The 56,496-nt window shown below is 53.2% G+C and carries 58 protein-coding genes and 2 pseudogenes (1 of these 60 only partly in view); 33 read left to right on the top strand and 27 right to left on the bottom strand.

Features of this window, described 5'->3' with window-relative positions; all coding sequences use genetic code 11:
• Both HED65_RS07905 and HED65_RS07900 read left to right on the top strand, forming a co-directional pair.
• A protein-coding gene (locus HED65_RS07905; protein ID WP_114978139.1) for a DUF1304 domain-containing protein crosses the window boundary here: on the top strand, positions 1-156 show its 3' end. It extends 192 nt beyond the left edge of the window; 156 of the gene's 348 nt are visible here — the last part of the coding sequence; its start codon lies beyond the left edge, outside the window; the stop codon is at positions 154-156.
• A gap of 76 nt (positions 157-232) precedes the next feature.
• Positions 233-478, top strand: a complete 246-nt coding sequence (locus tag HED65_RS07900; RefSeq protein ID WP_114978138.1) for a YmjA family protein — start codon at positions 233-235, stop codon at positions 476-478.
• A gap of 294 nt (positions 479-772) precedes the next feature.
• On the opposite strand, the gene HED65_RS07895 is transcribed toward HED65_RS07900, so the two are convergent.
• The gene (locus HED65_RS07895) at positions 773-2,272 is read right to left on the bottom strand and encodes an EAL domain-containing protein (RefSeq protein WP_114978137.1); all 1,500 of its coding nucleotides are present in this window, start codon (positions 2,270-2,272) and stop codon (positions 773-775) included.
• A gap of 333 nt (positions 2,273-2,605) precedes the next feature.
• Between HED65_RS07895 and HED65_RS07890 the strand changes: the two genes are divergently transcribed.
• Entirely contained in the window at positions 2,606-4,090 is a 1,485-nt protein-coding gene (locus HED65_RS07890; protein ID WP_411266776.1) for a sensor domain-containing diguanylate cyclase, read from the top strand.
• A gap of 286 nt (positions 4,091-4,376) precedes the next feature.
• Positions 4,377-4,625, top strand: a complete 249-nt coding sequence (locus tag HED65_RS07885) for a GlsB/YeaQ/YmgE family stress response membrane protein (protein WP_114978136.1) — start codon at positions 4,377-4,379, stop codon at positions 4,623-4,625.
• A gap of 128 nt (positions 4,626-4,753) precedes the next feature.
• Here HED65_RS07885 and HED65_RS07880 read toward each other — a convergent pair whose 3' ends face one another.
• Positions 4,754-4,852: a YoaK family small membrane protein gene (locus tag HED65_RS07880; protein ID WP_014883431.1), complete on the bottom strand. Its 99-nt coding sequence runs from the start codon at positions 4,850-4,852 to the stop codon at positions 4,754-4,756.
• Positions 4,853-4,897: 45 nt separating this feature from the next.
• Positions 4,898-5,926, bottom strand: a complete 1,029-nt coding sequence (locus HED65_RS07875; RefSeq protein WP_114978372.1) for a sensor domain-containing diguanylate cyclase — start codon at positions 5,924-5,926, stop codon at positions 4,898-4,900.
• Positions 5,927-6,234: 308 nt separating this feature from the next.
• Here HED65_RS07875 and HED65_RS07870 point away from each other — a divergent pair, with 308 nt between their 5' ends.
• Both HED65_RS07870 and HED65_RS07865 read left to right on the top strand, forming a co-directional pair.
• Entirely contained in the window at positions 6,235-6,489 is a 255-nt protein-coding gene (locus HED65_RS07870; RefSeq protein ID WP_114978371.1) for a putative hemolysin, read from the top strand.
• Between the two features lie 80 nt (positions 6,490-6,569).
• Positions 6,570-6,875, top strand: a complete 306-nt coding sequence (locus tag HED65_RS07865) for a hypothetical protein (RefSeq protein ID WP_114978135.1) — start codon at positions 6,570-6,572, stop codon at positions 6,873-6,875.
• Here the strand turns inward: HED65_RS07865 and HED65_RS07860 are convergent, their stop codons facing one another.
• Entirely contained in the window at positions 6,876-7,220 is a 345-nt protein-coding gene (locus HED65_RS07860) for a DUF488 domain-containing protein (protein ID WP_114978134.1), read from the bottom strand. It lies immediately after the preceding gene.
• Between the two features lie 101 nt (positions 7,221-7,321).
• Between HED65_RS07860 and HED65_RS07855 the strand changes: the two genes are divergently transcribed.
• Positions 7,322-8,029 (top strand): CTP synthase C-terminal region-related (seleno)protein, encoded by a 708-nt coding sequence (locus tag HED65_RS07855; protein ID WP_114978133.1) that lies wholly within the window; start codon positions 7,322-7,324, stop codon positions 8,027-8,029.
• A 30-nt stretch (positions 8,030-8,059) separates the two neighbouring features.
• Here the strand turns inward: HED65_RS07855 and HED65_RS07850 are convergent, their stop codons facing one another.
• Positions 8,060-9,247 (bottom strand): CynX/NimT family MFS transporter, encoded by a 1,188-nt coding sequence (locus tag HED65_RS07850; RefSeq protein WP_114978132.1) that lies wholly within the window; start codon positions 9,245-9,247, stop codon positions 8,060-8,062.
• Between the two features lie 99 nt (positions 9,248-9,346).
• On the opposite strand from HED65_RS07850, the gene HED65_RS07845 reads away from it, so the two are divergent.
• Complete coding sequence (locus HED65_RS07845) at positions 9,347-10,138, top strand: AraC family transcriptional regulator (RefSeq protein ID WP_114978370.1); 792 nt, start codon at positions 9,347-9,349, stop codon at positions 10,136-10,138.
• Here HED65_RS07845 and HED65_RS07840 read toward each other — a convergent pair.
• On the bottom strand, positions 10,122-10,568 hold the full coding sequence (locus tag HED65_RS07840; protein WP_008500737.1) for a DUF441 domain-containing protein: 447 nt from the start codon (positions 10,566-10,568) through the stop codon (positions 10,122-10,124). The two genes, HED65_RS07845 and HED65_RS07840, sit on opposite strands and share 17 nt — an antisense overlap.
• 145 nt (positions 10,569-10,713) lie before the next feature.
• Between HED65_RS07840 and yoaI the strand changes: the two genes are divergently transcribed.
• Positions 10,714-10,818, top strand: coding sequence for a small membrane protein YoaI (gene yoaI / locus HED65_RS07835; protein WP_087822389.1), 105 nt, complete (start codon positions 10,714-10,716; stop codon positions 10,816-10,818).
• A 21-nt stretch (positions 10,819-10,839) separates the two neighbouring features.
• Here the strand turns inward: yoaI and HED65_RS07830 are convergent, their stop codons facing one another.
• From HED65_RS07830 to yeaG, 3 genes are all read right to left on the bottom strand, one after another.
• Complete coding sequence (locus HED65_RS07830) at positions 10,840-11,340, bottom strand: YbaK/prolyl-tRNA synthetase associated domain-containing protein (RefSeq protein WP_114978131.1); 501 nt, start codon at positions 11,338-11,340, stop codon at positions 10,840-10,842.
• A gap of 99 nt (positions 11,341-11,439) precedes the next feature.
• Positions 11,440-12,723, bottom strand: a complete 1,284-nt coding sequence (locus HED65_RS07825; RefSeq protein ID WP_028018994.1) for a YeaH/YhbH family protein — start codon at positions 12,721-12,723, stop codon at positions 11,440-11,442.
• Positions 12,724-12,797: 74 nt separating this feature from the next.
• Entirely contained in the window at positions 12,798-14,732 is a 1,935-nt protein-coding gene (gene yeaG, locus HED65_RS07820; RefSeq protein WP_028018993.1) for a protein kinase YeaG, read from the bottom strand.
• A gap of 431 nt (positions 14,733-15,163) precedes the next feature.
• Between yeaG and HED65_RS07815 the strand changes: the two genes are divergently transcribed.
• Positions 15,164-15,910, top strand: coding sequence for a MipA/OmpV family protein (locus tag HED65_RS07815; protein ID WP_114978130.1), 747 nt, complete (start codon positions 15,164-15,166; stop codon positions 15,908-15,910).
• 78 nt (positions 15,911-15,988) lie between these two features.
• Here the strand turns inward: HED65_RS07815 and HED65_RS07810 are convergent, their stop codons facing one another.
• Together HED65_RS07810 and gapA are read right to left on the bottom strand one after the other, a co-directional pair.
• Entirely contained in the window at positions 15,989-16,873 is an 885-nt protein-coding gene (locus HED65_RS07810) for a D-hexose-6-phosphate mutarotase (protein ID WP_114978129.1), read from the bottom strand.
• Positions 16,874-16,948: 75 nt separating this feature from the next.
• Positions 16,949-17,944 carry a glyceraldehyde-3-phosphate dehydrogenase gene (gene gapA, locus HED65_RS07805; protein ID WP_010430074.1) on the bottom strand — a complete coding sequence of 332 codons (996 nt, stop codon included), beginning with the start codon at positions 17,942-17,944 and terminating at the stop codon, positions 16,949-16,951.
• Positions 17,945-18,285: 341 nt separating this feature from the next.
• Between gapA and msrB the strand changes: the two genes are divergently transcribed.
• On the top strand, positions 18,286-18,699 hold the full coding sequence (gene msrB, locus HED65_RS07800) for a peptide-methionine (R)-S-oxide reductase MsrB (protein WP_114978128.1): 414 nt from the start codon (positions 18,286-18,288) through the stop codon (positions 18,697-18,699).
• 41 nt (positions 18,700-18,740) lie between these two features.
• A complete protein-coding gene (locus tag HED65_RS07795) occupies positions 18,741-19,019 on the top strand; it encodes a YeaC family protein (RefSeq protein ID WP_028017183.1) in 279 nt (92 codons plus the stop codon).
• 60 nt (positions 19,020-19,079) lie between these two features.
• Here the strand turns inward: HED65_RS07795 and chiD are convergent, their stop codons facing one another.
• The 4 genes from chiD to sppA all read right to left on the bottom strand — a co-directional run bounded on the left by chiD (position 19,080) and on the right by sppA (position 24,094).
• Entirely contained in the window at positions 19,080-20,336 is a 1,257-nt protein-coding gene (gene chiD / locus HED65_RS07790; protein WP_114978127.1) for a chitinase ChiD, read from the bottom strand.
• A gap of 170 nt (positions 20,337-20,506) precedes the next feature.
• A complete protein-coding gene (gene pncA / locus HED65_RS07785; protein WP_114978126.1) occupies positions 20,507-21,148 on the bottom strand; it encodes a bifunctional nicotinamidase/pyrazinamidase in 642 nt (213 codons plus the stop codon).
• Between the two features lie 9 nt (positions 21,149-21,157).
• Entirely contained in the window at positions 21,158-22,174 is a 1,017-nt protein-coding gene (gene ansA / locus HED65_RS07780) for an asparaginase (protein WP_028012774.1), read from the bottom strand.
• A gap of 63 nt (positions 22,175-22,237) precedes the next feature.
• A complete protein-coding gene (gene sppA / locus HED65_RS07775) occupies positions 22,238-24,094 on the bottom strand; it encodes a signal peptide peptidase SppA (protein WP_114978125.1) in 1,857 nt (618 codons plus the stop codon).
• Positions 24,095-24,261: 167 nt separating this feature from the next.
• Here sppA and HED65_RS07770 point away from each other — a divergent pair, with 167 nt between their 5' ends.
• The 3 genes from HED65_RS07770 to HED65_RS07760 all read left to right on the top strand — a co-directional run bounded on the left by HED65_RS07770 (position 24,262) and on the right by HED65_RS07760 (position 27,885).
• Complete coding sequence (locus HED65_RS07770; RefSeq protein WP_114978124.1) at positions 24,262-24,813, top strand: NAD(P)H nitroreductase; 552 nt, start codon at positions 24,262-24,264, stop codon at positions 24,811-24,813.
• A gap of 116 nt (positions 24,814-24,929) precedes the next feature.
• Positions 24,930-25,973, top strand: a complete 1,044-nt coding sequence (gene selD, locus HED65_RS07765) for a selenide, water dikinase SelD (RefSeq protein ID WP_114978123.1) — start codon at positions 24,930-24,932, stop codon at positions 25,971-25,973.
• Positions 25,974-25,977: 4 nt separating this feature from the next.
• On the top strand, positions 25,978-27,885 hold the full coding sequence (locus tag HED65_RS07760) for a DNA topoisomerase III (RefSeq protein WP_114978122.1): 1,908 nt from the start codon (positions 25,978-25,980) through the stop codon (positions 27,883-27,885).
• A 43-nt stretch (positions 27,886-27,928) separates the two neighbouring features.
• Here HED65_RS07760 and gdhA read toward each other — a convergent pair whose 3' ends face one another.
• The gene (gdhA, locus tag HED65_RS07755; protein WP_114978121.1) at positions 27,929-29,272 is read right to left on the bottom strand and encodes an NADP-specific glutamate dehydrogenase; all 1,344 of its coding nucleotides are present in this window, start codon (positions 29,270-29,272) and stop codon (positions 27,929-27,931) included.
• 228 nt (positions 29,273-29,500) lie between these two features.
• On the opposite strand from gdhA, the gene HED65_RS07750 reads away from it, so the two are divergent.
• Complete coding sequence (locus HED65_RS07750) at positions 29,501-29,773, top strand: YnjH family protein (protein WP_114978120.1); 273 nt, start codon at positions 29,501-29,503, stop codon at positions 29,771-29,773.
• Here the strand turns inward: HED65_RS07750 and HED65_RS07745 are convergent.
• Positions 29,733-30,149: a pyrimidine (deoxy)nucleoside triphosphate diphosphatase gene (locus HED65_RS07745; RefSeq protein ID WP_129996064.1), complete on the bottom strand. Its 417-nt coding sequence runs from the start codon at positions 30,147-30,149 to the stop codon at positions 29,733-29,735. The two genes, HED65_RS07750 and HED65_RS07745, sit on opposite strands and share 41 nt — an antisense overlap.
• Positions 30,150-30,224: 75 nt before the next feature.
• Here HED65_RS07745 and HED65_RS07740 point away from each other — a divergent pair, with 75 nt between their 5' ends.
• Together HED65_RS07740 and HED65_RS07735 are read left to right on the top strand one after the other, a co-directional pair.
• Positions 30,225-30,794 (top strand): carboxymuconolactone decarboxylase family protein, encoded by a 570-nt coding sequence (locus tag HED65_RS07740; RefSeq protein ID WP_114978118.1) that lies wholly within the window; start codon positions 30,225-30,227, stop codon positions 30,792-30,794.
• Complete coding sequence (locus HED65_RS07735; protein WP_114978117.1) at positions 30,787-31,404, top strand: CDP-alcohol phosphatidyltransferase family protein; 618 nt, start codon at positions 30,787-30,789, stop codon at positions 31,402-31,404. Before HED65_RS07740 ends, HED65_RS07735 begins: the two co-directional genes overlap by 8 nt.
• Here the strand turns inward: HED65_RS07735 and HED65_RS07730 are convergent.
• The 6 genes from HED65_RS07730 to xthA all read right to left on the bottom strand — a co-directional run bounded on the left by HED65_RS07730 (position 31,401) and on the right by xthA (position 37,576).
• Positions 31,401-32,708, bottom strand: coding sequence for a sulfurtransferase (locus HED65_RS07730; RefSeq protein ID WP_114978116.1), 1,308 nt, complete (start codon positions 32,706-32,708; stop codon positions 31,401-31,403). The genes HED65_RS07735 and HED65_RS07730 overlap by 4 nt on opposite strands.
• 73 nt (positions 32,709-32,781) lie before the next feature.
• Complete coding sequence (locus HED65_RS07725; protein WP_114978115.1) at positions 32,782-33,402, bottom strand: ATP-binding cassette domain-containing protein; 621 nt, start codon at positions 33,400-33,402, stop codon at positions 32,782-32,784.
• A complete protein-coding gene (locus tag HED65_RS07720; protein WP_114978114.1) occupies positions 33,402-34,931 on the bottom strand; it encodes an ABC transporter permease family protein in 1,530 nt (509 codons plus the stop codon). The genes HED65_RS07725 and HED65_RS07720 overlap by 1 nt, the downstream gene beginning before the upstream one ends.
• Entirely contained in the window at positions 34,904-36,073 is a 1,170-nt protein-coding gene (locus HED65_RS07715) for an ABC transporter substrate-binding protein (RefSeq protein WP_114978113.1), read from the bottom strand. The genes HED65_RS07720 and HED65_RS07715 overlap by 28 nt, the downstream gene beginning before the upstream one ends.
• A gap of 6 nt (positions 36,074-36,079) precedes the next feature.
• Complete coding sequence (locus tag HED65_RS07710) at positions 36,080-36,763, bottom strand: TVP38/TMEM64 family protein (protein WP_114978112.1); 684 nt, start codon at positions 36,761-36,763, stop codon at positions 36,080-36,082.
• Between the two features lie 6 nt (positions 36,764-36,769).
• Positions 36,770-37,576: an exodeoxyribonuclease III gene (gene xthA / locus HED65_RS07705; RefSeq protein WP_114978111.1), complete on the bottom strand. Its 807-nt coding sequence runs from the start codon at positions 37,574-37,576 to the stop codon at positions 36,770-36,772.
• Between the two features lie 433 nt (positions 37,577-38,009).
• On the opposite strand from xthA, the gene astC reads away from it, so the two are divergent.
• The 7 genes from astC (at position 38,010) to ves (ending at position 45,730) form a co-directional block, all read left to right on the top strand.
• Complete coding sequence (astC, locus tag HED65_RS07700) at positions 38,010-39,230, top strand: succinylornithine/acetylornithine transaminase (RefSeq protein WP_114978110.1); 1,221 nt, start codon at positions 38,010-38,012, stop codon at positions 39,228-39,230.
• Positions 39,227-40,261 (top strand): arginine N-succinyltransferase, encoded by a 1,035-nt coding sequence (gene astA / locus HED65_RS07695; RefSeq protein ID WP_114978109.1) that lies wholly within the window; start codon positions 39,227-39,229, stop codon positions 40,259-40,261. Before astC ends, astA begins: the two co-directional genes overlap by 4 nt.
• A complete protein-coding gene (gene astD / locus HED65_RS07690; RefSeq protein WP_114978108.1) occupies positions 40,258-41,745 on the top strand; it encodes a succinylglutamate-semialdehyde dehydrogenase in 1,488 nt (495 codons plus the stop codon). The genes astA and astD overlap by 4 nt, the downstream gene beginning before the upstream one ends.
• The gene (astB, locus tag HED65_RS07685) at positions 41,732-43,057 is read left to right on the top strand and encodes an N-succinylarginine dihydrolase (protein ID WP_114978107.1); all 1,326 of its coding nucleotides are present in this window, start codon (positions 41,732-41,734) and stop codon (positions 43,055-43,057) included. The genes astD and astB overlap by 14 nt, the downstream gene beginning before the upstream one ends.
• 10 nt (positions 43,058-43,067) lie before the next feature.
• Entirely contained in the window at positions 43,068-44,033 is a 966-nt protein-coding gene (astE, locus tag HED65_RS07680) for a succinylglutamate desuccinylase (protein WP_114978106.1), read from the top strand.
• 338 nt (positions 44,034-44,371) lie between these two features.
• Positions 44,372-44,866 (top strand): ATP-independent periplasmic protein-refolding chaperone Spy, encoded by a 495-nt coding sequence (gene spy / locus HED65_RS07675; RefSeq protein WP_114978105.1) that lies wholly within the window; start codon positions 44,372-44,374, stop codon positions 44,864-44,866.
• Between the two features lie 297 nt (positions 44,867-45,163).
• A complete protein-coding gene (gene ves, locus HED65_RS07670) occupies positions 45,164-45,730 on the top strand; it encodes an environmental stress-induced protein Ves (RefSeq protein WP_114978104.1) in 567 nt (188 codons plus the stop codon).
• On the opposite strand, the gene cho is transcribed toward ves, so the two are convergent.
• Together cho and nadE are read right to left on the bottom strand one after the other, a co-directional pair.
• A complete protein-coding gene (gene cho, locus HED65_RS07665; protein WP_189338744.1) occupies positions 45,699-46,589 on the bottom strand; it encodes an excinuclease Cho in 891 nt (296 codons plus the stop codon). The two genes, ves and cho, sit on opposite strands and share 32 nt — an antisense overlap.
• A gap of 104 nt (positions 46,590-46,693) precedes the next feature.
• The gene (gene nadE, locus HED65_RS07660) at positions 46,694-47,521 is read right to left on the bottom strand and encodes an NAD(+) synthase (protein WP_114978102.1); all 828 of its coding nucleotides are present in this window, start codon (positions 47,519-47,521) and stop codon (positions 46,694-46,696) included.
• Between the two features lie 232 nt (positions 47,522-47,753).
• Between nadE and osmE the strand changes: the two genes are divergently transcribed.
• From osmE to chbG, 7 genes and pseudogenes are all read left to right on the top strand, one after another.
• Positions 47,754-48,095: an osmotically-inducible lipoprotein OsmE gene (gene osmE / locus HED65_RS07655; protein WP_008500677.1), complete on the top strand. Its 342-nt coding sequence runs from the start codon at positions 47,754-47,756 to the stop codon at positions 48,093-48,095.
• 284 nt (positions 48,096-48,379) lie between these two features.
• A complete protein-coding gene (gene chbB / locus HED65_RS07650) occupies positions 48,380-48,697 on the top strand; it encodes a PTS N,N'-diacetylchitobiose transporter subunit IIB (protein WP_014883474.1) in 318 nt (105 codons plus the stop codon).
• 79 nt (positions 48,698-48,776) lie between these two features.
• Positions 48,777-50,135: a PTS N,N'-diacetylchitobiose transporter subunit IIC gene (chbC, locus tag HED65_RS07645; RefSeq protein WP_028017210.1), complete on the top strand. Its 1,359-nt coding sequence runs from the start codon at positions 48,777-48,779 to the stop codon at positions 50,133-50,135.
• 47 nt (positions 50,136-50,182) lie between these two features.
• Positions 50,183-50,530, top strand: a complete 348-nt coding sequence (chbA, locus tag HED65_RS07640) for a PTS N,N'-diacetylchitobiose transporter subunit IIA (protein ID WP_028017211.1) — start codon at positions 50,183-50,185, stop codon at positions 50,528-50,530.
• A gap of 11 nt (positions 50,531-50,541) precedes the next feature.
• A pseudogene (gene chbR / locus HED65_RS07635) lies at positions 50,542-51,378 on the top strand (transcriptional regulator ChbR); the annotation flags it as partial.
• Positions 51,379-51,488: 110 nt separating this feature from the next.
• Positions 51,489-52,844 (top strand): 6-phospho-beta-glucosidase, encoded by a 1,356-nt coding sequence (locus tag HED65_RS07630; protein WP_114978101.1) that lies wholly within the window; start codon positions 51,489-51,491, stop codon positions 52,842-52,844.
• Positions 52,845-52,855: 11 nt separating this feature from the next.
• Positions 52,856-53,614, top strand: coding sequence for a chitin disaccharide deacetylase (gene chbG, locus HED65_RS07625; RefSeq protein WP_114978100.1), 759 nt, complete (start codon positions 52,856-52,858; stop codon positions 53,612-53,614).
• 39 nt (positions 53,615-53,653) lie between these two features.
• On the opposite strand, the pseudogene katE reads toward chbG, so the two are convergent.
• A pseudogene (gene katE, locus HED65_RS07620) lies at positions 53,654-55,903 on the bottom strand (catalase HPII).
• Between the two features lie 188 nt (positions 55,904-56,091).
• Here katE and cedA point away from each other — a divergent pair.
• Positions 56,092-56,346 (top strand): cell division activator CedA, encoded by a 255-nt coding sequence (gene cedA / locus HED65_RS07615; RefSeq protein WP_071845469.1) that lies wholly within the window; start codon positions 56,092-56,094, stop codon positions 56,344-56,346.
• 53 nt (positions 56,347-56,399) lie between these two features.
• On the opposite strand, the gene HED65_RS07610 is transcribed toward cedA, so the two are convergent.
• On the bottom strand, positions 56,400-56,496 hold a 97-nt coding region (locus tag HED65_RS07610; protein WP_147279780.1), incomplete at its 5' end, for an IS3 family transposase.

Below are 56,496 nucleotides of genomic sequence, written 5' to 3'. Positions count from 1 at the left end.
AGCCTTTGGCTCGGCGAAAAGGGTATCCACGTGACGGTCTTTTTCCTTGTCTGCGTGGTGGTTGCCGGTATATTTGGGGCAGTGACCGCCAGCAGAAAAATTCTGTATGTGCAGGCCTTGCCCGCTGTTGCCGCCTTGCTGGCGCTACTGGTCTGAAGCAATGCTATGGTCGACGTCCGTCGTCCGATATACTCACTACGCCACTTATGACAAGCCAGATACGAGACTGCTTATGAACAACGAAATCCCACTGAAGTATTATGACATCGTCGATGAGTACGCGACGGAAGCCGCAGAGCAAGTCAGTGATTCAGAGCGTGATCCGCTGGCAGGTTATTTCCAGCTGCTGCTCACCCGTTTATCAAATAACGAGGAGATCAGTGAGGAAGCCCAGCAAGAGATGGCGACTGAAGCCGGGATCCGTGCTGGTCGCATTGATGATATTGCGAATTTCCTCAATCAGTGGGGGAATGAATAGCCTTCCTCAAAAACCATTATGCTGATGCTTTGCTATGCAGCTCAGCATCACGCTATCTGACCACATGCATTTTTTACGCAGAATATGCGAGGTGGGGTTGTCGCTAAACAGCGCAAAAATAACGATCAGGAAAAAGAGTACCACTGGATAAAGTAAGGATATTTTCACGTTTTTAACCAAAATAAGTGTGTGCTTCAGGGTAATCTACCGCCTGAATGTGACAACTATATGTTTTTGGGAAAGGAATGAAAATGCCTGATCAGAAAAAAATATGGGCGCGCCAGGCATCAGTGGTTACCGCGCGACGCCGACAAGTTTCTTCGCCAGCTCACTGCGGGTCAGTGATTTTGAGAAATACCATCCCTGAACCAGGGCATTGGGATATCTGTCAGCAATAAAACGATATTGTATTTCATTCTCTACCCCTTCAAAAACAAGGGGTTTATTCAACCGGGCGAGGGCATCACTAAAAATAACAAAGATGTTTTGTTTATAATGTTCACTGATGCCATCGACCAGCGATTTGTCGATTTTGATTTCATCATATTCAAGAAGTGACAGCCTGGCCAGGTTTGAATTTTGTACACCAAAATCATCTATTGATATTTTTATACCAAGAGATTTTAATTCCCGACAGAATTCTTCAAGAATATCTACAGCGGAAACAGCCTTTTCAGAGAGTTCGATTTTTATCAAGGAGAGTGGGATGCGATGAAGTAAACACACACGACGTAAAATAGTAATAAATTGCCCGTCTTCAATTTCCGTTCGGCCAACATTGAGTGAGACGACCAGCTGATGTTTTGTTGCAAGTGGCGCAATTTCTGAAAGGGATTTTTCGATAATATTAACGTAATATTTTTTATACAGGCCGATCTTTTTGATTAATGGAATAAAAAGCTCCGGGGAGACATCACCGTGTTTTTGATCGTGCCATCTCGACAGAACCTCAACACCCACTATTTTTTTATCCTGAATTCGAATGATTGGCTGATATTTAACACTGATGGTATTGGTGATGACAGCCTTGACCAGCGTCCGTTCGAGAGAGAAACGGTCTTCATAAATGCGGAAGAAAAAGAACGTTATCGCTACCCAGATAAAATACAAAATGACCACAAGAAACGTAAACACAGCGGGAGGTAGCGAAGCAAGCCCTGCGTTGTGATGTGTCACAATGACGCATAAATCCCAGAAAGCGCTGCACTGCGTGAGGGTGATGGTAAACAATGTCGAATGCAGCAAGTCCTGTTGCTTAAACGCAGGGGTGGCCGAAAAAAAAGTTCTGCCAAAGTCTTTGGTGGTTGCACTCAGAGAGTAACTCGCTGTAACCGGAGCGAATTTATCGTAAGCGTAGCGGGAGGTGAAGATAATAATGTTATGATAAATTGCCGCGTTACCTGTAAAGAACTCTTTTTTGTCAAACTGGGCCAGGAGAAAGCCCCTTGGGGTTTTATGCAGTTCTGCAGGAAGTGCAACAGGAGTAGCGAGTTTACCCCAAAAAGCAGTACAGACTATTTTTCCTTTCTCTATGAATCCGACATCACCGAAATAGAGGCTGTCGAGTTTTATTTGTCTGTAACTATCAAGACTGGTTTTATCACATCCCTGGGTAGTGATGCTTTTGAGAGCCAGTGCTACGCTTTGGGACAGGTCTTCTGAATACTCTAAAAGAGTATGGGAAATCTCAAGTTGTTTGCTCTTCTGCTGGCTAACGATAACAGCATTGACCGCATAAAGCGACAGGATGACCAGAAGCGTTGAAATGATAGCAACGGCAATGATCTTTTTCATTATCCAGTTATCCTGTCCGCTCCCAGATTTTCACAAATCTTAACACAGCCAGGACGAGGCACAAGCCTGATAGTCACGACAGGTGATCACATTCGGACCGATAAATCATGCGCAACATTATGATGCTCACCCTCTGCTGCTAAGCCAGGAGAGAATGTGAGTTTGTAGCCGCGTTTTGGTTTTGCGATGGGCAGGGTATCCCCCGATGTCAGATTGTGAAAAGTGAAATAAAGAGGAGGCTGGTGGTCTGCTTAAGTGCAATTCATTTTCCTCTTATCCTGAGCTTTGTTACAGTGACAATAGCTGTCAGCCGGGGATGTCAGGCGTGATAAGGTGGAAAAGCTCGTGCATATAAAAAATACTTTCTACACAACAACCATTACCGTCATCATTGTCTCATTGATCATCTCGCTGTCGCTTGCTGTCCAAATTACCACATCCAGACAGCAGTCAATCCAGCAAATAAATACCAGTGTTGCCAACCTGAGCCATACCCTTGATGTGTATACTGAGGGGATCATGCGCCAAAGTGAAATGCTGATTACGACTGTTTCCGACATAATCGAAATTTATGGCATGAACCCACAACAGGCGACCAATATCCAGCGGATGATAAGTAACCAGGATAATCTCCTTACCCAGATTAATAATGTGGTTGTTTACGATGCCCGGGGCGAACTCTTTACCGCATTGCACGAAACTTTTTCTGGCCCCCGGAAAGGAGCGGACCGGGCTTTTTTTATCTACCATAAGAATAATAAGAGTCAGCAGATTTTTATTGGTGAGCCAGTGGTAAGCAGAACTAATGGTAACTGGGTTATCACCATTAGCCGACGTCTTGAAACCCATACCGGCGCGTTTAATGGTGTCGTCGTTGTGACACTGGGCATCGAAAATTTTCTGGCACTCTACGGGCAGATTAATATTGGTCATTCTGGCGTCATTGGCTTAACGACACCGTCAGGCATCTTGCTGGTCCGTTATCCCTTTAAAAATAACTATATTGGCGCGATTGTCTCTGATTCGCCTCTCTTCAGAAAATATCTCAAGGTACAAAATACCGGGATCGCCAGTTCTATTTCCCGGTTTGATAAAATCGAACGCATTTATGCCTATGAGAAAAACACACGTTACGGACTGGTCACCACGGTGGCCGTCAGCACCGATGAGGCACTCTCTCCCTGGCGCAAGCAGGCTATCCAGCTTGCCATACTCATTTTCGTTTTTACCGTAATACTCATTGTGGCGTCTTATTTCCTGTATTCGGACTTATCACGAAAAACCAGAGATAACAAAGAGCTGAAGATCATTGCCTCTGAGGATGCGCTGACAGGTCTTTTCAACCGCCGCAGTTTTGATGAAAAAATACTCTCGGAAATTGCGGGTTGCGTGGCACGCGGTGCGCCGATTTCGGTGCTGATTGTGGATGTGGATTACTTCAAAAAATACAATGATAACTACGGCCATCCTGAAGGGGATCGGTGCCTGACTCAACTGGGGGACAGTCTCAGGAAAAGTCTCACTCGTGATAACCAGATTGTGGCCAGGTATGGCGGGGAGGAGTTTGCGCTGATATTACCTGATGCGGATATCCAGGAGGCGCGGCGCATTGCTCAGACGATTATTCGCAATGTCTTCTCTTTGCAAATTGAACATGCTTTTAGTCCTTTTGGGCGGGTAACGGTAAGCGTAGGGGTCTCCACTGCACGTGCTGTAGAAATAGCCGGTAGTCAGCAGAATATTATCATTGCCGCAGACCAGGCACTCTATCAGGCAAAACGCGGCGGCCGTAACCAGTACGCTTTTGTTGGGGTATGACCAGAAAAAAAAGCCCACTCAAGAGTGGGCAAGAAATACTGGAAGCAATGTGAGCAATGTCGTACTGAATACTTGAGTTTTTTACTCAACTACTCAGTGTTGAGAAAGATAATCTTTCTCAAAAAAAGATTCAACCCCACAGTTTATGTGGAACGCTCTTTTTTGTTGATGAAAAAATAGACGCTCTCTCACTGTGATGCCTATCACAAATTTTCTTTCTCTGATCCTGTGCTATTCTTTTTTGTGTCGTTGATTTAATGACAAAAACCATACAGAGAGGAAAGTTATGGGTATTTTATCCTGGATTATCTTTGGGCTTATTGCGGGTATTCTGGCTAAGTGGATCATGCCGGGCAAAGATGGCGGTGGGTTTATTGTTACCGTAATACTGGGGATTGTCGGCGCGGTCGTCGGCGGCTGGATCAGTACACTGTTCGGTTTTGGCAAGGTCGATGGCTTTAACTTCGGCAGTTTCGTCGTTGCTGTGATTGGTGCGCTGGTTGTTCTGTTTGCCTACAGAAAAATCAAAAGCTAAATCTGAACGCGTTAAAAAAGGCTGCCAGAGGGCAGCCTTTTTACGTAGCGGGTTTACCACCAGCCGAGTTGCGTCCCGGCAAAAGCAGCAATGGCAACGATCAACATAATGAGGGTCGTTTTTCTCATTTATGCCCCTGGAGCTGCGTAACCACCGACAAAAAACCACGCCAGAAAAACCACCGCCGTTATAAAAATAACGACCGGGAAGAGGATCCCTATTCTCATATCATCACCTGTTTCGGTTTCTGTAATGCCGTAGAGTGTACGGCGTTAATCCTTAGTGAGAAAGCGTGTTTTGCTTTTTCCTTGCTTATCCTGATACATCGCGATATCAGCTGCGTGTAACGCACTGTCTGGATCGGCTACATCAGGGTCCACTTCGATAACACCAATGCTGGCTCCCGGATAAATGATATGAACACTGCCCAGCCAGTATTCACCCGCAATGCAGGCATTGAGGCGTGTTTTTAACTGGTTTATCTGCGTGTTATCCTCTTCATTGTCGGTTTTGCTCAGAGAAGCCACCAGAAACTCATCACCGCCCAACCGGCCAATAATATCGTCCTGCTGTTTTTCTTCCGTCAAACGCTTGCCCACTTCCACCAGAAACTGGTCGCCAGCTTCATGCCCATAACGATCGTTAATCAGTTTGAAATCATTCAGGTCGATAAACGCGATGATGGCATTACGTTTAAGGTGTCGCGCCAGAGAAAACAGGGTCGTCAGATCCTCAAAAATGGCCCGACGGTTGGGTAAACGGGTTAGGGCATCGGTATAAGAGTGCGCGATGAGCGCGGCATTGGCTTCCCGAAGCTGAGCCACCAGAGACTCTTTCTGAATGTACTGGGCAATCAACCCGGCGAACAATTTCAGAACCTGTTCACCACGTTCGCTGAGTGGTTTCTTTGCCGTGCTGGTGGCACAGAGCGTACCGTAAAGTGAACCATCAGCAAGATGAACAGGAATACTCATGTAGGTGGTAATGCCGAGTGCTTTCGCAGCGTCGCAATCAGGCCAACGCTCAGGAACATCGTTGCTGAATAGCGTGTTGCTATCCAGTGCGCGCTTACACAGTGTTTCATCCCATGGAACACTCAGCCCCTCCGGGATCTCCATCTGCTTGCTGTTGCGGGCATAGAGAATATGCTGCAGTCGTGCTTTGATATCGACCTTCGTCAGGTAAGTCGATTCCATATCGGTCACAATCTCCAGCATCTCCAGCAGCTGACGAACGAGACTTTCAAGGGATTGTTCAGTGGCGAGGGTTTCTGAAACACGGGCAAGGATGATATCCGACATGACGTAGAATGACTCCCATGCAGAAGACGTCTGCATCTGCATGTTATGCTGAATTTTTAGACTTCTGGCATAGTAAAACATGAATATAGAAAATTTAATATATGCAGGGGGAGAGGCGCAGGTGAAAAAAGGCCCCGTTGTTGAGACCGGGGCAAAGACATCTTGATTACGGAATGATGTTCTCTGGTCATGTTGAGAACACGTCACACTATAGCGTTGAAAAGTGCAGTTAAAATGGAGAAACCATGGAGAAAGCGCGAGTGACCCGTTACCCTTACACTATTGATAATGTCAAAAGGATCAATAAGATGAGATTTCTGCTTCTGGCGCTGGCACTTCCCCTGGCCGCCTGTACCACCAAAACACCACCACCTGATGCCCCGAAACCGCCCCACGTTGTCGGTATGGCGAACCCGGCCTCCGTTTATTGTCTGGAGAAAGGCGGGGAACAGATCCCGGTTCAAAGCCCACAAGGTGTCCGCACAGAGTGCAAGTTACCGGGTGGCGAAGTGATCGATGAATGGACGCTTTATCGCCGTGATCACCCGCAACCCACCAGGTGACAATGGCATATTGACTGCGATACACTTCTCTTTAGGATTATTCTTAGCCAGTTTCTGGCCACCTTTACCGTGAGAGAAGTATGTTTCAGCTTAAACCGGGCAGCATGGCGATGATCATCGGTGCCCGCACAGCCTCTGGCCGTCGCAATATTGGTAAATCCGTTGAATTATTTGGTCTTTGCCAGCCCGGCTTGCGTTTCGTTAACCCGGTCAATGGCGTTATGACGGAGTTGCCCGCGACGGCGGATCGCGCGCTATGGCTGGTAACGGGAGATGTCTACGCCTTTGACAATCAGCACGGCTTTGCGTTTGTTCGCCCTGAACACCTGATGCCGCTTACCCCGGATGAAGCACCACAAACCCTTGATGAGCTGATGATCGGCTGATTACAGATGGCGCAGCCAGTCGGCTAATACCAGGGCATGATTTTGTGTCTTGTCTTTTGCGCCGTAGAGCAGGGTGACGGTCTGCTTTTTTGCCTGCGCCGCCAGGCGCATCCCTTCGTCCTGATGTTGCGCCAGCTCTTCACGATAGGCCTGACTGAAGGCATCGAAATCAATGGTTTCGCCGTGAAAGGCCTTGCGTAATTCATTTGATGGCGTGAGCGTTTTACACCATTCATCATACGCGAGGTCCGTTTTTTTAACCCCGCGCGGCCAGAGCCTGTCCACCAGAACCCGATAGCCATCGTCCGGGCTTGCCTGCTCATAGACCCGTTTGCATTGAATCATATTTCCACCCTCCTAATTTAAGGTATTGTGATAATTGCAGAAGATCGGTAGTCTGAGGTTCCTTATGTTATCTGATAATTCCCTGGCATAAGGAACCTTTCATGGAACACCTCCCGGTAAAAACGACGCTGCGCATTGCGCTGGTTGGCGATTACAATCCTAATGTTATTGCACATCAGGCGATTCCGCTGGCCATTGACGACGCCGCCGCAGTCCTTGACCTCACCGCCGATTACGACTGGCTTGCCACGACCGATTTAACCAGTCCTGAAGATCTGGTGGGCTACGATGCCATCTGGCTGGTTCCTGCAAGCCCCTATAAAAACACAGAAGCTGCCTTTATCGCAGCACGCTACGCCCGTGAAAACAGCATTCCGTTCCTCGGTACCTGCGGTGGGTTCCAGCATGCGTTGATTGAGTATGCCCGTAACGTATTGGGCTGGAGCGATGCGGCCCATGCCGAAACGGATACCGAAGGCACCATGGTGATTGCACCTTTGGCCTGTTCGCTGGTGGAAAAAACCGATGCAATAGAATTGCGTAATAATACGTTGATCGCGAAAGCCTATGGTAAGCCAGAAATTGAAGAGGGCTATCATTGTAACTATGGCGTATCGCCGGCGTTTGCACAGGCGCTTGAAAACGGTGATATGCGCGTTACTGGCTGGGATGAGCAGGGTGAGATCCGCGCTGCAGAGTTGGTTACCCACCCATTCTTTGTGATCACCTTATTCCAGCATGAGCGTGCGGCACTGGAAGGTCGCCCGGTGGTACTGGTACAGGCGATGCTGCGCGCGGCGCGCGGCTAAAAAAGCAGGCCCGACGGCCTGCCACAATGTTTAACGAGGCGTGATCTCCCGGTCACGCCCGGCGAGCATACCGCAGATGGCCATGACCACCGCAGCCAACGCACAGCCCAAAAGCGGGATGCGCCAGTCTCCCGCAGTATCGTGAATTTTTCCCATCAACGGTGGACCGCAGGCCGCGAGCAGATAACCAATTGACTGCGCCATACCGGATAACGCCGCCGCCTGGTGCGCAGAGCTGGCGCGCAGGCCGATGAACGTCAGGCCGAGGATCATCGTTGCGCCGGTGCCAAAGCCGAACACCAGTGTCCACAGGACTGCCATATCCGGTACAAACCACAATCCTGCCGCGCTGACTGCACACATCAGGGCCACAACCCCGGCGATTATCCGCTGATCCTTCAGACGATGGAGGATCAGCGGCACAGCAAGACCCGGTATGGCAGTGGCGAGTTGTAACAGACCATGCACCGAGCCGGCCTGTGCTTCGCTGTATCCGTGGCTGAGTAATATAGCCGGCAGCCAGCCGATGATAACGTAGTAAATCAGTGAGTTAATTCCCAGAAAGAGTGTCACCTGCCAGGCGAGGGCAGATCGCCAGATCGCGCGATTATGCAACGCGCCAGCGCCCGTTACCGTCGCGACGTGTTTTTGACGCCACTGTGGCAGCCAGAGCAGCAACGCTATCAACGGAAACACCATCAGCATCAGCAGTGCGCCATGCCAGCCAGCGTTACCTTGTGCCAGAGGAACAATCAGCGCAGAGCCTAACGCTGCAGAGACCCCCATCGTCAGGGAATAGGCCCCAGTTAGACGGGCTACCTGACCTGGAAAATCACGTTTAATTAATCCCGGCAGCAGAACATTCCCCAGCGCAATACCGCAACCAATCACCGCCGTACCCATGAAAAGCAACGTTGCGGAGGGCAGGGAACGAACCGCAATCCCGGCGCAAATCAGCAGCAGGGCGATAAACAGGCTGCGCTCCATGCCGATACGCCGGGCGACACCTGCGGCAAGCGGGGAGACAAGCGCAAAAGCCAGCAGAGGCAGGGTGGTCAGCAGACCGGTTTGTGCCGTGCTTAAGCCATAATCAAGGCGAATAGCGTCGAGCAGCGGGGCTGCCCCGGTGAAGGTAACGCGCAGTGTAGTGGCAATCATCAGGATGCCTGCGATCAACAGCGCGCTTTGTTTTCCAGAGATGCGAATAGCAGTTGTCATTGTGTTCTCATACGTTCAAACGAGGGCACACAATACCGATTTTCTCAGTGGTTGAAATCAGGCTAAAATGACAGTTTATCGCTAATATCGGACAACATGATGATCGGTCTGGGACTGGATGGCTACGATCCTGATAGCCAGCACGATGCGGCCGTCGCGTTCCGTATTCGCGTGGTGGCGGAGGAACAATATATTCCATTGCATCATCACCGTAAGGGGCAGCTGATTCTGGCCCTGGGTGGTGCTATCACCTGCGAAGTGGAAAATGCCATGCTGATGGTACCACCTCAGTATGCTGTCTGGATCCCCGGCCAGATGCCACACAGTAACAGGGCCACACCGGGAGCACAGCTCTGTTTTTTATTCATTGAACCCGGTGCTGCCAGTTTGCCCGATCGCTGCTGCACCCTGAAAATCTCCCCCCTGGTACGGGAACTAATTTTATCTCTGGCAGAGAAATCGCGTGAGCAGCTTTATCTTGCGGCCACATCGCGTCTGGTGGATGTCCTGTTTGATGAACTGCCGCTTCAGCGTCAGGAGCATTTGCAGTTACCCGTTTCACCTCACCCCAAAATCCGGCTGATGAGTGAAAAGATGGCGGAAGAGCCTGCCGCCTGGCAGACGCTGGCACAGTGGGCGAGCCACTTTGCCATGAGCGAACGCAACCTGGCGCGGCTGGTGGTGAAAGAAACCGGTTTAAGCTTTCGCCGCTGGCGTCATCAGCTGCAGTTAATTGTGGCGTTACAGCATTTGATTAGCGGTAAGTCGGTACAGCAGGTGGCACAGACACTGGGTTATGACTCTACCACCGCATTTATCACCATGTTCAGGAAGGGCCTTGGCCAGACACCGGCGCGTTATATGGCTAACCTGACTACGACTTCCCAATAAACAGTGAGACCAACCCCGCTGCAATCAGCGGGCCCACTGGCACGCCGCGAAACAGCGCTACACCCAGCACGGTTCCCACCAGCAGACCCGCCACCAGCGAGGGCTGACTGCTCATCAGCGTGACGCCACGACCACCCAACCACGAGACAAAAATGCCGACCGCAATCGCCACCAGCGATTTCCAGTTTACAAACGAGTGCAGCAGCGTCGATGCAGGCAGCGTACCGCTGGCGATGGGAGCCATTACACCAATGGTGAGTATGATTATCCCGATAGTGAGGCCTTGCTTTTCTATCCACGGGAAAAAGGTGTTTAACGGTGTCACGCGCACGATGATAAGCACCAGAATCGAGATGGCGACGGTGGTGTTATGACTGATAAAACCGAGCGCGGCGAGTGCCAGAAGAATGAGCAGAGTAGGGTCAAACATAGGGAATCCTTGCCAAAATAATCAACTTGCTTACTGTACGCGCAAACGCGGCAGAGGACAGTTTTAAAAAGATTATATTGCTGTCATAACCTTGTCATTTACGCGGATTAAAACGAAGGCAGATATCGCAAAAGGGGTCGCCATCATGAACGATCACATGTTTGTTGAAACGCTGATTATCTCCTCATCGTTTTTCGCTATTGCCATTATTCTCGTCGCCTCCGTGCTGTTTCTGGAAAGAAAAGGCTGACAGGATCGCCAGCCTTTGTGATTAGGCTTTATGGAACGTCACAAGCTCAGGACGAGCAATACGCAGGTAATCCTGGGTATCCATAATCACTGATTTTTCCAGCAGACCGGCGTTGAACGCGATTTCGTCAAAACGCTCGAACAGCAGCGGGTCGGCAACCAGCGTCAGATCGGGATGGAAACTGAAAGGTGGGATAGCGCCAAAAACGCAGGCGGTCAGAGTATCAACTTCGGCCGGGCTGGCGAGAGACGCTTTTAATCCGCCAAAATGACTGGCAAGCTGGCTCAGGTCGGCCTGCAGATCGGCGGCCAGGATCGCCAGAACGTGTTTTTTTACACCGTTTCCCTTCACTTTGCAGACCAGAGCTTTAGCGCCTTGCCTGAGATCGGTCCCGCGAATTTCACTTACCGCCTCGCATTTTCCCACCGCTTCGTGCTCCATGACACGAAACCGTGCACCCTGCTCGGTGAGTAAAGTAATCAGCTGCTGGTGAGTCCCTGTCCCAATAACGTCGTCAGACATAACGATTTTCCCGGTGATAATTCAGTATGCAGTTTTCTACATTAGCACGGGATGAACGGGGTCGAAAGAAAACAGCCAGCGAATTCGCTGGCTGTAGGGTCAGGCATTGCTGGTTGCAGATTGCTTGTGGAACAGCTCCCTGAACACCGGATAGATGTCATCCTGGTCACGGATATGCTGCATGGCAAAGTTATCGAACATAGATTGCAGATGTTCATATTCCCGCCACAGGGTCTGGTGTGCACGACGGGTTATTTCGATATAGCTGTAGTAACGCACGACGGGCAGAATTTTCTTCGCCAGAATTTCATGACACAGCGGCGAGTCATCTGCCCAGTTATCGCCATCCGAGGCCTGCGCGGCATAAATGTTCCACTGCGCCGGGTCGTAACGCTCTTTCACCACTTCATCCATCAGCTTCAGTGCGCTTGATACAATGGTTCCCCCGGTCTCCTGGGAGTAGAAGAACTCATGTTCATCCACCTCTTTGGCCTGTGTGTGGTGGCGAATATAGACCACTTCCACGTTCTTATAGGTTCTGCTAAGGAACAGGTAGAGCAGGATATAAAAACGCTTCGCCATATCTTTAGTGGCCTGGTCCATTGAACCAGAGACGTCCATAAGACAGAACATCACCGCCTGGCTGGATGGCTCCGGACGTTTTTCGTAGTTCTTGTAGCGTAGGTCGAAGGTATCGATAAACGGCACCCGATCGATCTTCGCCCTTAACTCAGCAATCTCTTTACGCAGGCGCTCCTCTTCCAGCAGTTGCGCCGGTTCCGTGTTTTCCACGACTTTCAGGTTGCTCTCGAGTTCGCGCAGTTCGCGACGTTTACCTGCCGTCATGGCCGTGCGTCGCGCCAGCGAATTCTGCAATGAACGCACGACGCTGATATTGGCGGGTACGCCATTGGCGGTATAGCCCGCACGATGGGTTTTATACTCGTTAAGCTGACGATGCTGATTTTTTCTCAGATTCGGCAGCGCCAGATCTTCAAACAGCAGGTCGAGATATTCATCTTTCGAAATCTGGAAGACAAACTCATCCTGACCTTCACCATCCTGGCTGGCCTGTCCCTGACCGCTTCCTGAACCACCACCGCCGCCCTGAGGACGCTCAATTCTGTCGTTCTGAACGAAGTGGTCATTACCTGGGTGTACGCGATGGCGCAGTCCGCCACGCCCCTGATGAAACATCGGTTCGCTGATGTCATCGGTGGGGATGGAGACAGATTCGCCGCTGTCGACGTCGGTCACCGAGCGTTTGTTGATGGCCTCGGAGATAGACTGTTTAATTTGCGCTTTATAACGGCGCAAGAAGCGCTGGCGGTTCACCGTGCTCTTGTTTTTGCCGTTAAGACGCCGGTCAATAAACCAGGTCATATACCCCCCGTACTGCATTTGCCAACTTGCATTTTGTAGGCCCGGTAAACGTGAGTGCTTACCGGGCACTTGTTTTAAGACGATTTACGCACACGCAGATACCATTCGCAGAGCAGGCGAACCTGCTTGCGGGTGTAGCCTTTTTCCATCATACGGTCGACAAAGTCGTCGTGCTTTTTCTGCTCATCGGTTGAGGTTTTGGCGTTAAACGAAATAACCGGCAACAGCTCTTCGGTATTGGAGAACATTTTCTTCTCAATAACCGTGCGCAGTTTTTCGTAGCTGGTCCAGTTCGGGTTACGTCCGCTGTTATGCGCTCTGGCGCGCAGCACGAAGTTCACAATCTCGTTACGGAAGTCCTTCGGGTTGCTGATCCCGGCAGGCTTCTCGATTTTTTCCAGCTCTGCGTTCAGGGATTCACGGTCAAACAACTGGCCGGTATCCGGATCGCGGTACTCCTGATCCTGGATCCAGAAGTCAGCATAGGTGACATAACGGTCGAAAATGTTCTGCCCGTATTCTGAATAGGATTCCAGGTAGGCCGTCTGGATCTCTTTGCCAATGAACTCAGCGTATTTAGGGATCAGGTAGCCTTTCAGGAACTCAAGGTAGCGTTCAGCCTGTTCCTGCGGGAACTGCTCACGTTCGATTTGCTGTTCCAGCACATAGAACAGATGAACTGGGTTGGCGGCCACTTCCGCATGATCGAAGTTAAAGACGCGGGAGAGGATCTTAAACGCAAAACGCGTAGACAGACCGTTCATCCCCTCGTCGACCCCGGCGTAATCACGGTATTCCTGATACGACTTCGCTTTCGGGTCGGTATCTTTCAGGCTTTCGCCATCGTAAACGCGCATTTTTGAGTAGATGCTGGAGTTTTCCGGCTCTTTCAGGCGCGACAGGATAGAGAAGCGTGAGAGGGTCTCCAGAGTACCGGGCGCGCAAGGGGCATGTACCAGCTCACTGTGGTTAAGCAGTTTCTCGTAAATTTTGATCTCTTCAGAGATCCGCAGGCAATAAGGCACTTTGACGATATAAACACGGTCAAGGAACGCCTCATTATTTTTGTTGTTACGGAAGGTCACCCATTCTGATTCGTTTGAGTGCGCCAGAATGATGCCGTTAAACGGCAGGGCGGAGATACCTTCCGTACCGTTGTAGTTCCCTTCCTGGGTGGCCGTCAGCAGAGGATGCAGCACTTTAATCGGTGCTTTAAACATCTCTACGAATTCCATGATCCCCTGGTTTGACCGGCACAGCGCGCCAGAATAGCCATAGGCATCCGGGTCGTTTTGCGCGAAGTTTTCCAGCTTACGAATATCGACTTTCCCCACCAGAGCTGAGATGTCCTGGTTGTTCTCATCGCCGGGTTCCGTTTTGGCGATAGCAATTTGTTCCAGAATGGATGGCCACACTTTCACTACGCGGAATTTGGTGATGTCGCCACCAAACTCATGCAGACGTTTTGCCGCCCACGGCGACATAATGGTGCCAAGATAACGACGCGGGATGCCAAATTCTTTATCCAGAATTTGCGCATCTTCCTGCGGGTTAAACAGACACAGCGGATGGTCGTTTACCGGGCTGCGTTCTCCATTCGCACTCAGCACATAAATAGGGACGCGCTGCATCAGTGATTTCAGGCGTTCAGCCAGAGATGATTTACCGCCCCCTACCGGACCCAGTAAATAGAGGATCTGTTTCTTCTCTTCCAGACCCTGGGCGGCATGCTTCAGATACGAGACAATCTGTTCGATGGCATCTTCCATACCATAGAACTCTTCAAACGCCGGATATCGGGCGACCACCCGATTCGAAAAGAGACGGGAAAGCCGGGGTTCCAGGGCAGTATCAACCATGTTTGGCTCACCAATAGCCATTAATAGCCGTTCTGCCGCATTGGCATAGGCACTGCGATCTTGCCGACAGATGGTAAGAAACTCCTGCAGTGTGAACTCTTCGTCCTTGGCAGCTTCATAGCGCTGGCGATAGTGATCGAATATATTCATGGCATGCCGTCCTTTCGTTTTTTAGCACAGGATAAGAGCCGTTCGTATGAGTAGTGGAGGCTCCCGGAAGAGAATCTCTCGCACCTCACTGCCAGAGCAGCAACCTGTGTGCCAGGTCAGACGCTAAGAACCGCAGGGTGTTCAGGAAAACTCTTCTTAAATTAAAGCGTAGATGGCATTTGCAAAACTTGCATGCCGATAAAATCTAATTTCAATGACATATCAATAACTCATCCAAAAATTTCCATTGCTGATATAAGCCATAAGGGCATTTTTCACCTGGTGGTCATATAAATGAAAACGACCTGTCATCTGAAAAATGAAAAATAACGGGTTAATCAAACTGATTAGCAGGCAAAAAATTTGGGGAAGTACGGGTCTGGCGGTTACACTTCTCCCGCTGATTATTTGACTACAGGAAAGAATGGATTGTGACCAAACTCAAACTTCTGGCATTAGGCGTACTCGCCGCAACCGCAGTTAGCACCGCACAAGCGGAAAGTCAGTGGACGGTTGGGGCTGGCGTTGGCGTCATTAACAGCCCGTACAAACAGTATGACCGTGATCTTTACCCTGTTCCGGTTGTCACCTATGAAGGCGATAACTTCTGGTTCCGCGGTCTGGGCGGCGGCTATTATCTGTGGAACGATACGGCCGATAAGCTTTCCATTATGGCCTACTACGATCCAACGCACTTCAAACCAGGTGACAGCGACAGCCACGCCCTGCGTCAGCTCGACAAGCGTAAGAGCACCATGATGGCGGGTCTCTCGTATGTGCATAACACCGAATATGGTTTCCTGCGTACCGCGCTGGCGGGAGATACACTGGATAACAGCAACGGTTTTATCTGGGATCTGGCGTGGCTTTATCGCTACACCAACGGTGCGCTGACCCTGACGCCAGGTATTGGTGTGCAGTACAACAGTGAGAACTACAACGACTACTACTATGGCGTCTCTAAAAATGAGTCCCGTCGTAGCGGTCTGAAGAGCTACAGCGCAGATGATGGTTGGGATCCGTACCTGGAGCTGACCGCGAGCTACAACTTCCTCGGTGACTGGAACGTATACGGTACGGGTCGTTACGAGCGTCTGAGCGACGAAGTGAAAGATAGTCCGATGGACGACAAGTCCTGGGCGGGCATTTTCTCTGTTGGTGTGACCTACAAGTTCTGATTGTGCATTAATGCGGTGCAGTTAGTGCATCAAAACGGGGCGCTTGCGCCCCGTTTGCTTTATGGTGGTGCAACCGGATTAACGCTTAACAATGCGAATGGTTTGCCCTAAACGAGATGGTTTTTCTTCGCTGGCTTTCTGTGGCGTCGTCACGCAAGCCGTTTCGACGCAGACGAACGTTTTGTAACCGTCGTCAGGTACGTCTGCCATGCTAACAGAAAGTGCCGGACCTGGGTTCCAGCCCACCACGTCGCTGTGATGGTGGTGAACAACTTCAATCCCACGATTCAGCGCGCTGTCGTGGATCACGCTGCAGGCTTCCGGGTGCTGATATACGCGGTCGGTACGGTCAGGGAACGTTTGTACCCCGTCACTGAGCTTGCCTTCTTTGGCGTTGTCCACTTTGTCGATAAAGGTATCGCCAAGGCCACTTACTTTAACGGCGTTGATATCACCTACATTGAAATAGGTATGCAGGGCAGACGTGGTTTCAAACTCGCCATGGGCTTCCAGTTCAATTTCACAGGTTTTAGCCAGCTTAAAGCGGGCGTACAGGGTGAAATCATGCGGCCAGAGGGCGCGGGTTTCATCGTTAGCCTGCAGCTCAAAGGTCAGTACTGCGCCGTTATCATCTTCATTATGAGCTTTCAGCGTCCACTGCTGGTTACGGGCAAAACCGTGAGAAGGCAAACCCGGTTGCGCGGATGGGCCGAACCACGGCCAGCAGATCGGTACGCCACCGCGGATCGCGGTCCCTTTTTTGAAAGAGGTTGCATCGCTCAGCCACAAACCTTCTACTTCTCCTTCTGGTTTCCAGGAGAGGAGGTGGGCACCGTTCAGCGCAACGGAGGCTTTTACACGTGGATGGTCAACGACGATAACATCAGCACCGTCGATCTGACGGCGGGAGAGCACAGGGGTAAGTTGTTCGACTACCGGAAGTGCAAAAATTTTATTAATCATTACGCAATCCTCTGTCTTTAAAGCAATAAAAAAGGCGACCGAAGTCGCCTTTTTGGATCAAGCACTCATCTCAACTTATTTGGAGATGTGAGCGATCAGGTCCAGTACTTTGTTAGAGTAGCCGGTTTCGTTGTCGTACCAGGATACCAGTTTAACGAAGTTGTCGTTCAGTGCGATACCAGCTTTAGCATCGAACACAGAAGTGCACACTTCGCCGTTGAAATCGGTAGATACAACGTCGTCTTCGGTGTAGCCCAGAACGCCTTTCATTGCGCCTTCGGAAGCAGCTTTGATTGCTTTCTTAATTTCTTCATAAGAAGCAGCTTTTTCCAGACGAACGGTCAGGTCAACTACGGAAACGTTAGGAGTTGGAACGCGGAACGCCATACCAGTCAGTTTACCGTTCAGCTCTGGCAGTACAACGCCTACAGCTTTAGCAGCACCGGTAGAAGATGGGATGATGTTCTGAGCCGCGCCACGGCCGCCGCGCCAATCTTTGTGAGACGGGCCATCAACGGTTTTTTGAGTAGCGGTAGTTGCGTGAACGGTGGTCATCAGGCCTTCAACGATACCGAAGTTGTCGTTGATAACTTTAGCCAGTGGAGCCAGGCAGTTGGTGGTGCAGGATGCGTTGGAAACGATGTCCTGGCCAGCATATTTTTCGAAGTTAGCACCACGTACGAACATTGGGGTGTTGTCTTTGGATGGACCAGTCAGAACAACTTTTTTCGCACCAGCGGTGATGTGTTTACGCGCGGTTTCGTCGGTCAGGAAGATACCGGTAGCTTCAGCTACAACGTCAACACCGATTTCGTTCCATTTCAGGTTAGCTGGGTCTTTCTCAGCAGTAACGCGGATGGTTTTGCCGTTAACAACCAGGTGGCCGTCTTTCACTTCAACGGTGCCGTCGAAACGACCGTGAGTTGAGTCGTACTTCAGCATGTACGCCATGTATTCAGCGTCCAGGAGATCGTTGATACCAACGATTTCGATGTCAGAACGTTTCTGAGCAGCACGGAAAACAATACGGCCGATACGGCCAAAACCGTTGATACCTACTTTGATAGTCATATATTCCACCAGCTATTTGTTAGTGAATAAAAGGTTGCCTGTAAAATTACAAAAACCTTACGCAGCGTCAAGCGGAATCGTGTCAATCATTGCGACAAATCAATCCTGTGACTAACGTTTGTGCGACTGACTCGCCTCACTTTCCCTTTGAGCTTGCAACCAAATGGGGGCTGCGCCCGGGATTTTAAAGTCCTCACAGGATAAAAATGTGAACAAGATCACAATTGCCTGACCGCTTTTTCGCGACACATAAGTTTAGAACAAAAGTGCACGCAAGGGTGTTAATGTTTTGTTAGAATCCGGGTTAAAAGATGTCTGTTTCTACAGCGAGATGTAAGCATATGTCGAACCAACGTAACCCTGACGATTTGAAAAAAAACCTCACAGAAATGCAGTTTTACGTGACCCAGAATCACGGAACAGAACCGCCATTCACCGGACGTTTACTGCACAATAAGCGAGACGGGATCTACCATTGTCTGGTCTGCGATGCCCCACTGTTTAATTCCCAAACGAAATTTGATTCCGGCTGCGGCTGGCCGAGTTTTTACGAGCCGGTAAGCGATGATGCAATCCGCTACCTGACCGATTCCTCACACGGCATGGTGCGCACCGAAATTCGTTGTGGAAAATGCGACGCGCACCTTGGTCATGTCTTCCCGGATGGCCCTCAGCCAACAGGTGAACGTTTCTGTGTGAACTCGGCCTCAATGAGCTTCACCGATGACGAAAATGGCGACCAGATCAAAGGTTGAAAAAACGATTCAGCAAATTATTCCTTTGAAAAGGAGAGATCGTGAATATTGATGACATGATTAACGGTATGACGCCGGAGATTTATCAGCGTCTGGTTACCGCCGTAGAACTGGGAAAATGGCCTGATGGCGTCGCACTTACCCCGGATCAAAAAGAGAACAGTTTGCAACTGGTGATGTTGTGGCAGGCGCGCAATAACACGGATGCGCAACACATGACTATCGACACCCAGGGTCAGATGGTGATGAAGAGTAAGCGCGAATTGAAAGAAGACTTTGGGATCACGCCGAAGCCGATTGCGACAATGAAAATGCAATAACGGTGCGGGCTGATGCCTTCACCCAACCCTCTCCCACGGGGAGAGGGCTTGATTGCTTCACTACTTATGTGGGATACCGAGCGACTCCGCCAGCTGTTTCGCTAGCAGGTTTTCGTCGTCAGCCCCGTACTCCCAGAACATCGCCCCGGCGAGACCTTTCTCTTTGATGTAGTCCGCTTTGATCGCAACGGAACGCGGGTTCTCATACGAAATCGCAAACAGCGCCTTGCCATCTGTGCCCTTCACCGAGAGCCACGGCACTTTCGCCTGGTCGTCCCAGTGCTCGGTAAAACGCTTCTGCGGATCGTTCAACAGCTTCTTCACGATATCGTTGTACTTCACGTAGGTATCTTTGCTCAGGTCGTAGCCGAGTGACTTAAATAACCCGATCTCCTGAGCCCCAAAGTACGGCTGGGTGACAGGATTTTTTTGCGCGTCCGGTTTGCTCCAGTCAATACCCGGTTCAACAGAGCGTTTCGGCACGCGGCCATAGAAGCCGATCCCAAGGTTCATTTGCTGTGGCTTTAACCCGGCGGCAAGATAGTTGTTCACCACAAAATCGACGCTGTATTTGTCTGCGGCAGCCACCGTCGGCCAGGCGCTGGAATCATACAGATTGGCGTTGAAGTACTGTGTACCGTACGCCATGTCATAGGTCATCAGGTTGATGTAGTCGAGCAGGGGAGCGATGGCTTTGACATCCACCCAGCTTTTCGGACTTTCCGCATTGGCGCCTACGGCAATGGTAACCAGTTTTTTGTGCCCGAAGGCGTCGCGCATCTCTTTCAGCAGGGCGGTGAAATTATCACGGTCAGCAGGCGTGCTGGCAACCAGTCCCCATGCGCCGTTGACCGGATACTCCCAGTCGAGATCGATCCCGTCCAGAGCGTATTTTTCGACAATCTCCTGTGCGGAGCGGATGAACACAGTGCGACTCTCTTTGGTTGCAGCTGCTCCCGAAAAACCACGCGCCCCCCAGCCGCCAACGGAGAGTAGCACTTTAAGGTTTGGATTTTGTTTTCGCAGGGCAGGGATCAGGGCCAGGTCGGAAGCAACTTTTGGTGATAACCAGATCTGATGCAATTTCGCCGGATCTTTCAGGGCCGCGTTGGTTTCGTCTTTTTCATCGTTATAGACCAGACCAAACGAGTAGTTGAGGTGGGTGATCTGGCGAACGTCCAGTTTGTTGATATCGCCACCCGGTCCGGCGGTGACATCGCCACCCCCGTTAAAGTAGCCCACGGACATCAGGGAACTGGCGGAGGCAACTGACGCGTAAAGCAAGGGTAATGCTGCCAGCAAGGGCAAACGTTTCATACAAGTTCCTCTTTGACTTAATAAAATTAACCACGCCACGGAAAAGGCGTGGCGAAAAAACAGCCTAAAGAGAATAGCATTGCCGCTTCGCTGAGGATGCGAGGGAGTTCACTTTATGGACGATCGGAGGGGGATTGCCGGGTGCGCTGACGCCACCCGGCTAAAAAGGTTTACGCCTGTGTTTCCAGCCAGTCTTCGAGCGTATACAGCGTCGCGCCTTCTGCTGCCATATCCATAAACGCCTGAGCGCTGTCCTGCGGATGAATGTTCACCCCGCGGCAGCCGTCGGTGATGACGCTGACGGTATAACCTAACTGGAGCGCATCCAGCACGGTGAACTTCACGCAGTAATCCGTTGCCAGACCCAGCACGATCAGTTCCGTGATTTCGTGGTGACGTAACCACGCGTCCAGCGCTGTTTTCTGGCGATGCCCGTTATCGAAAAACGCGCTATAGCTGTCGATAGCCGGGTTTTCCCCTTTATGGAACACCGCGTCGATGGCCTTCTGATTCAGGAGCGGATGCAACGCCGCACCTTCCGTCTGCTGCACGCAGTGATCAGGCCAGAAGGTTTGCGCCAGGCCGTCAAGTTCACCCTGGCTGAACGGCTCTACGTTGTGCTGACTGGCAAAACTACCGTGATTCGCCGGGTGCCAGTCCTGGCTTGCGACAACCGCTTCACCGCGGGTTTTGCACCAGCCGATCAGCGTATTTGCCACATCAACCGTGCTGTCACCTTCGGCGACGGCCAGCGCACCGCCCGCGCAGAAATCATTTTGCAAATCGACCAGGAGCAGGGCGCGTTGCTTCATGAGACCTCCTTATTCGTCAGGCGTCAGTTCGCCGCGCAGGTTTTGCATCATCGCGCGGCGAATGGACTGAATATCCAGATCCTGACTCAGTAAATAGTGAAGTTTAGTCAGCGTTGCCTCAACGGTCATATCGAAGCCACTGATCACCCCCGCATGCGCCAGCGCGTTACCGGTGGCATAGCCGCCCATGTTGACCTTTCCGGACATACACTGGGTCAGGTTCACTACCACGATCCCGCGCTCGCTCGCTTCCTGCAACTCTTTCAGGAACTCGCCGTTCTGCGGCGCATTGCCCACGCCATAGGAACGTAAAATCAGCGCTTTCACTGGCTGGCGCAGGAAGTTGCGCACCACGTCGGCGGAGATACCCGGGTAAATGGTGACCACGCCAATCGGTTGCGGGGTGATCGGATGCACAATCAGCTCGCCAGCGGTGTTCGGTGCCGGAGGTGTTCCCAGACGACGAATATGAATACCGGCTTCCAGCAGTGGCTGCAGGTTAGGGGAGGCGAAGGCGTCAAAACCGTCGGCATGGGCTTTAGTGGTGCGGTTGCCACGATACAGACGGTTATTAAAGAACAGCGACACTTCGTTAATCGGGTAATTCGCCGCCACGTACAGGGAGTTTAGCAGGTTGATCTGCCCGTCAGAGCGAAGTTCCGCCAGCGGGATTTGCGACCCGGTTACAATCACTGGCTTGCTCAGGTTCTCCAGCATGAAGGAGAGCGCCGAGGCGGTGAACGCCATGGTGTCAGTACCATGCAGGATCACGAAACCGTCGTACTGGTCGTAATGGGCTTTAATGTCATCCGCGATGTGCTGCCAGTCTTCCGGCGTCATGTCGGAGGAGTCCATCAGCGGCTCGTATTCGTGGATAGTAAAGTCAGGCATTTCCGGGCGGTGGAATTCTGGCATCAACGCAAGCTGACGCTGAAGGTGGCCGGAGACAGGGATATAGCCGTTTTCAGAGCGCTGCATACCGATGGTACCGCCAGTGTAGGCTACATAAATCGATTTCTTCTGCATGGTAGTGAGTTCTTGTTCTTCAAAAGAAAAAATCCCCTCTTCGCAGGAAGAGGGGACGGTTTTTTAACGGACGTTCGCGCAGGTCAGGCAAAACGCGTAACGACTCTGTGGATCATTAAAGGCCGCGAGTTTATCGCTTTCCGCTTTCATCGCTTTTGCTGCCGTCACGACCGGCGCAGGCAGATACGCCTGTAATGCCTCAGGCAACATGGCGCGAACCGAGCCGGACATACTGTTCATCACCAGATCAAAGAACGACGGTTCATCCTGGTAATACTCAACATGCCACTGCTTGAGCTTCGCCAGTTCAGCGGCTTTCTTCACCGCGTCATCGAAGTCGCCCAGGCTGTCGACCAGGCCGTTGCTCTTCGCATCCTGACCGGTCCAGACGTGACCCTGTGCAATCTGGTCGATCTGATCCGGCGTCTTTTTACGGGAATCTGCCACCAGAGTGATAAAGCGTTTGTAGCCATTCTCAATACTGAGCTGCATCATCTCAGAAACTTCCGGCGGCAGGGATTTGGTCACCGACACATCCGCCAGCGGAGAGGTGGCAACGCCATCGGTGTGCACACCCAGCGAATCCAGGCTGTTTTCTACGGTGTTGATCACCCCGAAGATACCAATCGAGCCGGTCAGTGTGCTTGGGTTGGCCACGATGTAGTTGGCTGGCGTTGAGATCCAGTAACCACCAGAGGCGGCCATTCCGCCCATTGATACGACTACCGGCTTGCCAGCGGCACGCGCTGCTGCCAGTTCAGCGCGGATCACCTCTGAAGCACTGACGCTGCCACCAGGGCTGTTCACTCGCAGGACAATCGCTTTCACTTTCGGATCAAGACGAGCATCACGGATTTGTGACGCGGTGGTATCACCGCCCACATTCCCCGGTGTTTCCTGACCGTCCATGATGGCTCCGTTGGCAAACACCACGGCGACGCTGTCACCACTGTCATCCGGTTTTTTCGTCGAGTAATCATACATACTGATAGCGCTGTAATTTTTGTCCTCTTTGCTCCAGCCAAACTGTTTGCTCAGGGATTTTTCAATCTCGGCACTTGTGCCCAGGGCATCAACCAGTTTGTTATCGAGCGCATATTTTGCGGTATCACCGTCAACCTTGCGCAGGCCTTCCAGCACGCCCTGCGCGCCAGGGAACACCTGCTCAGGCGTAATCTGGCGGTTAGCGGCAACGGTGCCCAGATAGTTCTGCCACAGCTCGCCAATCCAGCGGCTGTCCGCTTCACGGGCGGCTGGGGACATATCATCGCGAATAAATGGCTCAACGGCAGATTTATAGGTACCGACGCGGAAGACGTGGGTGGTGACTTTCAGCTTGTCGAGTAAAGATTTGTAGTACAGCCCATTGGTGGCAAAGCCGTGCAGGTCGACCGTACCTTGCGGGGAGAGCCAGATTTTATTGGCAAAGCTCGCCAGATAATATTGCCCCTGGCTGTAGCTGTCCCCCACGGCAATCACCGGCTTACCACTGTCACGGAACTCTCGCAGCGCTTTACCGATGTACTGCATGGAAGGCTGATCGCCTCCGGCAAAGTCTTTCAGATCCAGCACGATCCCCGTGATGTTACGGTCGTCTTTCGCCTGACGAATGGTATCGACAATATCGAACAGAGAGTTTTCCTGCAGGCGGTCTGATGTTGCGCCAAACAGCTGACGACTGATCGCCCCCAGACGGTTGCTGGTGGACGGTTTATCGACAATGACGCCAGTGATGTCCAGTAACAGCGCCCCACGAGTCGAATGTTGCGCCTGATTCGCATTGCTGATGTGCATCCAGAGGCCCGCGCAAACCAGAACCAGGAAGATGAAAAAGATGTTCATCACCAGGTTGCGGACGAAGTTGAGCAGTCGCCACGTCCATTTAAAGAAACCGGCAAAGATTCGCCAAAGGGTTCGCATGTATTCTCCCTAACCAGAAAATGACTGTTTCCGTCGCCACTGGACGGTAATGTTGGGTTATCGTAATGACCCAACCGCCACTTGTCAGCAGGAATCGCCTGCCAGGCTGTAACAAAATCTGCCGTCGTGTTAATTTTGTGAGTAAATTTCAAGAAAGGAGTTAACCAATGGACGCTCTCGAACTGCTTGTTAACCGCCGTAGCGCTTCCCGTCTGGCCGAACCTGCCCCGGCAGGCGAGCAACTGGAGAACATTCTGCGTGCCGGCATGCGTGCCCCGGATCATGGCACACTGCAGCCGTGGCACTTCTTTGTGATTGAAGGCGAAGGCCGTGATCGTTTCAGTCAACTGCTGGAGCAGGGCGCGATTGCCGCCGGACAGGATGAGAAAGGTATCGACAAGGCGCGCAGTGCCCCGTTCCGCGCACCGATGATCATCGCTGTCGTGGCAAAATGCCAGCCTGAACATAAAGTGCCGGTCTGGGAACAGGAAATGTCCGCAGGCTGTGCGGTGATGGCGATACAAATGGCTGCCGTCGCACAAGGATTTAACGGTATCTGGCGCACCGGTGCATTAACCGAAAACCCGGTGGTTCGTGACGGTTTTGAGTGCGGAGAGCATGACAAAATTGTCGGTTTCCTCTATCTCGGCACCCCGCAGCTAAAAGCCTCCAGCACCATCAGCGTGCCGGACACCACGCCTTTCGTCAGCCGTTTCTGATAACGCACGCTAAACTGTCTGGATTCTGAGCATCTGCCGCAGAATTCAGACAGTCATACTTACCTCTTTATGGAATGAGCGCTACCATAGCGCGATTGAGATGACAGGAGACGTCCATGAGCGAGCAAACCATTCGTTTAACGCAGTACAGCCACGGAGCCGGTTGCGGTTGTAAAATTTCCCCGAAAGTGCTGGAGACCATCCTGCACAGTGAACAGGCGAAGTTTGTCGACCCGAACCTGCTTGTCGGCAATGAAACGCGTGACGATGCTGCAGTTTATGATTTAGGTAACGGCACCAGCATTATCAGTACGACTGACTTCTTTATGCCGATTGTCGACAATCCGTTTGATTTTGGGCGCATTGCGGCCACCAATGCCATCAGTGATATTTTCGCCATGGGCGGTAAGCCGATTATGGCGATTGCCATTCTGGGCTGGCCGATCAACACCATCCCGCCGGAAGTTGCCCGCGAGGTGATTGATGGTGGGCGTTTTGCCTGCCAGCAGGCGGGGATTGCGCTGGCCGGTGGTCACTCAATTGATGCGCCTGAGCCTATTTTTGGCCTTGCCGTCACCGGCGTGGTTCCCACTGAACGCGTGAAGCGCAACAGCACTGCGCAGGAAGGCTGCAAACTGTTCCTCACCAAGCCGCTGGGCATTGGTGTTCTCACTACCGCTGAGAAAAAATCCCTGCTGAAACCGGAGCACAAAGGTCTGGCAACGGAAGTCATGTGCCAGATGAACCTCGCCGGTGCGGCTTTCGCCAATATTGACGGCGTGAAGGCAATGACCGACGTGACCGGTTTTGGTCTGTTGGGGCATCTTTCCGAGGTCTGTCAGGGTGCGGGCGTGCAGGCACAGGTCTGGTATCAGGATGTGCCGAAGCTGCCGGGCGTGGAAGAGTATATTGCTCAGGGCGCGGTCCCGGGCGGTACCCAGCGCAACTTCGCCAGCTACGGTCATTTGATGGGCGAGATGCCTGAAGAATGGCGTAACCTGCTGTGCGATCCGCAAACCTCTGGTGGCCTGCTGCTGGCGGTCACACCGGAATCCGAAGCAGAGGTGCAGGCCACTGCCGCCGAGTTTGGTATTACCCTGACGGCGATCGGTGAGCTGGTGACCGCGCGCGGTGGCCGACCGATGATTGAGATCCGTTAATTCGATGCGGTTGTTTATTGCCGAAAAGCCGAGCCTGGCGCGTGCCATCGCCGATGTGCTGCCTAAACCGCACCGCAAAGGCGACGGCTTTATCGAATGTGGCAACGGGCAGGTGGTCACCTGGTGTATTGGTCACCTGCTTGAGCAGGCGCAGCCGGATGTCTACGACAGCCGCTATGCTCGCTGGAATCTGAACGATCTGCCCATTGTGCCAGAAAAATGGCGTTTGCAACCCCGGCCCTCCGTTACCAAACAACTCAACGTGATCAAGCGCTTCCTGCATGAGGCCGCTGAAATCGTCCACGCGGGTGACCCGGACAGAGAAGGGCAACTGCTGGTCGATGAAGTGCTGGACTATCTGGAACTGGCACCGGAAAAGCGCCAGCAGGTGCAGCGTTGCCTGATCAACGACCTCAACCCGCAGGCCGTTGAACGAGCGATCTCCCGTCTGCGCGCCAACAGCGAGTTTATCCCGCTGTGCGTCTCCGCGCTGGCCCGCGCCCGTGCGGACTGGTTGTACGGGATCAACATGACCCGCGCGTATACCATTCTGGGACGTAACGCGGGTTATCAGGGCGTGCTCTCTGTGGGCCGTGTGCAAACGCCGGTGCTGGGGCTTGTTGTGCGTCGCGACGAGGAGATTGAGAACTTTGTCGCCAAAGATTTCTTTGAAGTGAAAGCGCATATCGTCACGCCTAAAGACGAACGCTTTACCGCTGTCTGGCAGCCGAGCGATGCCTGTGAATCGTATCAGGACGAAGAGGGGCGACTGCTGCACCGTCCGCTGGCGGATCATGTGGTTAACCGGATCACCGGTCAACCTGCAATTGTCACCAGCTATAACGATAAACGGGAATCAGAACCTGCGCCGTTGCCGTTCTCGCTCTCAGCTCTGCAGATTGAGGCCGCGAAGCGCTTTGGCCTCAGCGCGCAGAACGTGCTGGATATCTGCCAGAAGCTCTACGAAACCCATAAGCTGATCACCTATCCGCGTTCGGATAGCCGTTATCTGCCGGAAGAGCACTTTGCCGGACGTCATTCGGTGATGAACGCCATTAGCGTCCACGCACCGGATCTGCTGCCGCAACCAGCGGTGAACCCGGATACCCATAACCGCTGCTGGGACGATAAAAAGGTGGACGCCCACCATGCGATTATCCCGACGGCGCGCGCCAGCAACGTTAATCTGACCGATAACGAAGCGAAGGTTTATAACCTGATTGCCCGTCAGTACCTGATGCAGTTCTGCCCGGATGCGGTGTTCCGTAAGTGCGTGATCGAGCTCGAAATCGCCAAAGGGAAGTTTGTCTCCAAAGCGCGTTTCCTGGCGGAAGCCGGGTGGCGTACGCTGCTGGGCAACAAAGAGCGTGATGAAGAGAACGACGGTACGCCGTTGCCCGTCGTTGCCAAAGATGACGAACTGCTGTGTGAGAAGGGTGAAGTGGTTGAACGTCAGACCCAGCCGCCACGCCATTTCACGGATGCGACGCTGCTTTCAGCCATGACGGGGATAGCCCGCTTCGTGCAGGATAAAGATCTGAAGAAGATCCTGCGCGCAACCGACGGATTGGGTACCGAAGCAACGCGTGCAGGTATTATCGAACTGCTGTTTAAGCGCGGTTTTCTGGAGAAAAAAGGGCGTTACATCCATTCAACGGAACCCGGACGCGCACTGATTCATTCGTTGCCAGAGCTGGCGGCAAGGCCAGACATGACGGCACACTGGGAGTCCGTATTGACGCAAATCAGCGAAAAACAGTGCCGCTATCAGGACTTTATGCAGCCGCTGGTGGGGACGCTGTACCAGCTGATCGATCAGGCGCGCAGCACGCCGGTGAAGCGGTTCAGAGGGATGGTTGCGCCAGGTGCTGGCGCGAAGAAACCATTTAAAAAGAAGAAGAGTGCGGCATGAGTTTATAGGCCGGGTAAGGCGTAGCCGCCACCCGGCGAAAAACTTAAATCACACCCTGCCCAATCATTGCATCCGCCACCTTCACGAACCCGGCAATATTCGCGCCGCGCACGTAGTTGGTTTGCGATGCCTCACCGCCGTAATCCACACACGCATGGTGAATATCCAGCATGATATGGTGCAGGCGCGCATCCACTTTCTCTGCTTTCCAGCCGAGACGTGCGGCGTTTTGCGCCATCTCAAGACCTGATGTCGCCACGCCGCCCGCGTTCGCTGCTTTACCCGGTGCAAACAGCACGCCTGCTTCCAGGAACAGATCGGTCGCTTCGATGGTGGTTGGCATATTCGCGCCTTCAGCCACTGCTTTCACGCCATTGCTAATCAATGTACGGGCAGCTTCCACATCCAGCTCATTCTGTGTCGCACACGGCAGGGCGATATCCACCGGCACGCCCCACGGCTGCTTGCCTTCGAGCCAGGTCAGGCCAAACTCCCGTGCATAGTCCGCCACGCGCCCGTCGCGGCTGGCTTTGATTTCACACAGACGCGCCAGCTTTTCAGCCGTGAAGCCCGCTTCATCCACCACCGTACCGCCGGAGTCAGAGGCGGTCACCACGCGAGCGCCAAACTGCATCGCCTTCTCAATCGCGTACTGCGCCACATTACCGGATCCGGAGACGGCGACGCGCATACCTTCAAAACCTAAGCCGTGACGCTTGAGCATGGCTTCGGTGAAGTAAACCAGCCCGTATCCGGTCGCTTCCGGGCGGATCAGGCTCCCGCCAAAGGATAATCCTTTGCCGGTAAAGACACAGGCACTATTGTTGGAGAGTTTTTTCATCATCCCGGCCATAAAGCCGACCTCCCGGCCGCCCACGCCGATATCCCCCGCCGGGACGTCGGTGTCCGGACCAAGATGGCGATAGAGTTCGGTCATCAGCGCCTGACAGAAACGCATCACTTCGCCTTCGCTTTTGCCTTTCGGGTCAAAATCACTTCCGCCTTTACCTCCGCCCATTGGCAAGGTAGTTAGCGCATTTTTAAACGTCTGCTCAAAACCAAGGAATTTCAGGATCGACAGGTTCACCGAAGGATGGAAGCGCATCCCACCTTTAAACGGGCCGATAGCGGAGTTGAACTGCACGCGCCACGCGCGGTTGACCTGGACCTGATTGCGGTCATCCACCCAGGTCACGCGGAACTGGATCACGCGCTCTGGCTCTACGAGGCGCTCAAGCAGAGACATCTGACGATAACGCGGGTTTTCTTCAAGGAAGGGCCACAGAGTGGTCATCACTTCACGTACGGCCTGCGCAAACTCACTCTGGTGCGGGTCACGCTGTTGAACATGGGTAAGGAAACTTTCCAGAGAACGTGTCTGATCCATAGATATAAGAACCCCTTATGGTATTTTATGGTTATTGCTTATGCGATTTGTGTTGTTTTTTTGACTATACCACCCGCACTGCTTTGTCAGGCAAGCAGAAATTCATGCGGAAAGGGAAATTAATCATACGCAGTGCGTCATAACAAAAAGCGATGGCGAGATAAATTAAAGGTTCTGCTTCGGTTAACCGTTATAGTTGTTAACAGAACACAACAGGAAGGCAAGTCTATGAACCGTTACGTGATGACCGCGTTATGTTTGATGTTTACCGCAGGCGCTCAGGCTGACCGTATTCGCCCGGATGTTCAGGTGAATGTGCCGCCGGAGGTCTTTAGCTCCAGCGGGCAAAGTTCCCAGCCCTGCAATCAGTGCTGCATCTATCAGGATCAGAACTATTCGGAAGGGGCTGTGGTGAAGGCGGATGGCGTCCTGTTGCAATGCCAGCGCGACGAGCGCGCCATCAGCACGAACCCGCTGGTCTGGCGTCGCGTAAAACAATAAAGGCTTCCAGCAGGGGAATATCCGCGGGGGCTAAGGCGTAGCCGAATGCCTCTTCAGGCGTACACCACACCAGCGCGCTGTGGTAGTGCGCCGTCGGTTCACCGCTAAACGCGGGGACGTGCCAGGCATGAAGGTTGATTAACCGCTGCGAAACTTCCCGCTGATGGCTTGCCACATACTGCCCCGGCTGGGCCTGAATACCGAGCTCCTCCCACAACTCACGGGCAAGCGCCTCTGGTTGTGTCTCTCCGGCTTCAACTTTTCCACCAGCGAATTCCCACATACCGGGTTGGTCAGCATGTGCGGGACGCTGCGCGAGTAAAATTTTCTGGTCTTTTTCGATGATTGCCGCAACGACATCGACTGTTTTAAGCATGGTCATCAATACTTGAAAGCGAAAACCACCATATTATCTTGCCCTTTGTCAGAGTCCAGTCATCAGGAGAATCAGGTGAAAGAAACCTCCACCTGGGTAGCGCCCATCTCAACCCTTCCGGCGAGTTTAAAACCGATTGCCGCCATGCAGAAAAAACACTTCGGTGCCGTGCTTAACCCCACGCGCTGGTGGGGGCGTATGCCGCGTCTTTTCTGGCTAGTGGCGCTGTTTGTCGGTTTCCTCGAACGGCGTCATGCACGCCTGACGCCTGTGCTACGCTCGCTGCTGATGACGCGGGTGTCGCAGATATGCCATTGTGCTTTTTGTATTGATGCCAACAGTCTGCGCCTTGCCGAACGCGTGGGGGCGCTGGATAAAGTTCAGGCCGTCAGCCACTGGCGTGACTCCGCGCTTTTTAATGAGCAGGAGCGCGCGGCGCTGGCCTACGCGGAGGCCGTTACCGCCACGCCGCCGCAGGTGGATGAGGCGCTCAAACGCGACCTCAAACGTCTTTTCAACGATGAGACGATTACCGAAATGACGGCACTGATTGCGTTTCAAAATCTCTCCGCCCGCTTCAACGCCGCTCTCGATATCCCGGCGCAGGGACTGTGCGACACGTTAAAAGGAAAACCGCATGCTTGATCGACATATCCATCCACGGGTAAAGCCCGCCCTTAACCAGCTGGCGTCCTGGCTGGATAAACCCGGTATTACGCCCGACGGATTAACCGTGGCCGGGTTTGCCGTGGGCGTGCTGGCGCTACCGTTTCTGGCCCTCGGTTGGTATCTTGCTGCGCTTGTCGCCATCGTATTTAACCGCCTGCTGGATGGTCTGGACGGCGCGCTGGCACGCCGCAGAGGGCTGACCGATGCGGGCGGGTTTCTTGATATTGGACTCGATTTTCTGTTCTACGCGTTGGTACCGTTTGGCTTCGCACTGGCAGCTCCCGAAGAGAATGCGCTGGCCGCCGCCTGGCTGCTGTTCGCCTTTATCGGCACTGGCAGTAGCTTTCTGGCCTTTGCCGCACTGGCGGCGAAGCACGATATCGACAACCCCGGCTATGCGCACAAGTCGTTTTATTACATCGGTGGTTTAACAGAAGGGACGGAGACCATTGCGCTGTTTGTACTGTGCTGCCTGTTTCCGGCGCACTTTACGCTTTTCGCGTGGGTATTTGGCGCGTTGTGCTGGCTGACCACCACAACGCGCATCTGGAGCGGTTATGTGACGTTGAAGTCACTCAATTCTTAGAGGGAACTCTCGGGCCCGCGCTCGCCGGTTGAGACCGGGTTTTGCGGGTGGCTGCTCCATTCGTACCAGCCGCCGTCATAGACGGCGACGTTCTTCCAGCCCATCGCCCGGGCGTACATAAAGGTCTCAGAGGCTCGCCAGCCGGTACCGCAGTAAAATGCGACATGCTGTTCCGGCAGGATATTCCAGCTTTTCCACATGCTGGCGATGTCATCGGCGCTACGCATGGTGCCATCCGGGTTATGGAAATCCTCCATATGAGTGGCGTCGCTTCCGCTATGACCCCAGCGGGCACCGGCAATTTCACCTTTCGGTTTGATGTAGCTATAGCCGCTGGTTTCGCCAATAAACTCCGGCCACGAGCGAATGCTGACCAGCGAGGCATCCTGGCGATGCAACATCCCGCGCGCCTGCTCCATATCTACCATCAGCTGCGGCTGACCGGGGATCGGCGCACCAAAATCAGCGGCAGGTTTCACCTCTGTAGGCATACCACGTTCGACGGGCAGACCCGCATCTGACCACGCTTTCCAGCCGCCATCGAGAATACGCACATCCTTCACACCCGCATACAGCATAATCTGCGCCACGCGCGCGGCAGCATACACGTCACGGCCATACAAAATGACCGTGGTGTCATGACGGATACCGTGTTTTGCCAGCATCGCTTTCAGCTTGTCGTCAGAGACTTTATTCCACAGCGGCTCGCTTTCTACTTCGTTGGTGTCGATGTAGCCCGCACCGGGAATGTGATTCAGCAGATAAAACTTCGGTGCGCCCCAGGCAGCTTCAATCACTTTCCAGTCTCCCGCCGGAGCGGCAGTGACGGGTTTACCCTGCTGGAGCTGGTGGATCCACTGCGGGTAAACGAGTTGTTCGAAGTGAGGCAGACGCTGTAGACGAGCAGGCGTTTGCAGGGCATCGCTGAGAAGCGAAACATGAGTGTATCCGGCTTTCTCCAGACGGGCTTTCACGGCCTGGTTTGTGTTATCACCGCCGTAGAGTGCGAGGGAGGTTGCGGGCGTAAGGTGATGCTGTTTTGCCCAGATGGCAATCTGCTCGTCGCTCATCGCGTCAAGCCAGGAGGCTGAAAGATTGAGCGCGGCAGGTTCATGGCCGGAGGTGCCGCTTAGCGATTGTGGCCAGCCGTTATAAAAAGCACTGGCACGGGTGTCGATCACCGCACCGTGCTGTTCCTGAAGCTGAGACAGCGTTATTGTGTCAGGCATTTCAGCCGCCAGAGAGGAAAGGGAAGCGAGGCTGCAACACAGAGCCAGCGCGGTCAGTTGAGAAACACGTTTCATCGTATAACCTGACGTCAGTAAAAGAGGGGGGCATTGTCGTCTCTCCCGGAATGTAAAACATTGCGTTAGCACATCATTGCCAGCGAGAAATCGCAATCACTTCGCCACCAGGAGGAATATCTTCCTCATCATGCGTGACCAGAATAACTGGTATGCCGCGTGCCCGGACAACGTCAAACACCCATGTCCGAAACGTCGTGCGTAGCGTTTTGTCGAGGCGGCCGAACGGTTCATCCAGCAGTAGCGCCTGTGGCTCAGCGAGCAGGGCCCGCAGCAGACTGACCCTGGCGCGCTCCCCGCCGGAGAGCGTCGCCGGATCGCTGGTGTAGTGGTTTTTAAGCCCGGCGGAACTGAGAGCCTGCTCGACTGCTTCCCGCCGTGCATGCCCGACGATCCGCTCAGGCAGTGCCAGCAACAAATTTTGACCAACAGTGAAGTGGTCAAACAGCAGGGCATCCTGAAAGAGAATACCCAGCCCGCGGGATTCTACGGGAAGTCTGTCGCAGCGACGCTCGTCTAACCATAACTCGCCCTGTGCCTGGAAATCGTCGGACAGCGCACCCACCATCCAGGCAAAAAGAGTCGATTTCCCACTACCTGACGGTCCCATCAGGGTGACAATCTCTCCGCGAGGCACACAGAAATTGACCTCGCGGAAAAGCGGTACGATGGTGAGATCTTTTACCTTCAGCATTAACGTAATCCCTGACGATAGCGGCCCGCGAGCCGTGATAACAGTGCGGCAAGGCCGAACACCATGCCCGTAACCAGCAATAACCCCAGCGCCCGGTTAGCCAGCACCGGGATACTGCCCCCGCTGCTGAGTGCGACGGTCTCCGTGGTGAGCGTGGTGAAACGGCCCGCGCCCAGCCAGAGCGTTGGCATATATTGCGCCATGCTGACGGAAAAACCGGTGGCAAAAGCCAGCAGCGCCGGGCGCACCAGCAGGGGACATTTCAGCAGGCAGAAGATTTTTGCCCGTCGCCAGCCAAGTGTTCTGGCGGTAAGGATAAGCCGGGGATCGATCCTGCGCCAGGCGGGTTGCAGCACCAGTAGCATCCACGGTAACACCCACAGCAGATGGCTCCAGAGCACGGCGATATACTGCCCGTCGATACCCAGTCGCAACGCAATAAAATATTGCCCGGTGACGAGCGGTAGCGCCGGAAGGGCGAGGGGTAACCACACCCACAGCGTACCTCGCTGGGGTCCCCATTCGAGCCAGAGAAAAATGATGACCAGGGCCATCAGGCTGGAAAGCAGGCCGAAGGAAAGGCTGGTACCCACGGAGCCCATCTCGTCCCGCTGTGCCAGCATCAGCAGTACTGCTACGCAAAGTACGCCGCACGCGGGTAACAACCTGCTTATCGACCGCTCAGGCAGTGGGAGAGGAGACGTGCGACGCGTCCCCGGCAGTTCCGCAAGCGTGCGACGCCATACCTTCCAGACACCGTAACCCAGCGCGGCAAGTGCAGCCAGCAGCAGGAGGATGAGCAGGCATAGCAACATCCCTTTTGCTTGTTGCTGTGCGTCGCCCTGGCTGAGCCACTGCCAGGCCAGCACGGCCAGCGTGGGAGGGTTGCCCGGCCCGAGAACGATTGCCACATCCACGACCGAAATTGACCAGGCAAGAACGGCCAGCATCACCGCCCCGAGGACTGGGGCGATCGTCGGAAGGAGCAGCCAGTTGAGTATCTGAAAACGTCCATAACCGAAGGTTTGCAGTACAACTTTTTGCTGCGCAAGACGTTTTTCCGGCAGTACGGCGTAAATAGCCCACAGTACAAACGCACTCTCTTTGACGGCGAGCGTCAGGCCCAGCCCTGCACCGTATTGGTCCAGAGCAGGCGTACAGACGGTACAGGCCTGGTAAAAAAGACCACCTTCCGCAAACAGCAGTAAAGCGCTGGTGGCGAACGCCACGTGGGGAATGGCTAACAGCCACGGCAGGCGCGTGTTGAGGCGCCGCCAGCGTTTGCCGGGCCAGAGAAGCGCCAGCAGGGCAAGTGCGATTAACAAGGAACCCAGCGTCGCGATGAGCGTTGAGACCAGTGTGGCGACGAGCGCCTGAGGCAGTTGCGGGTCGTTAAACAGCGACTGCCAGTGAGTCATCGAAAATGCCGGGGCGAGCAGCATGGCGCCAGCGGGCAGGAGCGGCAGATAGATAGCCGCCATTGCCAGCCAGACAAGCCAATTCAACGGGTGCCGTAACGACGCAGCCATTCCTGCTCCAGCGCGTTAACCCAGGCCGATTGCGGCTCCGCCAGCACCTGCGGCAGCCCTTCAGGCGTGTGGGCTTGCAACTGTTTCGCTTCTCCTTCAGGGAGTAATTTGACATCCAGTACGCTCGGGTCTCCCCAGGTAGCCGGGTCAGCCTTGCGAATTTGCGCCTGTGGTGAAAGCAGGAAATTGGCGACCACTTTCGCACCTGCGCTCGCGCTGGCATTAGCCGGAATGGCGACAAAATGGACGTTACCGATCATCCCGTTGTGGAAACCAAAGCTGTAGCTGTCGGCAGGCAGTTCACCACTGGCGACTTTTTGTTGCGCATGTGCCGGGTTAAAGGTCAGCGACAGGTTCAGACTGCCGCTGGCAAGCAGGGCATCCATACGTGCAGGCGAAGGGGGAAAGTCTTTGCCTTCGCGCCACAGTAGTGGGTGGAGTTTGTCGAGGTAATCCCAGAGCGGGGCTGTTACCTGGGCAAAGGTGTTATCGGGTGCCTTTTGCAGCGCATCCGGCTGTGTGGTAAGTGTCAGGAGCAACTGCTCAAGAAACGCCGTCCCGGTAAAATCGGGCGGGCGTGGATAGCTGACTTTACCCGGATGCTGCCGGGCATAAGCCAGCAACGCCTGCGGATCCTCCGGCGACGTCGGCATGCTCTTTGTGCGTGCGATAAAGGTCAGTTGCGCGCCGCCCCACGGCGATTCCGCCCCGTCAGTGGGAACAGCAAAATCTTCCGTTACGGGTTTGCGGGTATCGACATAGCGCCAGTTTGGTAGTAACTGCGCCCATCCGGTTTGCAGCAGGTTAGCCTCTTTTAACGTGCGGAAATTTTCGCCATTAACCCACAGCAGGTCGACTGAGCCGTTGGTCTTACGTCCAGCGCTGGCTTCCGTCTGAATACGTTTTACCGCATCGGCGGCATCTGCCAGTGGGACAATTTTGAGGGTAATGGCGTAGTGCGTTTTCATCTCACCGCTTACCCACTCAAGGTAGCGGTTTACCGCCGGATCGCCGCCCCAGGCGTTAAACCAGACCGTCTGGCCTTTGGCTTGTTGTTGGATGGATTGCCAACTGTCTGCGGCATACAAAGGGGTTGCCAGCAGCAGGCTGGTCAGAAACGTGCAAAAACGCACACGGCGCATAATGCCTCACTTTTTAGACGAAGGGGTATAACGGGTAAATAGCCGGCGAGTGACCAGCGGCAATAACCCCAGTAGTGTAAAGGCGAATACCATACCCGGCGACAAAATATCGTGCAGCGTTGACACTTTTCCCAGTTCGCGCCCGGCGTTCAAAAAGACAACCGTGGCGGGCAGCATGGCGATCTGGCTGACCCACCAGTAACGACGTAGCCCAATGCGGGTAAGACCCATCAGCAAATTCACCAGAAAAAACGGGAACAGTGGCATCAGACGCAGAGCAAAAAGATAGCCTGCTCCGTCATGAGCCATGCCGGCGTTCACCGTTTTCATCTGCTGAGCAAACCGCCGCTGGACCCAATCGCGCAGCAGATAACGGCTGGCGAGCATCGCCAGTGTGGCACCGAGCGTGGAGGCAAACGAGACCAGTATGGTGCCTTCCCACAGAGGAAACAGCGCACCACCCAGCAGGGTCAGTATCGCCGCACCGGGTATCGACAGGGCGGAAACCACCACATAGAGCGCAAAAAAGATCAGCGCACTTTGTAGCGGCGCGTGTTCAACATGAGAGAGTAACGCCTGCTGGTGAGTTTTAATTCCATCCAGGGAGAGTGTGCCCGGAGGAAGCGCGATAAATGTCAGAATAAATGCGCCCAGAAGGGCGCACAGGAAGAGTCTTTTTCGAATGTTCACACGTGATTACAGCTTGAATTTTGCCCAGACCGGCGCGTGATCGGATGGTTTTTCCATGCTGCGGATATCGTAGTCGATACCGGTTTCAATGCAGCGCTCTGCCAGTGGCGAGCTGGCCAGCAGCAGATCGATACGCAGGCCACGGTTGTCATCAAAGCCTTTTGAGCGGTAGTCAAACCAGGAGAAGCGGTCCTGTGTTTCCGGGTTGGCACTGCGGAACGTATCCACCAGCCCCCAGTCAAGCAGACGCGCCATCCACTCACGCTCTTCCGGCAGGAAAGAACATTTGCCGGTACGCAACCAGCGCTTGCGGCTGTCTTCTCCAATGCCGATATCGAGATCCGTCGGGCTAATATTCATATCGCCCATAATCAGCACCGGATTCTCTTTTTTCAGTTCGGTGGTCAGGTAGTCCTGCAGATCCTGGTAGAACTTTGCTTTGGCCGGGAATTTTGTCTCGTGGTCACGGCTCTCACCCTGCGGGAAGTAACCGTTAATGACCGTAATATTCCCGAGTGCAGAAGGCACTTCCGCCATGATAATGCGACGCTGTGCTTCTTCACCATCGCCAGGGAAGCCGCGGCGAACGGATACCGGTGGCGCTTTAGTGAGCAGCGCTACGCCATAGTGGCCTTTCTGTCCGTGATAAAAGACGTTGTAGCCGAGTTTCGCCACCTCTTCGAGGGGGAACATGTCGTCGTGAACTTTTGTCTCCTGCAGGCCGATCACATCTGGCTGATGTTGCTCAACGATAGCTTCAAGCTGATGAGGGCGGGCACGCAGGCCGTTGATATTAAAAGAGACAAATTTCATAGTCGCTGCCAGTGCAAGGTGAATAGTGCATGGATGGTAGCAGAATTTGCGTCAACTGTTACGGGGATTGACCAATAACTGCGACAGATAATGCCAGTGGTGCAATATTTGCACCATTCTGACGCGTCTCGCCCTCAAACAGGGCGTAAATGACAGATAAATTTCGCGAGCGATCACAATTCCAGAATTATATTTGGCCTCTGCATACTCTTTCTTATTTTCATGCGGCAAAGCGCCGCTTGCCGTAAAAATATTCACTTTTTATGCAATAACAGTGAATAACTCCATATTGTAACTTATTGATATTCTGTTGGCTCAACCCGTTTATGCATTTTTATCGCTGGCTGGCACGAAGGCTGCAATCTACATTCACAGTGCAAACACTCAATTATTTAACATTCAAATAACTTTTTATTTACCGGATGAGGTCGCTATGTCTCTGTCAATTACGCGTGAAAATTTCGATGAATGGATGATGCCAGTATACGCTCCGGCGGCTTTTATTCCGGTTCGTGGGGAAGGCTCACGCCTGTGGGACCAGCAGGGTAAAGAGTATATCGACTTTGCAGGTGGGATTGCGGTGAACGCGCTGGGCCATGCTCATCCGGCACTGCGTCAGGCACTGAACGACCAGGCGGCGAAGTTCTGGCATACCGGTAACGGGTTTACTAACGAGCCCGCTCTGCGTCTGGCGAAAAAACTGATCGATGCAACATTTGCCGAAAAGGTCTTTTTCTGTAACTCGGGGGCGGAAGCGAACGAAGCGGCGCTGAAGCTGGCGCGCAAATATGCACACGACAAGTTTGGCACGCACAAGAGCGGTATTGTGGCATTTAAGAACGCCTTCCACGGTCGTACGCTCTTTACCGTCAGTGCGGGGGGGCAGCCTTCTTACTCGCAGGATTTTGCACCGCTGCCGCCCGATATTCGTCACGGTATCTATAACGATCTGCAGTCTGCAAGCGAGTTGATTAACGACACCACCTGCGCGGTGATCGTCGAGCCGATGCAGGGCGAAGGCGGCGTGCTTCCGGCGCAAAAAGCGTTCCTGCAGGGGCTGCGCGAACTGTGCGATCGTCATAATGCGGTACTGATTTTTGATGAAGTGCAAACGGGTGTGGGCCGTACTGGTGAACTGTATGCTTACATGCACTACGGTGTAACGCCGGATGTCCTTTCGACTGCCAAAGCGCTGGGCGGCGGCTTCCCGATTGGGGCAATGCTGACCACCGATAAATTCGCCAGCGTGATGACCGTGGGGACCCATGGCACCACTTACGGCGGTAACCCGCTGGCCACCGCCGTGGCCGGACAGGTTCTCGACATCATTAACACTCCTGAGGTGTTGAAAGGGGTTAAACAGCGCCACGACTGGTTTGTTGAGCGCCTGAATGCCATCAACAGTAAGACCGGTCTGTTCAAAGAAATTCGTGGTCTGGGGCTGTTAATTGGCTGCGAGCTCACCGCTGAGTTTGCCGGAAAAGCGAAACTTATTTCGCAGGAAGCAGCAAAAATGGGTGTGATGGTGCTGATCGCCGGTGCCAATGTGGTGCGTTTTGCTCCTGCGCTGATTGTCAGCCAGGAAGAGGTGCAAACCGGTTTAGATCGCTTTGCGCTGGCCTGTGAACATGTGAAATCCGGGGTGTCATCATGATGGTCATCCGTCCCGTTGAGCGCGGCGATCTCGCCGGGCTCATGAAACTTGCCGGTAAGACGGGAGGTGGGTTGACCTCACTTCCCGCTGATGAAAAAACACTGTCGGCGCGCATTGAGCGCGCCCTGCAAACCTGGCAGGGGACGTTGCCAAAAAGCGAACAGGGTTATGTGTTCGTTCTTGAAGATACCGACACCGGTGCTGTGGCCGGGATTTGCGCCATCGAGGTGGCTGTTGGGTTAAACGACCCGTGGTACAACTACCGCGTCGGTACGATGGTTCATGCCTCGAAAGAGCTGAATGTCTATAACGCGCTGCCGACGCTGTTTCTCTGTAATGACCACACGGGGGCCAGCGAGCTCTGCACGCTGTTCCTCGACCCGGCGTGGCGTAAAGAGGGCAACGGTTACCTGCTCTCCAAATCACGTTTTATGTTTATGGCCGCCTTCCGCGACCGCTTTAACGAAAAGGTGGTCGCCGAGATGCGCGGCGTAATCGACGACAAAGGCTACTCACCGTTCTGGGAAAGCCTGGGCGAACGTTTCTTCTCGATGGAGTTCAGCCGGGCAGACTATCTGTGCGGTACCGGGCAGAAAGCATTTATCGCCGAGTTGATGCCGAAGCACCCCATCTATACCCATTTCTTAACTCCGGAAGCGCAGGCGGTGATTGGCGAAGTGCATCCGCAAACCGCGCCAGCCCGCGCAGTGCTGGAGAAAGAGGGCTTCCGCTACCGTAACTATGTCGACATCTTTGACGGTGGGCCTACGCTTGAGTGTGATATCGACCGCGTGCGTGCGATTCGTAAAAGTCGACTGGTTGAGGTCTCTGAAGGTCAGCCCGCACCGGGTGACTGGCCGGCATGTCTGGTGTCGAATGAGAATTACACCAACTTCCGTGCCATGCTGGTACGTACCAACCCGAAATGTGAACGTCTGGTGCTGACAGCTGCAGAACTGGATGCCCTGAAATGTAACGCCGGCGATACGGTTCGCCTGGTGCGTCTCTGCCCTGAGGAGAAAACAGCATGACATTATGGATTAACGGTGACTGGGTCACGGGTGAAGGCGAACAGCGAGTCAAGACCAATCCGGTAGGGAAAGAGGTGCTCTGGAAGGGGAATGACGCCAGTACCGCGCAGGTTGAACAAGCCTGCCATGCCGCTCGCCGCGCGTTTCCGGCGTGGGCAAAACAGCCTTTCGCCGTGCGTCAGGCCATTGTTGAAAAGTTTGCCGGTTTGCTGGAGGCGAACAAAGCCGAACTGACGCGCATCATCGCCTCTGAAACCAGTAAACCACGCTGGGAAGCAACAACCGAAGTAACGGCGATGATCAACAAAATTGCCATTTCGGTGAAGGCTTACCACACCCGTACCGGCGAGCAGTACACCGAGATGCCGGACGGCGCGGCCACGCTGCGCCACCGTCCGCACGGCGTGCTGGCGGTGTTCGGTCCGTACAACTTCCCGGGGCATCTGCCGAATGGCCACATTGTGCCCGCGCTGCTGGCAGGCAATACCGTTATTTTCAAGCCAAGTGAGCTCACGCCATTAACCGGCGAGGCGGTGGTGAAGCTGTGGGAACAAGCTGGATTGCCACCAGGTGTGCTGAATCTGGTGCAGGGTGGGCGTGAAACGGGTCAGGCGTTGAGTGCGTTGAGCGATATTGATGGTCTGTTGTTTACCGGCAGCGCCGGAACGGGCTATCAATTGCATCGCCAACTGGCGGGGCAGCCGGAAAAAATTCTGGCGCTGGAGATGGGCGGTAACAATCCACTGATCGTTGAAGACCCTGACGATATTGACGCTGCCGTGCATCTGACCATTCAGTCCGCCTTTATTACCGCCGGACAACGCTGTACCTGTTCCCGTCGCTTACTGGTAAAACGTGGTGCGCAGGGGGATGCCTTCCTGAAACGGCTGGTTGAGGTGAGCGCGCGTCTGGTACCCGCAACGTGGGATGCTGACCCGCAGCCGTTTATGGGCGGTCTGATTTCCGAGCAGGCGGCGTTAAATGTGCTGAAAGCCTGGCAGGATCATGTCGCGCGTGGTGCAAAAACCTTGCTGGAACCGAAGCTGGTTCAGCCAGGTACCTCGCTGCTGACGCCGGGCATTATTGAGATGAGCGGCGCGAGCAACGTGCCGGATGAAGAGGTCTTTGGCCCGCTGCTGTGCGTCTGGCGCTATGACGATTTTGATGCGGCGATTGCAATGGCCAATAACACCCGCTACGGCCTGTCGAGCGGGCTGATTTCTCCTCATCGCGAGAAGTTTGATCAGCTGCTGCTGGAAGCGCGCGCCGGGATTGTGAACTGGAATAAACCGCTGACCGGGGCAGCGAGCACTGCACCGTTTGGTGGCGTGGGTGCATCGGGCAACCATCGCGCCAGCGCGTGGTATGCCGCTGATTACTGCGCGTGGCCGATGGCGAGCCTGGAGACCCCGACCCTGACGCTGCCTGAAACGCTCAATCCGGGTCTGGACTTTACCGGAGGGGAACGTCATGAAAGCGCGTGAAGTCAACTTTGACGGCCTGGTGGGGCTGACGCACCACTATGCAGGCCTCTCTTTTGGTAATGAAGCCTCGACGAAGCATCGTTTTCAGGTTTCCAACCCGAAACTGGCGGCGAAGCAGGGTCTGTTGAAAATGAAAGCGTTGTCGGATGCAGGTTTCCCGCAGGCGGTTATTCCGCCGCAGGAGCGTCCAAACGTGGCAGTGTTGCGTCAACTTGGTTTCTCCGGCAGCGATGAGCAGGTGGTTGAAAAAGCGGGTACACAGACACCGCATCTGCTCTCTGCGGCAAGTTCTGCCTCATCAATGTGGGTGGCGAATGCGGCAACCGTCGCACCGTCTGCCGATACACTGGATGGCAAAGTCCATTTGACGGTGGCGAACCTGAATAACAAATTCCACCGCGCCACTGAAGCGGAAACCACCGAGCGCGTACTGCGCGCTATTTTCAGTCATGACGCTCATTTTGCGGTGCATCAGGCTCTGCCACAGGTGGCGATGTTTGGTGATGAGGGGGCTGCCAACCATAACCGCCTGGGGGGCGATTATGGCGACCCCGGTGTGCAGTTGTTTATCTACGGGCGTGAAGAGGGCGGTCATTCCGAACCCGTTCGCTATCCGGCCCGTCAGACGCTGGCGGCGAGTCAGGCAGTTGCCCGCCTGAATCAGGTCAATCCTTCGCAGGTGATTTTTGCTCAGCAAAATCCGCAGGTGATCGACCAGGGGGTGTTCCACAACGACGTGATTGCTGTCTCCAACCGCCAGGTACTGTTCTGCCATGAGCAGGCGTTTGCCCATCAGGAGAAGCTGCTCGCTACGTTGCATGAACGTGTGCCGGGTTTTATGCCGATCCAGGTGCCTACGCAGGCGGTCAGCGTGCAGGATGCAGTGGAAACCTATCTCTTCAACAGCCAGTTGTTGAGCCGTGACGATGGCAGCATGATGCTGGTGCTACCGCAGGAGTCCCGGGATCATAAAGGGGTGTGGCGTTATCTGTCAGAGCTGGTTAAGGCTGATAACCCAATTGACGAACTGCGCGTTTTTGATCTGCGTGAAAGTATGGCCAACGGTGGTGGGCCAGCCTGTCTGCGCCTGCGCGTGGTACTGACGCAGAATGAAATGCAGGCCGTTAACCCGGCAGTGATGATGAACGAGACGCTGTTTAACACTCTGAACGACTGGGTGGATCGTTACTATCGTGACCGGTTAACGCAGGCCGACCTGGTCGACCCTCAGCTGCTGCGCGAAGGTCGTGAGGCGCTCGACGCGTTGACATCAATCCTGCAACTGGGATCGGTTTATCCGTTCCAGCGCTAAAGGAGTGAGTATGGAAAATCTACTGGCGCTGACCCTGGCTGATGAAACGCCTGAGCAGAGTGAGGGGGAGGGCCCCTCATTCCACTGGCGCTGGTTGGGGCGCGGAGTGCTTGAGCTGACGCCGACTGCAAAAAGCGATCTGTCACTGCTGCTTTCAACGGGGATTCATGGAAATGAAACGGCACCCGTTGAGATTGTCGATCTGCTGTTGCGCGCGTTGTATCGCGGAGATATCACCCTTAAGTGTCGTGTGCTGGTGGTGCTCGGCAACCCACCAGCGCTGGCACAAAACAAACGGTATCTGGTGAGTGATATTAACCGTATGTTCGGTGGCCGCTGGTCGCAGTTTCCACAGAGTGACGAAACGGCGCGGGCAGAGTGGCTGGAGAAGGTCGTGAGCGCGTTTTTTGCCGCTGCGGGGCCTGTACGCTGGCATCTTGATCTGCATACGGCGATCCGCGCGTCTTACCATGTTCGCTTTGGTGTTCTGCCGCAGCGTAATCAGCCGTGGGATGAAGCGTTCCTGAGCTGGCTGGGGGACGCCGGGCTGGAGGCGTTAGTCTTTCATCAGTCACCGGGCGGAACGTTTACCCATTTTACCTGTGAACATTTCGCTGCACTGGCCTGTACGCTGGAACTGGGAAAAGCACTCCCGTTCGGCGAGAACGATCTAACCCGCTTTGCGCCTACGCATCTCGCCCTTAGGGCGCTGCTGGGAGGAACAGCCCCCGAGCATGTGCATCAGCCCGTTGAGCGGTATCGGGTCGTACAGCAGATCACACGCCGCAGCGATGCCTTCCTGCTTCATATGGCCGCACACACGCTTAACTTCACCCCATTCCGTAAAGGTGTCCTGTTGGCGGAAGATGGCGAGGATCGTTATGAAGTGCAGAAAGCAACGGAATATGTGTTGTTTCCTAACCCGTCAGTAGCGTTTGGTTTGCGAGCCGGGTTGATGCTGGAAAAAATCTCCTGAGTGTTTCCCCTCTCATCCTCTGAGGGGGGAAGTAAAAAACCTTTTCTTAACGATTAAAGCGTTAGCACTTCGTTTGCAGAATATTCCTGGTGAATTGCTTTATTATTAATCTTCACTTCGTTATACTTCCACTAAATTGCTTTAAAATCAGCACATTGATTATTTTTTGTTGCAACTCTCCACGCTTTATCCTTATTTCCTCCATATTTGGCGAAAATTTGTTTTTTACACTTTCATTGTTTTACCGTTGCTCTGACTAATTGACGATAAAGCTCGTAAAGTTAATCTCGTCAACACGGCATAGCGCCGAAGAAAAACTGAAAGAAAGGAAATAAATTATGCGTAAACTTACTGCACTGTTTGTTGCTTCTACCCTGGCTCTGGGCGCTACCAGCATGGCGTTCGCCGCAGATACAACCACCACCACTGCCGCGCCAACTGAAGGCAAAATGATGATGCATCACCAGGGCAAGCCGGGTATGCACAATGAGATGATGATGTTCAAAGATCTGAACCTGACGGATGCGCAGAAGCAGCAGATCCGCGATATCAGAAAAAGTCAGCGCGACGAAATGAAGCGCCCGCCGGTTGAAGAGCGTCGCGCGATGCATGACATCATCGCCAGCGATAGCTTCGATAAGGCGAAAGCTGAAGCGCAGATCGACAAAATGGCTGCGCAGCACAAAGCCCGCATGCTGGCTCACATGGAAACCCAGAACAAGATCTACAACATTCTGACCCCGGAACAGAAAAAACAATTTAATGCGAATTTTGAGAAGCGTCTGACAGAACGTCCGGCGATGGAAGGTAAAATGCCAGCACCAACCGAATAATCGGTTCAACATCTTAAGACCGCCGGGATCCTGTCCACAAAAGTGCTACCGCTGTGGACAGGACCGGCGGTTTTTCTTTCCTTCCCTCTTGCCTGCCGCCGTGGGCGCGGTATGCTCCTGTAGTCGCTTCAGAGAATGCTCGCAGAGTCATGACGTTAGAATTTTTATTAACGTTCCGTTAATGCCTGCCCGCTCTGCTGCCGATACTGTGTCTGTGGATCCCTAACGATAACAAACAAGACAGCAAAGATAGCAATATCCTTGCCCTGGTGCAGATTGTGCCATTCAGGAGTGGTGATGGAGTTCTTTGATATCCGTAAGATGCCGGTCAGTCTCTGGCGCAATGGTGCTGGCGAAACGCGAGAAATTTGTTGTTTTCCTCCCGCGACGCGGGATTTCTTCTGGCGTGCAAGTATTGCGACTATCGCCAGCAACGGTGAATTCTCCTCTTTTCCCGGTGTTGATCGGGTGATTACGTTACTGGAAGGGGGGGAGGTGACGCTGGATGCAGGTCAGGCGTTCTGCCATACCCTGAAACAGCATAAGCCTTACAGCTTTCCTGGCGATCTACCGGTAAAAGCACTGCTTGCGGATGGAAAGATGGCAATGGATTTCAACATCATGACCCGGCGAGATTGCTGTCAGGCAAAAGTTCGTGTTGCTGACCGTACTTTTACCACCTTTGGTTCCCGGGGCGGCGTGGTGTTCGTGTTAAGTGGCGCGTGGCAGTTGGGTGATAAATTGCTGACGGCCGATCAGGGTGCATTCTGGGAAGAGGGCACCCATACACTCCGTCTGCTGGAGGCTGAGGGCACCTTATTGTTCAGTGAAATTAACTGGCTGCCGGGTCACTCAGCACAATGATCTCATATTTGCCGGTTAATACCGGCTTACAGAGTATCTTGTATCCGTCTTGATCGAATCCGGCGGGTGTGCGTAACAAGGTTGCTGCGTCGTTTATATTGTCAACGGCGCCCAGCCAAAGCCAGTTATTGATGATGTGATACTGGGTCATCGCTTCACCCACTTCTTTTAGTGCAACGGCACTTTCCCACGGCCAGCAGGCGACACTGATGGCTGCCAGCCCGCTGAGAAGCCGGGCATGATGTTCCTCAACGCTTTCTTTCCCACAGCAAGCACCTGCGCAGCGCTTCAGAGCAGCTCGGAAACAGGCGCGCCCACGGGTGGTTGCCTCCAGACCCAACAGGCTGTAACAAAGCTGTAAATCATCCGCCAGCGTTTGCAGAGCCTGAAGTGCCGCACGTTTATTTGCGAATAAGCCGTAGAGATTTGGGGCATGTGAAAAGTCGACTTCACGTGCGTAGACAATCTGCGGTTTGCCTGCGGTTATCTGCAGGGAGCAAAGCTGACGATTGCGGCGCAAGCGTTTATTGAACAGCGGTTGTTGCTCTTTGATCAGTCGGGCTTCAAGCAACAGCGCGCCCATTTCTCCTGCAGTCTGAACCCAGGTAATGCGTCGTGACTGGCGCAGCATGGCGGCCTCGTCCGGCGTACGGAGATGGGATAATACCCGGCTGCGAATATTGACGCTTTTACCGATGTAGAGTGGCAGGGTGTCACTCTCACCGTGAAAGATGTACACACCTGGCTGTTTAGGCAATGCTTCCAGCCATGGGCGAAGGTGCTCGGGATATTCGTAGATAGCCGCCGCTTCAAACTCAAGACGCGGGGCGGATTGACGCCTGCTCACATACCACTCCATATACTGTTCAGGTATACAGTGTAGCAGGTGTGTGGTGGTTAAAAAAGAGCCGGGTGGCGGCTTCGCCTTACCCGGTCTACATAATGTGGGTTACCGTTTTGCTTTTATTTTTTCCAGAAGTCGTCGAATACGGTAATTGGCGGGCGACGCTTGTGCTCTGTTTTCAGATACCAGCCTTCGATGATTTTCGCGGTACCTTCATCCAGTTTTTTGCCTTCCAGATAATCATCAATGTTGTCATAGGTGACACCAAGCGCGGCTTCATCCGGCAGGGAAGGGCGATCGTCTTCCAGATCCGCCGTTGGCGCTTTCTTATACAGATGCTCAGGGCAGCCCAGCGCGGCAAGCAGTTGCTTACCCTGACGCTTGTTCAGACGGAAGATGGGGTTGATGTCGGTGCCGCCGTCGCCATATTTGGTGAAGAAACCAGTGATCGCTTCTGCCGCATGGTCGGTTCCAACAACTACACCTTTGGTCATCCCGGCGATGCTGTACTGCGCTTTCATGCGCTCGCGGGCTTTCTCGTTCCCACGAACAAAATCACTCAATTCTATGCCGGCTTCGCGCAGCGCCTGCTCGCTTGCCAGCACGGAGCCTTTAATATTCACGGTAAGCACGCGGTCCGGCTGAATGAATGTGATGGCATCCTGGCAATCCTGCTCGTCTGCCTGTACGCCATACGGAAGACGCACGGCGATAAACTGCAGTTTCTCATCACCCGTCTCTTCGCGAAGCTCTGAAATTGCCATCTGGCAGAGTTTACCGGTGAGGGTAGAGTCCTGGCCCCCGCTGATGCCCAGCACCAGGGATTTCAGGAAAGGGTTCGTTTTTAAATACGCTTTTAAAAAATCCACGCTGCGGCGGATCTCTTCATGTGCGTCAATCGCAGGCTTCGCGCCCAGCGCCTGAATAATCTCTTGTTGCAGAGCCATCATGCCCTCCGTATGCAGAACATAAACCGAAAGTATTTACTGCTAAAACTAACCCTTTGGGCGAGAAACGACAAGGATCACAGTTTTGAGTGCGCTAATTTGCGGCGATTTAGCAGGTTATCATTGTTTTATTAGAATTTTCCGAAATTCCTCTGGCGTAATTCACAAAGTTGAACAATCGTACTTTTTATTCCATGCTTAGATAACACGCTGATAAACAAGAGGACGGAATATGAACAAGAACGTAGCGGGAATTCTTAGCGCAGCGGCAGTACTGACTATGCTGGCAGGGTGTACAGCTTATGATCGCACCAAAGATCAGTTCACACAGCCGGTGGTTAAAGATGTCAAAAAAGGTATGACCCGTTCGCAGGTGGCTGCGATTGCCGGTAAACCTTCTTCTGAAGTGACAATGATCCATGCGAAGGGGACATGCCAGACCTATATCCTGGGTCAACGTGATGGTAAGGCAGAGACCTACTTTGTCGCCCTGGATGATACCGGTCATGTGATTAACTCCGGTTATCAGACCTGTGCTGAATACGACACCGATCCGCAAGCTCCTAAGGCGTAGCAACCCTGCTTACCTGAGGATGTTAACAAACCGACCTGCGGGTCGGTTTTTTTATGCATATAAAAATCTTATTTCTTTGCGCGAATTATTTGCCCGAAATGTGAAGGGAGTCAACAAGCCAGGTCAATGAGAGACAATTTGAGTCTGTTCAGAATTATCTCCTGTCTGTACCATTGCGTATACTCACTCCAACGACAAACAACAATACGCAAGCTACCTGTCTGCCGGGACAGCGAGTCGAGTGATAGCAAGATGGCAGGTAGTCATACAAGAGGGAAATTATGATGGAAAAGAAACATATTTACCTGTTCTGCTCAGCGGGCATGTCAACCTCGCTTCTGGTGTCAAAGATGCGTGCACAAGCTGAAAAGTATGAAGTCCCTGTGGTGATTGAAGCGTTTCCTGAGACGCTGGCGGGCGAAAAAGGCCAGAAAGCCGACGTCGTTTTACTGGGGCCGCAAATCGCCTATATGTTACCCGAAATTCAACGACTGTTACCGAATAAACCGGTCGAAGTGATCGATTCAGGGCTGTACGGCAAGATTGATGGTTTAGGTGTACTGAAAGCTGCTGTGGCAGCCATTAAAAAAGCTGCTAATTAATTTTTATTTTTCCCGTCAAAGAGTTATTTCACAAACAATACGCCGTAACTTGTGTTGCGGCATTTAAGGGTATTTTCCTATGAGTAAAGTTATCGCTTCACTTGAAAAGGTACTCCTTCCTTTTGCTGTTAAAATAGGAAAGCAGCCTCACGTTAATGCCATCAAAAACGGCTTTATTAAATTAATGCCGTTGACGCTGGCCGGGGCAATGTTCGTTTTAATTAACAACGTTTTTCTGAGCTTTGGTGAAGGTTCCTTCTTTTATTCATTAGGAATTCGGTTAGACGCTTCGACTATTGAAACCCTTAACGGTTTTAAAGCCATCGGCGGCAACGTCTATAACGGGACGTTAGGTATTATGTCGCTGATGGCGCCTTTCTTTATAGGGATGGCGCTGGCAGAAGAGCGGAAAGTGGATCCACTGGCCGCTGGTTTATTATCCGTTGCCGCATTTATGACCGTGACTCCATACAGTGTCGGTGAGGCGTATGCGGTGGGCGCCAACTGGCTGGGTGGGGCCAATATCATCTCCGGTATTGTTATCGGACTGGTGGTGGCGGAGATGTTCACCTTTATTATTCGTCGAAACTGGGTTATCCGTTTGCCAGATAGCGTTCCGGCTTCGGTTTCTCGTTCATTTTCCGCGTTGATTCCAGGCTTCATTATTCTTTCCATCATGGGGATTATCGCCTGGGCGCTTTCTCACTGGGGCACTAACTTCCATCAGATCATCATGGACTCTATCTCTACGCCGCTGGCGTCAATGGGTGGAGTGGTCGGTTGGGCGTATGTGATTTTCACTTCTCTGCTGTGGTTCTTTGGCGTGCATGGTTCACTGGCACTGGCTGCGCTGGACAGCGGGATTATGACCCCATGGGCACTGGAAAACGTTGCACTTTACCAGCAGTACGGCTCCGTTGACGCGGCGCTGGCAGCGGGTAAAACCTTCCATGTGTGGGCGAAGCCGATGCTTGACTCCTATATCTTCCTGGGCGGTACCGGGGCGACCTTGGGTCTGATCATCGCGGTCTTTATTGTCTCTCGTCGTGCTGACTACCGTCAGGTGGCGAAACTGGCGCTGCCTTCAGGTATCTTCCAGATTAACGAACCGATCCTGTTTGGTCTGCCAATCATCATGAACCCGGTGATGTTCATCCCGTTCATTCTGATTCAGCCGCTGCTGGCAGCCATTACCCTGACAGCCTATTACATGGGGATCATTCCACCCATCACCAACATTGCACCATGGACAATGCCGGCGGGTCTGGGCGCGTTCTTCAACACCAACGGTAGCGTGGCGGCCTTCCTGCTGGCGATATTCAACCTCGGGATTGCAACACTGCTTTACATGCCATTCGTGGCGATTGCGAACAAAGCAGCAACCATCATTGATGAAGAAGAGAGCGAAGAGGATATTGCCCTCTCACTGAAATTCTAAGATTGACCGGCGCGGGGAAACCCGCGCCAGCCACAAGGAGCTTAAACATGTTAGATTTGGATAGTATTGTTGCAGAAGAAAGCGCAGAGAACGATCTCGAAGAAGTGGTGATGGGGCTCATCATCAATTCCGGACAAGCCCGCAGCCTGGCCTATGCCGCCCTCAAGCAGGCTAAACAGGGTGATTTCGCCGCCGCGAAAACCATGATGGATCAGTCCCGTACGGCGCTGAATGAAGCGCACCTGGTGCAGACGAAGCTCATCGAAGGTGACCAGGGGGAAGGGAAGATGAAGGTTAGCCTGGTGCTGGTACACGCGCAGGATCACCTGATGACGTCGATGCTGGCACGCGAGCTGGTGGCGGAGTTAATTGAGCTTCACGAGAAAATGCAGTAAGTCAGGTCAGGCAGCAGGAGGTCAGCACGATGGAAATTAAAACCGCACTTGAGCAGCAACTGTTTAATGGCAAGAATTTTCACGTGGTCATTTACAACAAAACGGAGAGCGCCAGCGGTCTGCACCAGCATGACTACTATGAGTTCACGATTGTTCTGACCGGCCGCTATTACCAGGAAATCAACGGTAAGCGCGTCCTGCTTGAACGGGGAGATTTTGTCTTCCTGCCGATGGGATCCTATCACCAGAGCTTCTACGAATTTGGCGCCACACGCATTCTGAATGTGGGCGTCAGCAGACGCTTCTTTGAGAAGCACTATCTGCCGCTGGTACCGTTCTGCTTTGTGGCATCACAGGTCTATCGCGTCAAAAACGAGTTTATGACCTGGATTGAAACGGTTATCGCCTCGCTTAACTTCCGCGACAATGAATTTGATGAGTTTATTGAAACGGTGACATTCTATGTGATGAACCGGCTGCGCCATCATCGCGAAGAGCAGCAGGTGACGGATGATGTTCCGCAATGGCTGCGCGGTACCGTGGAACTGATGCACGATAAAGGGCAGTTCAGTGAAAATGCGCTGGAGAATATGGTTTCACTGTCGGGAAAATCGCAGGAATATCTGACCCGCGCGACACAGCGTTATTATCGTAAAACACCTGTGCAAATTATTAATGAAATCCGCATTAATTTTGCCAAAAAACAGCTGGAAATTACCAACTATTCTGTCACCGATATTGCTTACGAATCCGGATACAGTAGCCCCAGTCTGTTTATTAAAACCTTTAAGAAATTGACATCGTTCACCCCGAACAGTTACCGGAAAAACTTGACGGTAATTAATTAACTTTCGGCGGATTTACCCGCCACGAATATTGCCTTGATTGCTTGCCCAAATAGCGGGAAGAGTACGCTATACCTTGCAGGCGATTAACCTGATACGCTAAGGGAGATATTATGCAAAAGAAATTAAAAGTCGTAACCATTGGTGGCGGCAGCAGTTATACCCCGGAATTACTTGAAGGTTTCCTGAAACGTTATCATGAATTACCGGTTAGCGAGTTATGGCTGGTTGACGTTGAGGAAGGCCAGGAGAAACTGAATATTATTTTCGACCTGTGCAAGCGCATGGTTGAGAACGCCGGCGTGCCTTTAACCGTGCATAAAACCCTGGACCGCCGACTGGCGCTGAAAGATGCTGACTTCGTGACCACCCAACTGCGCGTGGGTCAGTTAAAGGCGCGTGAACTGGACGAACGCATTCCACTGAGTCACGGTTATCTGGGACAAGAGACCAACGGCGCGGGCGGCCTGTTCAAAGGTTTGCGTACCATCCCAGTCATTTTCGACATCATCAAAGATGTCGAAGAGATTTGCCCGAACGCATGGGTGATTAACTTTACCAACCCGGCCGGGATGGTGACCGAGGCGGTCTATCGCCATACGGGTTTCAAACGCTTTATCGGCGTCTGTAATATTCCGATTGGCATGAAGATGTTTATCCGCGACGTTCTGGAACTGACCGACAACGACGATCTCTCCATCGATCTGTTCGGCCTGAACCACATGGTGTTTATCAAAGATGTCATTGTGAACGGAAAATCACGCTTTGCTGAACTGCTCGACGGCGTGGCTTCCGGTCGCCTGACCGCGGCGTCCGTGAAAAACATCTTTGACCTGCCGTTCAGTGAAGGGCTGATCCGCTCGCTGAATCTGCTGCCATGCTCGTACCTGCTTTACTACTTTAAGCAGAAAGAGATGCTGGCTATCGAAATGGGCGAGTACTATAAGGGCGGCGCACGTGCTCAGATAGTCCAGAAAGTGGAGAAGCAGCTGTTCGATTTGTATAAAGATCCGAACCTGAACGTCAAACCGAAAGAGCTGGAGCAGCGCGGCGGGGCGTATTACTCCGATGCAGCGTGTGAAGTTATCAATGCCATTTACAACGATAAGCAAGCGGAGCATTACGTTAATGTGCCGCATCATGGCCATATCGACAACATTCCGGCTGACTGGGCCATCGAGATGACCTGTATTCTGGGGCGTGATGGGGCGAAACCACATCCGCGCATCACTCACTTTGATGACAAAGTCATGGGCCTGATTCACACCATCAAAGGATTTGAAGTGGCTGCCAGTCATGCGGCGTTAAGCGGTGAGCTTAATGACGTGCTGCTGGCACTGAACCTCAGCCCGCTGGTACATTCTGATCGCGATGCGGAGCAACTGGCCAGTGAGATGATTCTGGCGCATGAAAAATGGTTGCCGAACTTTGCTGCAACAATAGAGAAGCTGAAGTTCAAGCACCGTTAAGGGGATGCGCAATGGAAAACCTGCTGATCGTCAATGCTGATGATTTTGGTCTCTCCAGAGGTCAAAACTACGGCATTATTGAAGCCTGCCGTCGGGGGATCGTAACCTCTACAACGGCACTGGTTAATGGTGAAGCGGTTGAACACGCGGCGCAGTTGAGCCGCGACGTTCCGGCGCTGGGCGTCGGCATGCACTTTGTGTTGACACTTGGGATGCCGCTTTCGCAGATGCCAGGTCTGACTCGCGACGGACAGCTGGGTAAGTGGATTTGGGAACTGGCGGAGCAGGATGCTCTGCCGCTCGAAGAAATTACCCGTGAGCTGGACTGTCAGTTCAACCGCTTTGTTGATGTGTTTGGCAAGGAGCCGACGCACATAGACAGTCACCATCACGTGCATATGATCCCGGCAATTTTCCCAATTGTCGCGGAGTTTGCGCGACGCAAAGGGGTAGCGATGCGCGTGGATCGTGACGTGCAGGTGCTGCACGGCTTGTCATTCTTCTCTGTGCCCACAACGGACGGATTCAGTAGTGCGTTTTACGGCGAAGAGATCAGTGAAGCACTATTCCTGAAAGTGCTGGATGATTCGGCCGCCCGAGGTGAAAAGTCGGTGGAAGTGATGGCGCACCCTGCTTTTGTTGATAACACGGTACGCAAGAGCGCCTACTGCTGGCCAAGACTGGCGGAACTGGATGTGCTGACGTCGGCATCGCTGAAGTACGCGGTTGCCGAGCGCGGATATCGGTTGGGAACGTTCAGGGATCTGTAAGAAGTGCCGGGGGGCGGTTTCGCCTTACCCGGCATTTTTTTACGCCGGTATCTGGGCAATCTTACTGCTGCGCGACCAGACGCGGTGAACAGCGAGCAAATCAAACAGTTTCGTCATAAACGCGTCATTGACGTTATCGCCCTCCACAATGCCATCCTCACCCTGATCCGCCACCTTCAACTGCGCTTTAAACTGTCGCGCATCGCCGGATAGCGCGATCGGTTTAAGGTGCTTATAGGCTTCCAGCAAGTAATAGATGGCGTCACCGTTGGTCAGCAGGCTGTTAATATCCCCGCACGGCACAATTACCGCATCGACGGTTAGCGATGGCGCACCGGCAAAGGTCGCCGCTACCGGCAGCACGGAGCCATCATCGGCGGTCACTTCCCCCATGCGGGAATAAAGCAGTTTCGCATGCACGCCCTGGGTTTTCAGCGCCTGCATAATTCCCAGCACATCACTGGCGCGGGTTTTATCATTCAGCAGAATGGCGACCACGCGGCCTTTAATTGAGCCACCCGGCACTGCATACAGACTCAGTGACGGATCTTTTTTCACCCCATTAACCGCTTTTGGCGGCGCCAGGTTGCGTTGCTCATCGGTGAGCGTAATACCCAGGTTATCCGCCACGCTCTGAGCAAGCTGAATATCAATATGCGCCAGCTGATCGACCACGCGCTCGCGGATGTAAGTTCGCACCACTTTACTGAGTTCAAAGCTGAAGCCGCCGATAATGTGCTGTTGCTCTATCGGCGTCTGGCTGTTCCAGAACAGGCGAGGGTGGGCGTAATACTCGCCGAACGAGGGGCTGCGTTCGCGAATTTTGTTACCATCGATACGCTCCTGATACGATTCGAATCCACCGCGTTACGGCCCGGGAGGGGTTTCGCGCGGCCAGTTATCGTTGATGGAGTTTGGCTCATAGTTAGCCGGGTTAGTATCAATATCCTGACGATGCATCCCGTCGCGCTGGAAGTTGTGGTACGGGCAGGTTGGACGGTTTATCGGAATTTCGTGGAAATTCGGCCCACCAAGACGGCTGATCTGCGTATCGGTATACGAGAACAGGCGTCCCTGCAAGAGCGGATCGTTGGTGAAGTCCAGCCCCGGTACGATGTGCCCCGGGTGGAACGCGACCTGTTCGTTTTCGGTAAAGAAATTATCCGGGTTGCGGTTGAGCACCATTTTCCCCACCAGCTGAACCGGCACTAGCTCTTCCGGGATCAGCTTCGTCGGGTCAAGAAGATCGAAATCGAACTTACATTCGTCCTCTTCCGGAATGAGTTGCAGGCCAAGTTCATACTCCGGGAAATCACCCGCTTCAATGGACTCCCACAGCTCGCGGCGATGGAAGTCCGGATCGCGTCCGGTCAGCTTCTGCGCTTCGTCCCACACCAGCGAGGCTTTACCCGCTACAGGCTTCCAGTGGAAACGGACAAACGTGGCTTTACCTTCGGCGTTGATCAGACGGAAGGTATGGATGCCAAATCCCTCCATCGTACGATAACTGCGCGGAATGCCCCTGTCTGACATCGCCCACATCACGTTGTGTAATGTTTCAGGCTGCAGGGAGACATAGTCCCAGAAGGTGTCGTGCGCACTTTGTCCCTGCGGTATGGCCCAGTGGGGCTCCGGTTTTACCGCATGGACAAAGTCAGGAAATTTATGCGCATCCTGAATGAAGAACACCGGGGTGTTATTGCCCACCAGATCGAAAATACCCTCTTCGGTATAAAATTTAGTGGCAAAGCCGCGGATATCTCTGACGGTGTCTGCCGAACCCGCGCCACCCTGTACGGTGGAGAAACGTACAAACACCGGTGTGATTTTATCCGGGTCGGAGAGGAAATCCGCTTTGGTGATCGCTTTCAGACTCTTATAGGGCTGAAAGTAGCCGTGCGCCGCGGAACCGCGGGCGTGGACGATGCGTTCCGGTATCCGTTCGTGGTCAAAATGGGTGATTTTTTCCCGCAGGATAAAATCTTCCAGAAGGGTCGGCCCACGTGCGCCTGCGCGGAGGGAGTTCTGATCGTCAGCAATGCGCACCCCCTGATTGGTGGTGAGCGCAAAACCTTCACCGCCTTTACGGTGTGGCTCAAGAGCTTTCAGCTTCTCATTTCCCGTGTCCGGTGATTTTATGCTTCCCGGTGCGGTAGGTTGTTCGCCTGGGGCAGAAGGGCCGGGTGAGGGGCGGTGAGAGCCGTCAGCAGGGGCGAGAGAGTCCATCCCCGGTTGAGATTCTTCAGTGCCATGAATCGGTGATAGATGTGTTTTATCTTTGTTCGACATTGCACGATTCTCCTTGATTCATTGCTAAAAGACCTTTTAAGGATAGGACAATGTCGCAGGATGGTTTGCTAACTAAGAGTTTTCACATACCGCCATTAACGAAAGGAGTCATCTCACCCACTCGGAGCGCGACGGAAGGTAGCAGGATCGGCTATCATAGAATTTTCCTGCTTCAAGAATTTGTTTTAGTGAACCAGCCGCTTATGAAACCTCTTCGTCAACAAAACCGCCAGGTTATTAGCTATGTGCCCCGCGTTGAACCCGCGCCGCCTGACCATGCCCTGAAAGTGGAGGGTTTTCGCGACGTCTGGCAGTTGCGGGGGAAATATGTTGCGTTTGTCCTGATCGGCGAACATTTCCGTCGTTCACCTACTTTTACAGTGCCGGAATCCGCGCAACGGTGGGCGATGCAGATCCGCCAGGATGAAGAGGTTGAAGAATAACAGCCATAAAAAAACCGCCATCATGAAGTGAACCCCATATATTGGACACTTTCTTAACTGGCGGCTGACATGGCCTGAGTTCGGTATTGTACCGGACTCAGGCCGTTTAGTTTTAGCTTGATTCGTTCGTTGTTGTAGTAGTGGATGTAC

This window comes from Pantoea sp. LS15, assembly GCF_012241585.1.
Lineage (GTDB): Bacteria > Pseudomonadota > Gammaproteobacteria > Enterobacterales > Enterobacteriaceae > Enterobacter.
Note: the sequence above shows the minus strand (reverse complement) of the source record. Positions and strands in the feature narration are given on the sequence as shown.

Coding starts and splice junctions, on each gene's coding strand:
- HED65_RS07900 (WP_114978138.1), top strand. CDS start 233: ATGAACAACGAAATCCCACTGAAGTATTATGACATCGTCGATGAGTAC.
- HED65_RS07895 (WP_114978137.1), bottom strand. CDS start 2,272: ATGAAAAAGATCATTGCCGTTGCTATCATTTCAACGCTTCTGGTCATC.
- HED65_RS07885 (WP_114978136.1), top strand. CDS start 4,377: ATGGGTATTTTATCCTGGATTATCTTTGGGCTTATTGCGGGTATTCTG.
- HED65_RS07880 (WP_014883431.1), bottom strand. CDS start 4,852: ATGAGAATAGGGATCCTCTTCCCGGTCGTTATTTTTATAACGGCGGTG.
- HED65_RS07875 (WP_114978372.1), bottom strand. CDS start 5,926: ATGTCGGATATCATCCTTGCCCGTGTTTCAGAAACCCTCGCCACTGAA.
- HED65_RS07870 (WP_114978371.1), top strand. CDS start 6,235: ATGAGATTTCTGCTTCTGGCGCTGGCACTTCCCCTGGCCGCCTGTACC.
- HED65_RS07865 (WP_114978135.1), top strand. CDS start 6,570: ATGTTTCAGCTTAAACCGGGCAGCATGGCGATGATCATCGGTGCCCGC.
- HED65_RS07860 (WP_114978134.1), bottom strand. CDS start 7,220: ATGATTCAATGCAAACGGGTCTATGAGCAGGCAAGCCCGGACGATGGC.
- HED65_RS07855 (WP_114978133.1), top strand. CDS start 7,322: ATGGAACACCTCCCGGTAAAAACGACGCTGCGCATTGCGCTGGTTGGC.
- HED65_RS07850 (WP_114978132.1), bottom strand. CDS start 9,247: ATGACAACTGCTATTCGCATCTCTGGAAAACAAAGCGCGCTGTTGATC.
- HED65_RS07845 (WP_114978370.1), top strand. CDS start 9,347: ATGATCGGTCTGGGACTGGATGGCTACGATCCTGATAGCCAGCACGAT.
- HED65_RS07840 (WP_008500737.1), bottom strand. CDS start 10,568: ATGTTTGACCCTACTCTGCTCATTCTTCTGGCACTCGCCGCGCTCGGT.
- yoaI (WP_087822389.1), top strand. CDS start 10,714: ATGAACGATCACATGTTTGTTGAAACGCTGATTATCTCCTCATCGTTT.
- HED65_RS07830 (WP_114978131.1), bottom strand. CDS start 11,340: ATGTCTGACGACGTTATTGGGACAGGGACTCACCAGCAGCTGATTACT.
- HED65_RS07825 (WP_028018994.1), bottom strand. CDS start 12,723: ATGACCTGGTTTATTGACCGGCGTCTTAACGGCAAAAACAAGAGCACG.
- yeaG (WP_028018993.1), bottom strand. CDS start 14,732: ATGAATATATTCGATCACTATCGCCAGCGCTATGAAGCTGCCAAGGAC.
- HED65_RS07810 (WP_114978129.1), bottom strand. CDS start 16,873: ATGATTAATAAAATTTTTGCACTTCCGGTAGTCGAACAACTTACCCCT.
- gapA (WP_010430074.1), bottom strand. CDS start 17,944: ATGACTATCAAAGTAGGTATCAACGGTTTTGGCCGTATCGGCCGTATT.
- msrB (WP_114978128.1), top strand. CDS start 18,286: ATGTCGAACCAACGTAACCCTGACGATTTGAAAAAAAACCTCACAGAA.
- chiD (WP_114978127.1), bottom strand. CDS start 20,336: ATGAAACGTTTGCCCTTGCTGGCAGCATTACCCTTGCTTTACGCGTCA.
- pncA (WP_114978126.1), bottom strand. CDS start 21,148: ATGAAGCAACGCGCCCTGCTCCTGGTCGATTTGCAAAATGATTTCTGC.
- ansA (WP_028012774.1), bottom strand. CDS start 22,174: ATGCAGAAGAAATCGATTTATGTAGCCTACACTGGCGGTACCATCGGT.
- sppA (WP_114978125.1), bottom strand. CDS start 24,094: ATGCGAACCCTTTGGCGAATCTTTGCCGGTTTCTTTAAATGGACGTGG.
- HED65_RS07770 (WP_114978124.1), top strand. CDS start 24,262: ATGGACGCTCTCGAACTGCTTGTTAACCGCCGTAGCGCTTCCCGTCTG.
- selD (WP_114978123.1), top strand. CDS start 24,930: ATGAGCGAGCAAACCATTCGTTTAACGCAGTACAGCCACGGAGCCGGT.
- HED65_RS07760 (WP_114978122.1), top strand. CDS start 25,978: ATGCGGTTGTTTATTGCCGAAAAGCCGAGCCTGGCGCGTGCCATCGCC.
- gdhA (WP_114978121.1), bottom strand. CDS start 29,272: ATGGATCAGACACGTTCTCTGGAAAGTTTCCTTACCCATGTTCAACAG.
- HED65_RS07750 (WP_114978120.1), top strand. CDS start 29,501: ATGAACCGTTACGTGATGACCGCGTTATGTTTGATGTTTACCGCAGGC.
- HED65_RS07745 (WP_129996064.1), bottom strand. CDS start 30,149: ATGCTTAAAACAGTCGATGTCGTTGCGGCAATCATCGAAAAAGACCAG.
- HED65_RS07735 (WP_114978117.1), top strand. CDS start 30,787: ATGCTTGATCGACATATCCATCCACGGGTAAAGCCCGCCCTTAACCAG.
- HED65_RS07730 (WP_114978116.1), bottom strand. CDS start 32,708: ATGAAACGTGTTTCTCAACTGACCGCGCTGGCTCTGTGTTGCAGCCTC.
- HED65_RS07725 (WP_114978115.1), bottom strand. CDS start 33,402: ATGCTGAAGGTAAAAGATCTCACCATCGTACCGCTTTTCCGCGAGGTC.
- HED65_RS07720 (WP_114978114.1), bottom strand. CDS start 34,931: ATGGCTGCGTCGTTACGGCACCCGTTGAATTGGCTTGTCTGGCTGGCA.
- HED65_RS07715 (WP_114978113.1), bottom strand. CDS start 36,073: ATGCGCCGTGTGCGTTTTTGCACGTTTCTGACCAGCCTGCTGCTGGCA.
- xthA (WP_114978111.1), bottom strand. CDS start 37,576: ATGAAATTTGTCTCTTTTAATATCAACGGCCTGCGTGCCCGCCCTCAT.
- astC (WP_114978110.1), top strand. CDS start 38,010: ATGTCTCTGTCAATTACGCGTGAAAATTTCGATGAATGGATGATGCCA.
- astA (WP_114978109.1), top strand. CDS start 39,227: ATGATGGTCATCCGTCCCGTTGAGCGCGGCGATCTCGCCGGGCTCATG.
- astD (WP_114978108.1), top strand. CDS start 40,258: ATGACATTATGGATTAACGGTGACTGGGTCACGGGTGAAGGCGAACAG.
- astB (WP_114978107.1), top strand. CDS start 41,732: ATGAAAGCGCGTGAAGTCAACTTTGACGGCCTGGTGGGGCTGACGCAC.
- astE (WP_114978106.1), top strand. CDS start 43,068: ATGGAAAATCTACTGGCGCTGACCCTGGCTGATGAAACGCCTGAGCAG.
- spy (WP_114978105.1), top strand. CDS start 44,372: ATGCGTAAACTTACTGCACTGTTTGTTGCTTCTACCCTGGCTCTGGGC.
- ves (WP_114978104.1), top strand. CDS start 45,164: ATGGAGTTCTTTGATATCCGTAAGATGCCGGTCAGTCTCTGGCGCAAT.
- cho (WP_189338744.1), bottom strand. CDS start 46,589: ATGGAGTGGTATGTGAGCAGGCGTCAATCCGCCCCGCGTCTTGAGTTT.
- nadE (WP_114978102.1), bottom strand. CDS start 47,521: ATGGCTCTGCAACAAGAGATTATTCAGGCGCTGGGCGCGAAGCCTGCG.
- osmE (WP_008500677.1), top strand. CDS start 47,754: ATGAACAAGAACGTAGCGGGAATTCTTAGCGCAGCGGCAGTACTGACT.
- chbB (WP_014883474.1), top strand. CDS start 48,380: ATGGAAAAGAAACATATTTACCTGTTCTGCTCAGCGGGCATGTCAACC.
- chbC (WP_028017210.1), top strand. CDS start 48,777: ATGAGTAAAGTTATCGCTTCACTTGAAAAGGTACTCCTTCCTTTTGCT.
- chbA (WP_028017211.1), top strand. CDS start 50,183: ATGTTAGATTTGGATAGTATTGTTGCAGAAGAAAGCGCAGAGAACGAT.
- HED65_RS07630 (WP_114978101.1), top strand. CDS start 51,489: ATGCAAAAGAAATTAAAAGTCGTAACCATTGGTGGCGGCAGCAGTTAT.
- chbG (WP_114978100.1), top strand. CDS start 52,856: ATGGAAAACCTGCTGATCGTCAATGCTGATGATTTTGGTCTCTCCAGA.